Source organism: Streptomyces sp. NPDC005799 (genome assembly GCF_040630525.1).
Taxonomy (GTDB): domain Bacteria; phylum Actinomycetota; class Actinomycetes; order Streptomycetales; family Streptomycetaceae; genus Streptomyces; species Streptomyces griseorubiginosus_B.
The window spans coordinates 123,107-171,401 of the sequence record NZ_JBEXXQ010000010.1; the positions used below are offsets into that span (position 1 = coordinate 123,107).

Annotated in this window: 48 protein-coding genes and 1 pseudogene; 21 read left to right on the plus strand and 28 right to left on the minus strand. The window is 71.8% G+C overall.

Going from position 1 to position 48,295, the window contains the following annotated elements:
• Positions 1-110 precede the first annotated feature (110 nt).
• Positions 111-485: a hypothetical protein gene (locus ABZ453_RS12465; RefSeq protein WP_133043789.1), complete on the minus strand. Its 375-nt coding sequence runs from the start codon at positions 483-485 to the stop codon at positions 111-113.
• Positions 486-772: 287 nt separating this feature from the next.
• Between ABZ453_RS12465 and ABZ453_RS12470 the strand changes: the two genes are divergently transcribed.
• Both ABZ453_RS12470 and ABZ453_RS12475 read left to right on the plus strand, forming a co-directional pair.
• On the plus strand, positions 773-1,186 hold the full coding sequence (locus tag ABZ453_RS12470; protein WP_359014279.1) for an SRPBCC family protein: 414 nt from the start codon (positions 773-775) through the stop codon (positions 1,184-1,186).
• Between the two features lie 43 nt (positions 1,187-1,229).
• A complete protein-coding gene (locus tag ABZ453_RS12475; protein ID WP_359014281.1) occupies positions 1,230-1,496 on the plus strand; it encodes a hypothetical protein in 267 nt (88 codons plus the stop codon).
• A 4-nt stretch (positions 1,497-1,500) separates the two neighbouring features.
• On the opposite strand, the gene ABZ453_RS12480 is transcribed toward ABZ453_RS12475, so the two are convergent.
• From ABZ453_RS12480 to ABZ453_RS12500, 5 genes are all read right to left on the minus strand, one after another.
• A complete protein-coding gene (locus ABZ453_RS12480; protein WP_359014283.1) occupies positions 1,501-2,967 on the minus strand; it encodes an HAD-IA family hydrolase in 1,467 nt (488 codons plus the stop codon).
• 82 nt (positions 2,968-3,049) lie between these two features.
• Positions 3,050-4,126, minus strand: coding sequence for an ABC transporter ATP-binding protein (locus ABZ453_RS12485; protein WP_359014285.1), 1,077 nt, complete (start codon positions 4,124-4,126; stop codon positions 3,050-3,052).
• A 3-nt stretch (positions 4,127-4,129) separates the two neighbouring features.
• Positions 4,130-4,948: an ABC transporter permease subunit gene (locus tag ABZ453_RS12490; RefSeq protein WP_359014287.1), complete on the minus strand. Its 819-nt coding sequence runs from the start codon at positions 4,946-4,948 to the stop codon at positions 4,130-4,132.
• Complete coding sequence (locus tag ABZ453_RS12495; RefSeq protein ID WP_359014289.1) at positions 4,933-5,835, minus strand: ABC transporter permease subunit; 903 nt, start codon at positions 5,833-5,835, stop codon at positions 4,933-4,935. The genes ABZ453_RS12490 and ABZ453_RS12495 overlap by 16 nt, the downstream gene beginning before the upstream one ends.
• On the minus strand, positions 5,832-6,983 hold the full coding sequence (locus ABZ453_RS12500; protein WP_359014291.1) for an extracellular solute-binding protein: 1,152 nt from the start codon (positions 6,981-6,983) through the stop codon (positions 5,832-5,834). The genes ABZ453_RS12495 and ABZ453_RS12500 overlap by 4 nt, the downstream gene beginning before the upstream one ends.
• A gap of 211 nt (positions 6,984-7,194) precedes the next feature.
• Between ABZ453_RS12500 and ABZ453_RS12505 the strand changes: the two genes are divergently transcribed.
• Complete coding sequence (locus tag ABZ453_RS12505; RefSeq protein WP_359014293.1) at positions 7,195-7,935, plus strand: GntR family transcriptional regulator; 741 nt, start codon at positions 7,195-7,197, stop codon at positions 7,933-7,935.
• A gap of 21 nt (positions 7,936-7,956) precedes the next feature.
• Here the strand turns inward: ABZ453_RS12505 and ABZ453_RS12510 are convergent, their stop codons facing one another.
• Positions 7,957-9,729: an MOSC and FAD-binding oxidoreductase domain-containing protein gene (locus ABZ453_RS12510; RefSeq protein ID WP_359014295.1), complete on the minus strand. Its 1,773-nt coding sequence runs from the start codon at positions 9,727-9,729 to the stop codon at positions 7,957-7,959.
• An 85-nt stretch (positions 9,730-9,814) separates the two neighbouring features.
• Here ABZ453_RS12510 and ABZ453_RS12515 point away from each other — a divergent pair, with 85 nt between their 5' ends.
• The gene (locus ABZ453_RS12515) at positions 9,815-10,333 is read left to right on the plus strand and encodes an adenylate kinase (RefSeq protein WP_359014297.1); all 519 of its coding nucleotides are present in this window, start codon (positions 9,815-9,817) and stop codon (positions 10,331-10,333) included.
• Positions 10,334-10,337: 4 nt separating this feature from the next.
• Here the strand turns inward: ABZ453_RS12515 and ABZ453_RS12520 are convergent, their stop codons facing one another.
• A complete protein-coding gene (locus tag ABZ453_RS12520; RefSeq protein ID WP_359014299.1) occupies positions 10,338-11,060 on the minus strand; it encodes an FAD binding domain-containing protein in 723 nt (240 codons plus the stop codon).
• Between the two features lie 139 nt (positions 11,061-11,199).
• On the opposite strand from ABZ453_RS12520, the gene ABZ453_RS12525 reads away from it, so the two are divergent.
• The gene (locus ABZ453_RS12525; RefSeq protein WP_359014301.1) at positions 11,200-11,898 is read left to right on the plus strand and encodes an alpha/beta fold hydrolase; all 699 of its coding nucleotides are present in this window, start codon (positions 11,200-11,202) and stop codon (positions 11,896-11,898) included.
• Positions 11,899-11,920: 22 nt separating this feature from the next.
• On the opposite strand, the gene ABZ453_RS12530 is transcribed toward ABZ453_RS12525, so the two are convergent.
• From ABZ453_RS12530 to ABZ453_RS12545, 4 genes are all read right to left on the minus strand, one after another.
• Positions 11,921-13,246, minus strand: coding sequence for an alpha/beta fold hydrolase (locus ABZ453_RS12530; RefSeq protein WP_359014303.1), 1,326 nt, complete (start codon positions 13,244-13,246; stop codon positions 11,921-11,923).
• Between the two features lie 211 nt (positions 13,247-13,457).
• Positions 13,458-14,009, minus strand: coding sequence for a hypothetical protein (locus ABZ453_RS12535; protein WP_359014305.1), 552 nt, complete (start codon positions 14,007-14,009; stop codon positions 13,458-13,460).
• A gap of 230 nt (positions 14,010-14,239) precedes the next feature.
• Positions 14,240-15,850: a cation acetate symporter gene (locus ABZ453_RS12540; protein WP_359014307.1), complete on the minus strand. Its 1,611-nt coding sequence runs from the start codon at positions 15,848-15,850 to the stop codon at positions 14,240-14,242.
• A complete protein-coding gene (locus ABZ453_RS12545) occupies positions 15,847-16,281 on the minus strand; it encodes a DUF485 domain-containing protein (protein WP_359014309.1) in 435 nt (144 codons plus the stop codon). Before ABZ453_RS12545 ends, ABZ453_RS12540 begins: the two co-directional genes overlap by 4 nt.
• A 407-nt stretch (positions 16,282-16,688) precedes the next feature.
• Here ABZ453_RS12545 and ABZ453_RS12550 point away from each other — a divergent pair, with 407 nt between their 5' ends.
• The 3 genes from ABZ453_RS12550 (at position 16,689) to ABZ453_RS12560 (ending at position 18,776) form a co-directional block, all read left to right on the plus strand.
• Positions 16,689-17,606 carry an SGNH/GDSL hydrolase family protein gene (locus tag ABZ453_RS12550; protein WP_359014311.1) on the plus strand — a complete coding sequence of 306 codons (918 nt, stop codon included), beginning with the start codon at positions 16,689-16,691 and terminating at the stop codon, positions 17,604-17,606.
• An 89-nt stretch (positions 17,607-17,695) separates the two neighbouring features.
• Positions 17,696-17,866, plus strand: a complete 171-nt coding sequence (locus ABZ453_RS12555; protein ID WP_165954835.1) for a hypothetical protein — start codon at positions 17,696-17,698, stop codon at positions 17,864-17,866.
• 61 nt (positions 17,867-17,927) lie between these two features.
• The gene (locus ABZ453_RS12560) at positions 17,928-18,776 is read left to right on the plus strand and encodes a lysozyme (protein ID WP_359014313.1); all 849 of its coding nucleotides are present in this window, start codon (positions 17,928-17,930) and stop codon (positions 18,774-18,776) included.
• 4 nt (positions 18,777-18,780) lie between these two features.
• On the opposite strand, the gene ABZ453_RS12565 is transcribed toward ABZ453_RS12560, so the two are convergent.
• Both ABZ453_RS12565 and ABZ453_RS12570 read right to left on the minus strand, forming a co-directional pair.
• Positions 18,781-20,436 (minus strand): MFS transporter, encoded by a 1,656-nt coding sequence (locus ABZ453_RS12565; RefSeq protein ID WP_359014454.1) that lies wholly within the window; start codon positions 20,434-20,436, stop codon positions 18,781-18,783.
• 86 nt (positions 20,437-20,522) lie between these two features.
• Positions 20,523-20,990 (minus strand): MarR family transcriptional regulator, encoded by a 468-nt coding sequence (locus ABZ453_RS12570; RefSeq protein WP_359014315.1) that lies wholly within the window; start codon positions 20,988-20,990, stop codon positions 20,523-20,525.
• 76 nt (positions 20,991-21,066) lie between these two features.
• Here ABZ453_RS12570 and ABZ453_RS12575 point away from each other — a divergent pair, with 76 nt between their 5' ends.
• Both ABZ453_RS12575 and ABZ453_RS12580 read left to right on the plus strand, forming a co-directional pair.
• The gene (locus ABZ453_RS12575) at positions 21,067-21,963 is read left to right on the plus strand and encodes a PfkB family carbohydrate kinase (RefSeq protein ID WP_359014317.1); all 897 of its coding nucleotides are present in this window, start codon (positions 21,067-21,069) and stop codon (positions 21,961-21,963) included.
• Between the two features lie 54 nt (positions 21,964-22,017).
• Positions 22,018-22,446 carry a hypothetical protein gene (locus ABZ453_RS12580; RefSeq protein ID WP_359014319.1) on the plus strand — a complete coding sequence of 143 codons (429 nt, stop codon included), beginning with the start codon at positions 22,018-22,020 and terminating at the stop codon, positions 22,444-22,446.
• 70 nt (positions 22,447-22,516) lie between these two features.
• Here ABZ453_RS12580 and ABZ453_RS12585 read toward each other — a convergent pair whose 3' ends face one another.
• Complete coding sequence (locus tag ABZ453_RS12585; RefSeq protein ID WP_359014321.1) at positions 22,517-23,719, minus strand: carbohydrate-binding protein; 1,203 nt, start codon at positions 23,717-23,719, stop codon at positions 22,517-22,519.
• A 385-nt stretch (positions 23,720-24,104) separates the two neighbouring features.
• Here ABZ453_RS12585 and ABZ453_RS12590 point away from each other — a divergent pair, with 385 nt between their 5' ends.
• From ABZ453_RS12590 to ABZ453_RS12610, 5 genes and pseudogenes are all read left to right on the plus strand, one after another.
• The gene (locus tag ABZ453_RS12590; RefSeq protein ID WP_359014323.1) at positions 24,105-24,848 is read left to right on the plus strand and encodes a DUF4097 family beta strand repeat-containing protein; all 744 of its coding nucleotides are present in this window, start codon (positions 24,105-24,107) and stop codon (positions 24,846-24,848) included.
• A gap of 117 nt (positions 24,849-24,965) precedes the next feature.
• Positions 24,966-26,440 (plus strand): annotated as a pseudogene (locus ABZ453_RS12595) (DHA2 family efflux MFS transporter permease subunit).
• A 163-nt stretch (positions 26,441-26,603) separates the two neighbouring features.
• Entirely contained in the window at positions 26,604-28,151 is a 1,548-nt protein-coding gene (locus ABZ453_RS12600; protein WP_359014325.1) for an APC family permease, read from the plus strand.
• A 151-nt stretch (positions 28,152-28,302) separates the two neighbouring features.
• The gene (locus ABZ453_RS12605; protein WP_359014327.1) at positions 28,303-29,661 is read left to right on the plus strand and encodes a diacylglycerol kinase family protein; all 1,359 of its coding nucleotides are present in this window, start codon (positions 28,303-28,305) and stop codon (positions 29,659-29,661) included.
• Positions 29,654-30,226, plus strand: coding sequence for a phosphatase PAP2 family protein (locus ABZ453_RS12610; RefSeq protein ID WP_359014329.1), 573 nt, complete (start codon positions 29,654-29,656; stop codon positions 30,224-30,226). The genes ABZ453_RS12605 and ABZ453_RS12610 overlap by 8 nt, the downstream gene beginning before the upstream one ends.
• On the opposite strand, the gene ABZ453_RS12615 is transcribed toward ABZ453_RS12610, so the two are convergent.
• The gene (locus ABZ453_RS12615) at positions 30,227-31,765 is read right to left on the minus strand and encodes a PQQ-binding-like beta-propeller repeat protein (RefSeq protein WP_359014331.1); all 1,539 of its coding nucleotides are present in this window, start codon (positions 31,763-31,765) and stop codon (positions 30,227-30,229) included. It abuts the gene before it with no gap.
• A 48-nt stretch (positions 31,766-31,813) separates the two neighbouring features.
• A complete protein-coding gene (locus tag ABZ453_RS12620; protein ID WP_359014333.1) occupies positions 31,814-32,371 on the minus strand; it encodes a serine/threonine-protein kinase in 558 nt (185 codons plus the stop codon).
• A gap of 204 nt (positions 32,372-32,575) precedes the next feature.
• Here ABZ453_RS12620 and ABZ453_RS12625 point away from each other — a divergent pair, with 204 nt between their 5' ends.
• Positions 32,576-33,394 (plus strand): SAM-dependent methyltransferase, encoded by an 819-nt coding sequence (locus ABZ453_RS12625; protein ID WP_359014335.1) that lies wholly within the window; start codon positions 32,576-32,578, stop codon positions 33,392-33,394.
• Positions 33,395-33,406: 12 nt separating this feature from the next.
• Here the strand turns inward: ABZ453_RS12625 and ABZ453_RS12630 are convergent, their stop codons facing one another.
• Both ABZ453_RS12630 and ABZ453_RS12635 read right to left on the minus strand, forming a co-directional pair.
• Complete coding sequence (locus ABZ453_RS12630; RefSeq protein WP_359014337.1) at positions 33,407-34,327, minus strand: helix-turn-helix transcriptional regulator; 921 nt, start codon at positions 34,325-34,327, stop codon at positions 33,407-33,409.
• Between the two features lie 99 nt (positions 34,328-34,426).
• Entirely contained in the window at positions 34,427-34,657 is a 231-nt protein-coding gene (locus ABZ453_RS12635; protein WP_359014339.1) for a DUF397 domain-containing protein, read from the minus strand.
• A 197-nt stretch (positions 34,658-34,854) separates the two neighbouring features.
• Between ABZ453_RS12635 and ABZ453_RS12640 the strand changes: the two genes are divergently transcribed.
• Positions 34,855-35,385, plus strand: coding sequence for an ATP-binding protein (locus tag ABZ453_RS12640; RefSeq protein WP_359014341.1), 531 nt, complete (start codon positions 34,855-34,857; stop codon positions 35,383-35,385).
• Positions 35,382-35,927: a hypothetical protein gene (locus ABZ453_RS12645; RefSeq protein WP_359014343.1), complete on the plus strand. Its 546-nt coding sequence runs from the start codon at positions 35,382-35,384 to the stop codon at positions 35,925-35,927. The genes ABZ453_RS12640 and ABZ453_RS12645 overlap by 4 nt, the downstream gene beginning before the upstream one ends.
• On the opposite strand, the gene ABZ453_RS12650 is transcribed toward ABZ453_RS12645, so the two are convergent.
• From ABZ453_RS12650 to ABZ453_RS12670, 5 genes are read right to left on the minus strand one after another with little or no spacing between them, the layout of a single operon-like run.
• Positions 35,919-36,779, minus strand: a complete 861-nt coding sequence (locus ABZ453_RS12650; protein WP_359014345.1) for an STM4011 family radical SAM protein — start codon at positions 36,777-36,779, stop codon at positions 35,919-35,921. The two genes, ABZ453_RS12645 and ABZ453_RS12650, sit on opposite strands and share 9 nt — an antisense overlap.
• Positions 36,780-36,789: 10 nt before the next feature.
• Positions 36,790-38,127: an STM4012 family radical SAM protein gene (locus ABZ453_RS12655; protein ID WP_359014347.1), complete on the minus strand. Its 1,338-nt coding sequence runs from the start codon at positions 38,125-38,127 to the stop codon at positions 36,790-36,792.
• Complete coding sequence (locus ABZ453_RS12660; protein ID WP_359014456.1) at positions 38,124-38,939, minus strand: STM4013/SEN3800 family hydrolase; 816 nt, start codon at positions 38,937-38,939, stop codon at positions 38,124-38,126. The genes ABZ453_RS12655 and ABZ453_RS12660 overlap by 4 nt, the downstream gene beginning before the upstream one ends.
• Positions 38,936-40,087, minus strand: a complete 1,152-nt coding sequence (locus ABZ453_RS12665; protein ID WP_359014349.1) for an STM4014 family protein — start codon at positions 40,085-40,087, stop codon at positions 38,936-38,938. Before ABZ453_RS12665 ends, ABZ453_RS12660 begins: the two co-directional genes overlap by 4 nt.
• Before the next feature lie 11 nt (positions 40,088-40,098).
• Positions 40,099-41,058 carry an STM4015 family protein gene (locus tag ABZ453_RS12670; RefSeq protein ID WP_359014351.1) on the minus strand — a complete coding sequence of 320 codons (960 nt, stop codon included), beginning with the start codon at positions 41,056-41,058 and terminating at the stop codon, positions 40,099-40,101.
• Between the two features lie 171 nt (positions 41,059-41,229).
• Between ABZ453_RS12670 and ABZ453_RS12675 the strand changes: the two genes are divergently transcribed.
• Positions 41,230-41,556 (plus strand): hypothetical protein, encoded by a 327-nt coding sequence (locus tag ABZ453_RS12675; protein ID WP_359014353.1) that lies wholly within the window; start codon positions 41,230-41,232, stop codon positions 41,554-41,556.
• A gap of 22 nt (positions 41,557-41,578) precedes the next feature.
• Positions 41,579-42,631 carry a DUF6745 domain-containing protein gene (locus ABZ453_RS12680; RefSeq protein ID WP_359014355.1) on the plus strand — a complete coding sequence of 351 codons (1,053 nt, stop codon included), beginning with the start codon at positions 41,579-41,581 and terminating at the stop codon, positions 42,629-42,631.
• 9 nt (positions 42,632-42,640) lie between these two features.
• Here the strand turns inward: ABZ453_RS12680 and ABZ453_RS12685 are convergent, their stop codons facing one another.
• The 3 genes from ABZ453_RS12685 to ABZ453_RS12695 form a co-directional block, all read right to left on the minus strand.
• Complete coding sequence (locus ABZ453_RS12685; RefSeq protein WP_359014357.1) at positions 42,641-43,042, minus strand: OsmC family protein; 402 nt, start codon at positions 43,040-43,042, stop codon at positions 42,641-42,643.
• Between the two features lie 88 nt (positions 43,043-43,130).
• Positions 43,131-44,783, minus strand: a complete 1,653-nt coding sequence (locus ABZ453_RS12690) for a serine/threonine-protein kinase (protein WP_359014359.1) — start codon at positions 44,781-44,783, stop codon at positions 43,131-43,133.
• 185 nt (positions 44,784-44,968) lie between these two features.
• Positions 44,969-45,190, minus strand: a complete 222-nt coding sequence (locus tag ABZ453_RS12695) for a hypothetical protein (protein ID WP_359014361.1) — start codon at positions 45,188-45,190, stop codon at positions 44,969-44,971.
• A gap of 538 nt (positions 45,191-45,728) precedes the next feature.
• Between ABZ453_RS12695 and htpG the strand changes: the two genes are divergently transcribed.
• The gene (gene htpG / locus ABZ453_RS12700; RefSeq protein ID WP_359014363.1) at positions 45,729-47,636 is read left to right on the plus strand and encodes a molecular chaperone HtpG; all 1,908 of its coding nucleotides are present in this window, start codon (positions 45,729-45,731) and stop codon (positions 47,634-47,636) included.
• 174 nt (positions 47,637-47,810) lie between these two features.
• Here htpG and ABZ453_RS12705 read toward each other — a convergent pair whose 3' ends face one another.
• Positions 47,811-48,221 carry a hypothetical protein gene (locus tag ABZ453_RS12705; RefSeq protein WP_359014365.1) on the minus strand — a complete coding sequence of 137 codons (411 nt, stop codon included), beginning with the start codon at positions 48,219-48,221 and terminating at the stop codon, positions 47,811-47,813.
• Between the last annotated feature and the right edge of the window lie 74 nt (positions 48,222-48,295).

Below are 48,295 nucleotides of genomic sequence, written 5' to 3' on the forward strand. Positions count from 1 at the left end.
TCCTCGTCCCCCCGGGCAGCGTGCAGACACGAATTGGGACCATGCTGATGTGGTGACTTGAAGAAGTCTTCACATCATGGGCGCACGACGGCCCGGGACTTCGGTTCGGTCTAGATCTCCAGCTGTTCCTCGACCCGCTTGAGCTGGTGCCGGGCCATCGCCAGGTTGGAGCGCTCCTTGTCGAGCACGAGGTACAGGAACAGCCCGTTCCCCGTGCGTCCGGTGATCAGCCGGATCAGGTGGTACTGCTTCTCCAGCGTGATCAGGATGTCCTCGATGCGGCTCTTGAGGCCCAGCTGCTCCATCGTGCGCACCTTGGCCCGGATCACGTCCGTGTTGCCGGCCGCGGCGATGGTCAGGTCCAGGTCCTTGCCCCCGCCCAGGGTGCCCAGGGCCATGCCGCTGGTGTAGTCGACGACCGCGGCTCCCACCGACCCCTCGACCGCGGTCATCATCTCCTTCAGCGACACTTCCACACTCGCCATAGCGCCTCCCCTTGTCCGTCGGCTGCGGCGGACCGGCGTTCGCCGTTCCGTCCGATGCACGGACCGTAGGCGCGGCGCGGTGCCCGCGGGCCGGTGTCTCCGGGACTGACGGATGATGGCCGAACAGGTGCGCCCACGGTCCGTTTCCGCGGCGGGAACTGCCCCGACCGGCCGAGAAGTTGGCGCTCCGCCCCGCGGGCCGGGCGGTCACCCCCCTGATCGTCGGTTCAATCACCGCAAAAAGGGCACGCGTCGCCTGTGCGCCACCCAACCGGAGGTGATGACCGATGACCGAGTACGAGCGTTCCCGCGCCATGCCGGCCCTGCCCGAGCACGTCTTCGACCAGGCGGCCAACGTCGGGCAGTTGGATGGCTGGCTGCCGAACACGCTCCATGTGCGGCCCGAGCGGCCGCCGGCCGTCACCGTCCACGAGGAACACGCCGACCAGGACACGCCCGCCGTCCTGCGGCCGCACCCCCACGACATGCGGCTCGAATGGGGCACGAGCGACGACAGCGGCTACGCCGGCTGGCTGAGGGTCGAGGACGCCGACAGCGGGACCAGCCGGGTGACCGTGCACCTGTCCTTCGCCGACGACACCCACGACCCCGGCGAGGCGGCGGTCCGGCAGGCCCTCGACACCAGCCTTGAGCGCCTCGAGGAACAGGTGCGGATGCGCGTCGACAACGCCGCCGGCTGACGCCCGGCCCCGCGTTGTCAGTGCCGGATGCGACGCTGAGGCCATGGACGAGACAGAGTTCATGCGGGGCCGGGTCTACGGCGCCGACCACGAGGACGCCGCACCCCGCCCCGGCCGCACCTACGCCGAGCTCGTCGGCGGCCCGCTGGACGGCCTGCTGCTGGACATCACCGGCCGCAGCGAGGGCGATCTGCGCGAGGGAATACCCCTGCGCACGGAGATAGGCCGGTACGGCACCGGCGGCCGGGCCCTGTACGTACCGCGCCCCGACGACGCCCGCCGCTTCGACTGGCACGGCGACAGCCCCTGACCCGTCACTCCACCCGGTGCACCGTGAACGTCGTCAGCACCGCAGCGTGGTCCGACGGCCAGTCGTTGCCGGCGACGTCGGGCCAGGCGCGCGGCACGCCCGTGACGACCGTGCGGGAGTCGGTGACCGACAGGCCGCGCCCGTTGTGCAGGACGTAGTCGATCCGGTCCTGCGGCTCCTCGCGCGCGGGATCGTTCTCGTGCCGGGCGTGGACCGGCGACCAGGTGTGTCCGGGGGCGCGCGCCGGGTCGGGGTGGGCCTCGCGGTAGGAGTCGCGCAGACCCGCCTCCTCGGCGGCCCGGGTGACCGGCCAGGCGACCTGCGGCCGATCCAGGTGGGAGGGGCAGTTGAAGTCGCCGGTCAGGACGACGGGCGTGGTCGACCCGGCGGTCTCGGCGATCTGCCGCAGCGCGTCCTTCATCTGGGCGAGCCGCACGTCCTCGTGGGCGATCAGTTCGGCCGCCGGGAGCCCGTCGAAGGCGGCTTCGTAGGGGCCGTACGGCGTGTAGTGGAGGTGGGCCGTCCACACGTCGACCTCGTGCGTGCCGTCGACCCGGATACGGGCGCCGGTGGCCCCGTAGAAGCCGACCTCGAGATCGCCGAGGCCTGCCGTGATCGGGTGGCGGCTGATGATGCCGAGGTTCTCGCCCGCCTGATGGTGGTGCCAGCCCAGCGCCTCGGCGAGTTCCCGGGCCGCCGTACCGGCCGTCTCCTGCAGGCCCACGACATCGGCCTCGGTGTCCAGGACGACCTTCAGCTGCTTGGCCCGGTGGTCGTCGACCTTCGCACCGCCGTGCCAGAGGTTCCAGCTCATCACCCGCAGCCGCGTTCCCAGCAGACCGCGCAACCGGCTCACGCTCGTCTCCTCCAGACTGGCCACGACCGTCCGCCCGGGCGCGGACTCGATGGGCGCGAGCGACGGTACCGCCAGCACGGCGCATCCGGCGGCCTCGGCGGAGCGGACACCGGTAGGCGTGTCCTCGACCGCCACACAGCCGGCCGGGTCGACGCCGAGGGCGCGGCAGGCGGCCAGATAGGGCTCCGGGTCGGGCTTGGTGCGCGCGGTGTCGTCGGCGGTGACGGACACCCGGAAGCGGTCGGCGCCGAGCACCGCCAGCACGCTGTCGGTGACCGTCCGCGGCGAGGCGGTGACCAACGCGGTCGGTACGCCCTCGCGGGCGAGGGCGTCGAGGAGGTCCAGTGCGCCGGGGCGGGGCACGATGCCGGTGCGCACCCGCTCGGTGAACTCGCGGTGCAGCCGGTCGGCGAGCCCCGGCGCGCCGGTGAGCTCGGCGAGCCAGGCGGCGGTGTGCTCGACCGGTCTGCCGAGCACCTCCGGCTGGTCGGCCTCGGTCAGCGGGCGGCCGAGGCCCGTGGCGATGTCCTGCACCGCCTCCCACCACAGCCGCTCGGTGTCGACGAGCGTGCCGTCCATGTCGAACAGGACAGCCTGGAGCGGGGGTTGGGTCACGGTCTCATCTTTCGGTGGGGGACAGGTACCGGCGTCCGAAGTCCAAGGACGCCGGGACGCCGGGATCGATGGCGGGTCGGGCTCAGGCCGCTCGTTCGGCCACCAGCACCGGACGTTGCGGCAGCGAGACCCGTACGGCGGCTCCCGCGCCGAGGGCGGTCGCCTCGTGCGTGGGCAGGTCGGCCTTCACCTCGGTGCCGTCGGCCAGGCGCACGGTGAGCCGGGTGGTCGCGCCGAGGAACGCGGTGGCGATCACCTGGGCGTCGCCGCCCTCGTCGGCCGTCACGTGCACGGCCTCGGGCCGTACCAGGACGTCGACCTCCGCCGTGGTGGGCAGCGTTCCCTCGGCGGGCAGCCGCAGTCCGAGCACCTCCACGCTCTCTCCGGACAGCCGCCCGGGGATCCGGCTCATCGTGCCGACGAACTCGGCGACGAACGCGGTGGCCGGCCGCCCGTACAACTCGCCGGGCTCGGCGCACTGTTCGAGCCGCCCGGCCCGCATCACGGCGACCCGGTCGGCGATCGACAGCGCCTCCTCCTGGTCGTGGGTCACGAACAGGGTGGTGATACCGAGTTCCTGCTGCAGCCGACGGATCTCCTCGCGCAGCGTGAGCCGCACCTTGGCGTCCAGCGCCGAGAGCGGCTCGTCGAGCAGCAGGACACGCGGACGCAGGGCGAGGGCCCGGGCGAGCGCGATGCGCTGCTGCTGACCGCCGGAGAGCTGGTGCGGGAACCGGTCGCCCTTGTCGGCGAGACCGACCAGCTCCAGCAACTCGGCGGCGCGTGAGCGCCGTTCGGCCGTGCGCACCTTGCGCATCCGCAGCCCGAAGGCGACGTTGTCGAGCGCGTTGAGATGCGGGAAGAGGCTGTACGACTGGAAGACCATCCCGGCGTCCCGGCGGTGGGCCGGGACCCGGGTGACGTCCTCGCCGTCGACCAGCACCGCGCCGGAGTCGGGGTGTTCGAACCCGGCGAGCATCCGCAGCGCGGTCGTCTTGCCGCAGCCGGAGGGGCCGAGCAGCGCCAGGAACTCCCCGGGCCGCACGGTCAGATCGAGCCCGTCCAGGGCGACGGTCGCCCCGAACTCCCGGCGCAGTCCCTGGAATTCGACGGTGGCGGCCTTGCCGACCGTGGTCTGCTCAAGCGTGGTGGCGGTCATGGTTCACCCTCGGGACGAAGCGGTACGGGTGCGCCCACCGACACCGGCGAGCGCGAGGAGCAGGGCCCAGGTCACGAGGAGACTGAGCACGGACACGGCGACGGACAGCTGGGCCTGCGATCCGCCGACGCTGTAGATCCACACGGCGAACGGCTGGAACCCCAGCAACTGGGCGACCGTGAACTCGCCCAGCACCAGGGCGAGCGTGAGGAAGGCAGCGTTCAGCAGTGCCCCGCGCAGATTGGGCAGCACCGCCCGCACCAGCGCCTGCGGCCAGCCCGCCCCGCAGCTGCGGGCGGCCTCGACCAGCGTGCGCACGTCGACGGCCCGCAGCCCGGAATCCAGCGCCCGGTACACGAACGGCAGCGCCATCACCACGTACGCCAGGACCAGCACGAACGGGAAGGTCGGGTTCTGGATGGCCACGAACGTCTCGAACAGCGGGGTACGGGACAGATGATCGGGGCCCCACTTCAGCACCGTGGCGATCCCGGCGACGAACGCGATCGGCGGCACGACCAGCGGCAGCGAGCACACCACCTCCACCACCGGCCGCAGTCGCGGCGCGCTCAGTCGCAGCGCGACCATGGCGGGCACCATCAGCAGCAGGACGATCGCGATGGTGGCCAGCGCGAGTTCCAGCGACAGCAGCAGGCTGGAGCCGAAGCCGGCGGTGGAGACGATCTGCGAGTAGGCGTCGAAGGTGACGCCCTGCCCCGGCACGTCGACCGTGAAGACCACGGACGCGGCGAGCGGGATCAGGAAGTACAGCGCGGCCAGGCCGAGGACGACCCACCGCCACACGTTCAGGCGTCGAGCCATCGCGCACTCCGTCGTTGCAGGGGCAGATACACGGCCATGACCAGACCGGCGACCAGGACCATGTCGAGGCTGAGGGCGAGCGCCACGTTCTCCTGGCCGACCAGCACGTTGCCGGAGATGGCGTCGGCGATCTGCAGGGTCACCAGCGGCACCGAACTGCCCACCATGGCCGCGGCGGTGGCGTACGCGGCGAAGGCGCTGCCGAACAGCAGCACCAGCCCGCCCAGCAGCGACGGCAGCAGCACCGGGAGGGCGACATGACGCCAGTACTGCACGGCCGTGGCGCCGTTGTTCTGCGCCGCCTCCCGCCACTGCGAGCGCAGACCCTCCAGCGCGGGCGTGATGGTCAGCACCATCAGCGGGATCAGGAAGTACAGGTAGACGATGACCAGACCCCAGAAGCTGTACAGGTCCCAGCCCTTCTCGGTCAGCCCCAGGTGCCGGGTCAGCACACCGGCGTTGCCCAGGGTTGCCACGAAGGCGAACGCCAGCGGGACACCGCCGAAGTTCGCCAGCACCCCGGACGCGGTCAGCACCGCCTCGCGCAGCGCGCGGAAGCGGGAGGTGACCACGACCTGCGCGAGGGGCAGTCCGAGCAGGGTGCCGAGGCCGGCCGAGACGGCGGACAGTTTGACGCTGCCGAGCAGCGCGGTCAGGTAGGCGCCGTGCAGCGAGGTCGTCAGGTTCCCGGTGCCGTACGAAGTGGCGCCCGTGGCCTGGTCCTTGAGGCTGAACGCGCCGTTCAGCATGGCAGCCGCCGGCAGCCCGAAGGCGATCGCGGTGAACACCAGGAGCGGGACGACGGCCAGCCAGCCGGGGACCCGGCGCCGCCGCTTCACCGAGGTGACCGGCGGCGCCACGTCCACGCCCGTGAGGGTGGCCGTCATCCGGAGACGGCCTTCGCCCAGCCCTGCGCGATGACCGTCTTGGCCTTGCTCTGCTGGGCCTCGGGCGGGAAGGACGGCGTACCGGTGACCTTCGGCAGCTTGGCGGCGGCCTCCTTGTCGAGGGTGCCGGCCTTCTCCATCGCCGTCATCAGGGCGGGCCGGGCGTAGCCCTTGAGCCACAGGTTCTGGCCCTCGGCGCTGTAGAGGTACTCCTGCCACAGCCGGGCGGCCGCCGGGTGCGGGGCGCCCTTGTTGATGGCCTGGGAGTAGTACTGCGCGTACTGGCCGTCGGAGGGGATGGCCACCTTCCAGTCGACGCCCTTGGACTTGAACTCGTCGGCGTAACCGGCGTTGAGGTAGTCCCAGTCGATGCTGATCGGCGTCTCGCCCTTCTCGACGGTCGCCGGAGTGGACTCCACGGGCGTGTAGTTGCCGTTCTTCTTCAGCTTGGCGAAGAAGTCCAGGCCGGGCTGGATGTCGTCGAAGGAGCCGCCGCTCGCGAGCGCGGCCGCGTACACACCGCCGAAGGCCGAACCCGACTTGGTGGGGTTGCCGTTGAGGGCGACCTGGCCCTTGTACTGGGGCTTGAGCAGATCGGCGAACGTGGTGGGGCAGACCTTGACGCGCTTGGCGTCGCAGCCGATCGAGATGTAGCCGCCGTAGTCGTTGTACCAGCGGGCCTGCGGGTCCTTCTGGCCGGCCGGGATGTCGGCGTAGGAGGTCACCTTGTAGGGCGCGAGCAGGCCCTGCTGGGCGGCGCTGAGGGCGAAGGAGGAGCCCAGGTCGAGAACGTCGGGTGCCCGGTCCTGGCCCTTGCGGGAGGTGACGGCGTTGATCTCGTCCTGGCTGGAGCCGTCGGGGTTCTCGACCTGGATCTTGATGCCGTACTTCTTGGTGAAGCCGTCGATCAGGGCGCCGTAGTTGGCCCAGTCGCGGGGCAGCGCGATGGCGTGCAGCGTGCCCTCCTTCTTGGCCGCCTTCACCAGCGCGTCCAGACCGCCGAAGTCGGCGGCGGAGGTGGCGGTGGCGGCGTTCTTGCCGTCGGCGGTCGTCGACGCGTTGTCGGGAGCGGCGCCGCAGGCGCTCAGGGCGAGCGCGGCGACGACGGCGAGGGAGCCGGTCAGGACGGCTGTTCTCGACTGGGACACGGGGACTCCAGAAGGGGGAGCAGGGACGCGCAAGAGGGGAGAACTTGTCTGAACAAGTTGGCCCCAGTAATGCTGCCTGCGGTGACGTGTCGGTAAACAGTGGCGAAATTGTGACCTCCCAATCCCTGCACAGTTCGGGGCAAGCGCAGTCACGCGCCGGTCTCGATTAGGGTGGTCACGCTGTGCACAGCCACCGACTCGGAGGGAAGCGATGCCGGCGCGACACGAGGAGATCGCCGACGAGCTGCGTCGGGCGATCGACCGCGAGGAGTACACGGTGGGCGCCAGGCTGCCCTCCGAGACCGAACTCGCCGCCCGGTTCGACGTCTCGCGCGGTACCGTCCGCCAGGCCGTCGCGGCCCTGACCACGGAGGGTCTGATCGGCTCCCGCCAGGGCGCCCGCCGGGTCGTGCTGGCCAGCCGCCGCAGCCAGAGCTTCGCCGAACTGCGCAGCTTCGCCCAGTGGGCCCACGCCATGGGCCGCGAGGCCACCGGCCATGTCGTCGCCCAGGAGTACCTCCCCGCCACCGCGCAGGACTCCGCCCGCCTCCAACTACGCGAGGGGACACCGGTGTTGCACGTGCTGCGGGTGCGCGGTCTGGACGGTGAGCCGGTGCTGCTGGAGCGCACGGTGTACGCCGACTGGATAGCGCCCGCCGTCGAGACCATCGACCCCGACGCGCCCTCGGTCACCCAACGCCTGTACGCGAGCACCGGTCTGGTCTTCGCCTACGGCGAGCACGTCATCGACGCGGTCGCGGCCGGTGCCCAGGACGCCGAACTGCTCGGCATCCGCCGTACCAGCCCCCTCCTGCGGGTCCGCCGGGTGACCACCACCCGCGAGGGGCGCCCGGTGGAGTGGTCGGACGACCGCTACCGCTCGGACGCCGTCAGCTTCAGCGTGCACAACTCGATCGACAACAACGCGCTGGCCCGCAAGACCGCGGACTGAGCCGTCGTCGACATCGGGACGTCACAGGTCCAGGACCAGGTCTCCCGACGGCCGCGAGCAGCAGATGAGGGCGTTTCCCTCGGCGGGTTCGTCGAGGGGGTCCGGCGTGTAGGCGACCCGGCCCTGGAGAAGGGCGGTCTCGCAGGTGTGGCAGACGCCGGTGCGGCAGGACCAGCGGGTGGGGACGTCGCAGGCCTCGGCCAGGTCCAGCAGCGTTCCGTAGCCGGAGTCCCAGGGCACGGTGATGCCGCTGCGGGCGAAGGAGACCGTCGGCCCGGTTCCGTCGCCCAGCGGACGAGACGGGGCGTGCGGGGTCCGGGCGGAGGTGGGAAGGAGACCGGGTCGGATGGCGGCCAGGGCTCCGAAGGGCTCGGTGTGGACACGGGCCGGGGCGATGCCCGCCCCGGTCAGGGCGTCCGAGACGTCCCGCATGAACCCGGCCGGTCCGCAGACGTACGCGTCGGCGTCCGCGGGCAGGTCGAGGCCGCGGACCAGGTCGGCGGAGAGACGGCCCGCCGCCGTGTAGTCCACGCCGAGTCGGTCGTCCTCGCCCGGGCGGCTGTAGGCGACGCAGGCGCGCGCGGACGGCAGGCTGTCGAGCAGGTCGCGCACCTCGCGGGCGAAGGCGTGGTCGTGTCCGTTCCGGGCGCCGTGCAGCCACCACACCGGGCGGGACGGACCGGCCTCGGCCAGCGCGTGCAGCATGGACAGCACCGGGGTGGCTCCCACGCCGGCGGACACCAGGACGACGGGGGTCCTGCCGTCGGCGAGGACGAAGGTGCCGCGCGGCGCCGCGACATCGAGTGCGTCTCCCACCCGCGCGTGGCCGTGCAGATGCGTGCTGGCGAGCCCGTGCGGCTCGTGCTTCACGCTGATGCGGTACGTGGGCGCGCCCGGGCGTCCGGACAGGGAGTAGCTGCGGATCACCGGCGGCCCCTCGGGGTCCGGGCGCAGGCGCAGGGTGAGGAACTGTCCTGGCCGCGCCGGAGGAAGGGGGCGGCCGTCGTCCGAGGCGAGGGTGAGGGAGAAGACGCTGCGGCTCTCGCTGTCGATGCGGGTGACCTCGAGCGGCCGGAATCCCGGCCAGGCCGGTGGCGGACTCGTCGCGGCCGCAGTCAGCCCCCGGTTGCCTCCTGCGGAACCCTCGCCGTCGGTGCCGTCGAGCAGCGCCCGCAGGGAACCCTGCCAGCCCGGACTCAGCGCGGGGATGCGCAGGCCGCGCAGCAGTTGCTCGCGGGGATGGCCGGGGAGGTAGAGCAGGGCGTCCATCTCCGCGACCGTCATGGCCTCGGGGCCGGTGGAGATCTTGACGATGTCGTCGCCGGCCTCCACCTCGCCCTCGGTGATCACCCGCAGGTAGAAGCCGGGACGGCCGTGGGCGACCAGCAGTGCCGCCATCCGCGGCTCGTCCATCCGCAGCCCCACCCGGTAGCAGGTCACCCGGGGCTGGGTGACCTCGAGGACCGCGCCGCCGATCCGGTAGCGGTCGCCGATGCACACCTCCTGGTCGGACAGGCCCTCGACGGTGAAGTTCTCCCCGAACTGCCCGTGGACGAAGTCCTTGCGGCCCAGATACTCCTGCCAGTACCGGTAGGACTCCAACTGGTAGACCAGCACGGCCCGTTGCTCACCGCCGTGTCCGCCGAGATCGCCCTGTCCGTCGCCGTCCACGTTGAGCCGGCGCACCATCCGGGGGCCGGTGACGGCCTGCTTCCACACCCCGGTCCGGACGGTCGTCCCGTGCCAGCGGACGTCCCGGGGCATGCCGACGTTCACGGCGACCAGAGTGGCCACGGGTCTGCTCCCTCCTGCCCGCGCAGTGCCCCCATCGTTCCACCGCACGCCGGTGTCCGCAGGACATGTCCCGTACGGTGTGCTGGTGGAACGGATCTTGGTGGTGGGTGTCACGGGCGCGGGCAAGTCCACGCTGGCTCATGCCCTGAGCCGGCGCCTGGATCTGCCGTACCACGAAATGGACGCGTTGTACTTCACCGGCCCCGGGTGGGCCGTCAACGGCGAGCTGGTCGAGACGGTGTCCCGGATGGCGGCGGAACCCCGGTGGATCGTGGACTCCCTGGGATATCCCGAGGTCCGCGACCTGCTGTGGGACCGGGCGGACACGGTGGTGTGGCTGGACTATCCGCGCCGGGTCGTGATGCCCCGCATCCTGCGCCGCTCGCTGCGACGTTCACTCACCCGCCAGGTTCTCTTCGGCGGCAACCGCGAGACCTGGTCGGGCTGGCTGAGCAGGGAGCACCCGGCCTGGTGGGCGTGGACGCAGCACGCCTCACGCCATCAGGAGATCGCCCGCCGCTCCGCGGACGGGCGCTTCGCGCCCCTCGACACGGTGCGACTGCGCCACCCCCGCGACGCGGCCGCCTGGCTGGCGGCCCTGTAGGCGGTCAGCGCACGGCAGGACGCGCCAGCAGGTCCGTGGCGTGCCGTCGTACGACCTCCCAGTGGTCGTCGTTCAGCGTGCCGGCGGCCGTGTCGCGCAGCGCGGTGAGGGCCTCCTCGGGCCCGGCGTCGCAGACGGCCGCACCGGCGAGGACCTCGTAGCCGTCGCGCACGGCGAGACGCAGGCGGTGGCGCCCGTCAGGGCCGCGGTGCACGGCGCCGGCCACGACGAACGGCGGCGGGCCGCCCGCCTCGCCGGCCAGTTTGCGGTAGGCACTGGTGACGGGGTCGGACCAGTGCAGGCTCAGCAACAGGTGCTGCTTGGCGAGGACTTCGGCGAGGTCCGTCTCCCGTGCCCCCTCCGGCTCCAGGACCGTCGCCCGGGCGTCGAGCACCAAGGCGGCGGGCAGCAGACAGCGCAGGGTGCTGCCGACCAGGTTGCCGCCGACGGTCGCGGTGCGGCGTACCGCGCCGGTGCCGACGGAGGCCGCCGCCGCGCGGAGGACCTCGGGAACACGCTCGTCGATCCGGTTGAGCACCACGGCGCCGCCCAGGGTGCCGGGCGCGATCACGGTGGCCTCAGGAACGTTGCGCAAGGACATCGCCTGCTCGGGGAACCCGTCCCGTTGCCAGCCGGCCCACACCAGCGTGGCCCCGCCGACGGGCACCGCTCCCTGAGCCATGCACTCCTGCGCTTCGGACACGGACTCGGGAAGACGCAACAGCACGGGAGCCGACCTGCTTTCACGACGGGTTGAGCACCGACACTGCGCATCGTCCCCGCCGGGGTGGAGGCGCGTACAGGGCTCATTGCTGCACCCCGTGCGCCCCCCACCGTGGCGGTCGGCGAACGGGGGTGTCGTCGGCATGAGGCAGGATGGGGGCGTGGAGCGCAACACGTCCGCACTGATCGTGCGCCATGCCCCGCTGCGGAGCGCGACCGCGGCGGTCCTCACCCTGCACGGCGGCCAGGAGGAGAGCCGTCGCACGGCGCGCCCCTGGCAGGTCGCCGCGCTGCGGATGCACCCGGTGCTGCGGGCCGCCGCGGCGACGGCAGCGCAGGACGTCCTGCTGGGGCAGGTCCGCTACCGCTACCGGGGCTGGAACGACGGCGATCCCGCCGAGGACGCCCTGCGCGCCCTCGACGACCTCCAGGAGCTGACGGCCGGTGCGCCCGTCGTCCTGGTGGGCCACTCGATGGGCGCCCGGGCCGCCCTGCGCGCCGCGGCCCACCCGACGGTGCGGGGCGTGGTGGCGCTCGCCCCGTGGTGTCCGCCCGAGGACCCCGTCGACCAGCTCGACCACGTCCGGACCGTGCTTCTGCACGGCGACCGCGACCGGGTGACGGCCTACGCCGACTCGGTCGACTACGTCCACCGGGCCCGCGCTGCCGGAATGGCGGCGGGCCTGGTGGCCGTACGGGGCGGGGACCACGGGATGATCCGGCGCAGCGGCGACTGGCACCGGGCCACCGCCGAGGTGGTGACCCAGATGCTGCGGCCGGATCCGGTGGCCGACGGTCTGGCCGCCGAGGCCTGCGCGGCGGAGGGCGCCGTACAGCTGTAGCGGTGTCGGAGCTGTGGCGATATCAGGAAAGGCCGGACAGATCACCGCAGTTGGAGGTGGCGGCCTTGCCGTCGAGCCGGTCGGTCAGCCACGCGATCGCGTCGCCCTGGTCGGTCAGCAGCGGCGTGAAGTGGTTGATCAGCGCGCTGCCCAGGTTCGGCAGCGCGATGGGCTTGTACGTCACCTCGGCGCCCTTGGCGCACCAGTCCACGGCGAGTTGCCGGGCCTGCGCGTGCGGTACCAGGTTGTCGCTGGTGCCGGTGGACACGCGGACCGGCGAGGACGGTTCGATCCTGCCGATGCGCTGCTGGTCGAGGAAGGCCGTGAGCGCCGGCTCCGACCGGATGATGTCGCTGATGGAGCGGCCGTCGGTGGTCCAACCGGTGCTGTGCTTGCCATTGTAGGCGAACAGGGCGTCGCCCACGCACATGGTGGAGAGGTCCGCGAGGGCCGCCTTGCCCGCCGCGTTGAGGTGGGCCTCTGCGATCGGCTTCAGGGCGGGGTCGGACTGCAGGAAGCCGTTGACGGACCAGCCCAGCGCGCCGGCCAGTTCACTGCCGTCGATGGCCTTGGTGACCTCGACCAGGTCGGCCGGCGGGGCGCCCGCGGAGGTGCCGGCGAGGGTGATGTCGGGGGCGTAGGCCGGCTGGAGTTCGGCGGCGGCCGCGGTCGCCCCGCCGCCCTGGCTGTAGCCGAAGAGGGCCACCTTCGAGCTGGGGGTGAGGGACGTTCCGGGCAGTGAGCGTGCGGCGCGGACGGCGTCGAGGACGGCGTGGGCCTCGTCGACGCGGTTGACGTAGGTGTGCAGCCGGTCCGTGGTGCCGAGGCCGGCGTAGTCGGTGACGACGACGGCGACGCCCTCGGCGAGCAGGCGGTAGATCGCCAGGTCCTCGTAACCGATGGACACCGTCTGCCCGTTGGCCGTGAGCGGGTGCTCGAGGCCGAGGGAGGCGGCGCACTGGTCGCCCTGTCCCATGGTGCCGGGTGCGACGGCGACCAGCGGCCGGTCGCCGGTGCCCTTCCAGGCGGCGGCCGGTTCGATGTAGGCGCCGGTGACGGCCATCGCCTCGCCGCGGGAGTCGGTCGACTTGTACATCAGGCGGGTGGCGGTGCCGGGCAGGGGGCCGTTGACGCCGGGCAGGCTCAGCGCGAGGGGCAGCGGTTCGCTGCGCACCAGGGCGCCGTCCGCCGAGGGGAGGGTGGCGGGCGGGTTGTAGAACTCCGGGATCGTGACACCGCGGGAGACCACGGCGTCGGTGGCCGACGCGGCGGCTACGGGTACGACGGTGGCGCCGAGACATGTGGCGGTCGTGACGGCCACGGCGAGCAGACGTGCGGAAACGGGCATGACGGACCTCCGAAGTGGGGGGAGGCCGAGCCTCGATCTGCGGCTCGGGCGTCTTGCGGCCCGGTGGGGCAGGGGCCGACGGCACGAGGCGCGGTCGTCCCACCGCACCTCGCGCACTCTTAGACGAAGTGTCAGGACCGTACCCGCGGGGATGTTACCGGCGGTACCCCCGAGTAGGTTACGTTTCAGTAATATAGGCGTCGACGAGATGTCACAAGCCTGTGGGAAGCAGTTCGTTCAGCCGCGTGCCCTGTCCCCAACGCCTGAGCAGGGAGCCGTCCAGCAGACAGGTCCGGCCCTGCCGCCGCGCCCACCGAACGTCGCGCGCGCCGAACGAGCCCCGGTGCACGACCAGGTGGAGCGGCGACTGACCGTTCTCCCGGTGGGCATGCGGATGGGGCAGGTCCTCGTCGGGCAGGGGCTCGGCGACCGGCCGGAAGGCGACGTCCAGCCGGCGTCCACTGCTGTCCAGGGCGCACAGCCGCGGCCGGTCGGCGGCCGGCAGCAGCCGTACCCGCCACCCGTCCCGGCGCAGCATCCGCGCCACCGCCAACGCGAGCCCCTGGGTGTCGAGTTCGAGGAGTTCCTCGGGCGTGTAGTACCCGAGGCGTCGGCGCATGACCGGGCCCTGGTGCCGAACCGTGACCGTGACGGCCATGGCCAGGACGACCACACCGGCCAGCGGAACTCCGATCCCCGCGGCCCGATACCCCAGGGCCAGCACGGCGACCATCGCGCACACCACCACGACCAGTCCCGCCAACGCCGGCAGGACGTCACGGAAGCGGGGGCCGTCGGGTGCGTCGGCCCGCGGGGCGCGAACCGGCTGCAGCCGCTGTGGGCGACGCGATGAGAAGGGCCCGGAAGTCCACCATCGGCGTGCCACAGTGTCAGCCCCCCAACGCCGCCTGCCTCGACCTCTGCAGCAATACCCAGCGCGCGGTGGCTCGCCGGGCCGGGGGAGGGAATCCGGCCACGTGCCATCACCTGCCGTCATCCGCTCTTGGGGCGCGCGGGACCGGCGAGCAGCAGGTGCTCCATGGCCTCGTAGCGCTCCCGCTCCCGCGCGGTCGCCCTTCTGCCGGACAGGAGGGTGCCGAACAGGCCGCACAGGAAGCCCACGGGTACGGAGACCAGGGCCGTCGTGGTGAAGGGGAACCAGTTGAAATCGACGTCGGGAAAGGCTGATTGAGGTGTCCCGGAGACCAGGTTGGTGCCGGTGATCAGGACCAGCACGCTCACGCTGCCGCCGATCAGGGTGCACAGCAGCCCGGCGCGGGTGTAGCGCCGCCAGAAGAGGCTGTAGACGAGTGCGGGCGCGATGGCCGAGGCACCCAGGCAGAAGGAGAGTGTGGCCAGCGGCTGGAGGCTGCGGTGCTGGGCGAGCACGGCCAGCGCGATCACCGGCAGACCCACGGCCAGGGCGGCCAGCCGGGCCAGGGCGGTCTCGCGCTGCGGTGGGGTGGGCCGGCGGGTGGCGACGACGTCGTGGGCCAGGGAGTTGGCGCAGGCCAGGGTCATGCTGGCCACGGACGCCAGCAGCGTCAGGAAGATCGCCGTGGTGACCGCGGTGAACAACAGGCTCTCCGCGTGCGACAGGCGCATCCCGAACGCGGCCCGTGCGCCCAGCAGATAGGCGGTGTTGCCGCGCGGATCGGCGGCGGCGACGCCCGTGCGTCCGATGAGGGCCGTGGCTCCGACGGCGACCACGGTGATGACGGCGATGAACAGGGTGACCGTCGACACCGCCCAGGACATCGCGCGCCGCACCTGCCGCGCGCTGCCGGCGGTGTACATGCGCATGGTGACATGCGGCAGACAGGCCCCGCCCAGGACGATGGCGCACTGGGTGCTGACCATGTCCAGGCCGCGGTGCGGCCCGCTCGCGAACTGCAGGCCGTAGCGCAGGAAGCCGTCGCCTGCCCCGCTGCCCCGTGCCGCCGCCTGGAACAGGGTGCGCGGACTCCAGCCGAAGGTGTGCAGCACGAGTGCGGCGACGACCAGCCCGGACCCGAGCAGCACCACCGTCTTGAGGATCTGGATCAGCGCGGTGCCCCGCATCCCGCCGATCGCCGCGTACGTGATCATCAGCGCCCCGGCCCCGACGACACAGCCGGTGCGCATCGCGCTGTCGTGGAAGCCGAGGATGAACGCCAGCAGCTGTCCCACGCCCGCCAGTTGGACGACCATCATCGGCACGAGCGCGGCCAGCGTCACCGCGCACGCCGTGATGCGCACCGCGCGCCCGGGCAGGCGCCGGCCCAGCGCGTCGCCCATGGTGAACCGGCCCGTGTGATGCAGGGGTTCGGCGAGCAGGACCATCAGGAGCAGCAGCGACAGCAGGGTGCTCAGGGCCAGGACGACACCGTCGTAGCCGCACAGCGCGATGACCCCGCCGATGGTGAGGACGGTGGCGGCGGAGATGTAGTCGCCGGCGATGGCCAGGCCGTTGCGCAGCGGCGACAGGGAGCGGTAGCCGGTGTAGAACTCGTCGAGGTCGTCGCGGTCGGGGCCGGTGAGCACGCACAGCAGCAGCGTGAGAGTCACGACCGTGGAGAACGCCACCAGCGACCAGGACTGCGCGGTGCCGTTGAAGTCGGTCACGGCCGCGGCTCCCCGTCGGCGGTGCCGTAGGCGTGCCGGCGCACCTGCCGGGTCAGCGGGTCGACGTACCGGCGCGCGGTGAACTCGTACACGAGCACCGCCAGCCAGGTGACCGGGAGTTGGACCAGGGCGAGGAGGAGTCCGGTGGGCAGGCCCCCGGGGGCGGGGCGGGTCATGACGGACGGGCGGGCGACGGTCAGAGCGAGGAAGGCGGCGAAGTAGCCGAGGGCGGCGAACGTGGCCACGCGGCGCAGTCGGCGCGCCGCCCGGCGCAGGAGCCGAAGGTCCCGGTGCGGGCCGGTCCACGAGCGGGTGCGTACCGGCAGCCGCCGGACCTCGCGCGGAGCGGGGGAGTGGGCAGCGGGAGAGACGAAGGCGTGCCGGCCGGGCCGGTGTTGCGCCGGGTGTAACTCGGAGCTGTCGGAGGACATCCCAAGATCTCCTGGTGGTCAGGGCCCAAGAGGTGCGGACCGCGGGGACGTGGGGGAGCGGTTCGGGATACCGCACGCTATGCGGGCGACGGACCGCGCGCAGCGACTTCCGCCGAACTCCCTGGTGAAGGCACATCCGGGCGCTGACCTCGGATGTTGCGGCTGTGACAGGTGTGGCGGCTGCCCATCGGAGTGCTCGGCCGGACAGGGGCGCGTCGAACTGGTTTGCGTGGCGGGCACACGGCCCGCGGCAGGCGGACTCGCCTGTTCCGCACCCCAATCGCCTGAATTCGTCGCTGTACGCCCCTGGCCGACAGGCTCTACTCACCGGTATACAAGCCCAGTTGAACGTGCGACGACCGCGCGCGGCCGCGTTCCGCCCTGACGGCTCGGACCAGGAGGTCTCCATGAAGCGTGACACGCAGCCGGCCGTATCGGCGTCAAGACGCCGCCGAACCACGGCAGTTGCGGCAGCCGTCGGCAGCTGCGCCCTCGTCCTGGCCGCCGGGACCCCGGCCACCGCGCACGGCTCGCCCGGCGGACACAAGAAGGCGGAGTACGTGGCGCTCGGCGACTCCTACACCTCGGGCCCCGCGATCCCCACCCAGGTCGACGCCAACTGCGCCCGCTCCGACCACAACTACCCCTCGCTGGTCACCGCCCAGCGACAGGGCACGGTCCTCGACGACGTCAGCTGTGCCGGCGCGACGACCGAGGAGATGTGGAAGCCGCAGGGCACCAACGGACCCCAACTCGACGCGGTGGGGCGCGGAACCGACCTGGTGACCGTCCAGATCGGCGGCAACGATGTCGGCTTCGGCTCCATCATCGCCACCTGCGCCCAGCTCTCCGCCCAGGACCTCGCGGGCAACCCCTGCCAACGCCACTACACCGCCTCCGGCGTCGACCAACTGACCCTCGCGGTGCTGCAGACCGCGCCGAAGGTCGCCCGGGTGCTCAGGGACGTGCACCACAGGGCGCCGTACGCGCGTGTCGTGGTCGTCGGCTATCCCGACCTGCTGCCCGACGACGGCAGCGGCTGTTACCCCTCGGTGCCCTTCGCCGCCCAGGACTTCCCGTATCTGCGCGACACCGAGAAGCGGCTCAACCTGATGCTCCGTCTCACGGCCGCGTTCAACCACGCGGAGTACGTCGACACCTACGCGCCCACCCGGGGCCACGACATGTGCAAGGCGCCCGCCGACCGCTGGATCGAGCCCCTGCGGCCGGCCTCCCCGGCCGCTCCCGCCCACCCCAACGCCAAGGGCGAGGCGGCGATGGCGGGGGCGGTGCTCGAACGGCTGGACAGGGGGCACGGCCGCTGACGCGGCGGGCCGTCGGCGTGAGCCGGTGAGTCGGGGGCATTCGGACCCCACACGGTACGAGACCCCCGACCACCGACTGGACGGACATCATGCTGGCGATCCTCTCCGCGGTCCTGTTCTTCATCGCGTTCCTCATCAACGCCGCCGACATCTCCACCAACGACACCTTCACCTCGACCAACCTGATGCTCCTCGGGCTGACGGCGCTGGCCCTGCACGTGGCGGGCATCGGCAGCGGGTGGAACTGGCGCAGACGCTGACGGCGGGTCGTTGCTTCGTTGGGCGGAGCATGACGTGCGAGACGGCGCGACTGCGGGTCAGATGGCTCATGTGCAACCAAACACCCGCAGGCGCGCCCGTTCGCGCATACGCCCGACCGCCGCCACGGCCGGTCTCCTCCTGGCCCTGTCCGCCCTGCCGATCGCGTCCGCGTCGGCCGAATCCATACCCATACCCGTGCGCGGCAGCGCCTACATGGGCATGGGCGTCCTCGCCCACGACGGCGCCGACACCCGGACGGACGCCGCCCCGCTGACCCGCTCCGCCCAGACCGAGGGCGTCGACGTCTCCAGCTACCAGGGCAACGCCTCCTGGTCCACCCTGTGGAGCGGCGGCGTCGGATGGGCCTACGTCAAGGCCACCGAGGGCACCTCCTACCGCAACCCGTACTTCGCCCAGCAGTACGGCGGCTCCTACGACGTCGGCATGGTGCGCGGCGCCTACCACTTCGCCACCCCCGACACCAGCAGCGGCACCGCCCAGGCCGACTACTTCGTCGACCACGGCGGCGGCTGGACCGGCGACGGAAAGACGCTGCCCGGCGCCCTCGACATCGAGTGGAACCCCTACGGCGACTCCTGCTACGGCAAGTCCAAGAGCGGCATGGTGTCCTGGATCCGGGACTTCGTGAACCGCTACAAGGCCCGCACCGGGCGCGCCGCCGTCATCTACACGGCCACCAGCTGGTGGAGCACCTGCACGGGCGACTCGGCCGCCTTCGGATCCACCAACCCCCTGTGGGTGGCCCGCTACGCCTCCTCGGTGGGCGCGCTCCCGGCCGGCTGGTCCTCGTACACGATGTGGCAGTACACCTCCTCCGGCCTCACGGTCGGCGACCACGACCGGTTCAACGGTCCCAAGGACGAGCTGCGCGACTTCGCGGCCGACTGACCGTTCACGACGGCGTGTTGCGGCGGGGCTGTGCCGCCTCCTGGCCGCCGGCGGCCGCGGTGGGACGCTCGTACTCCGCGTGATGGGCCCCGCGCAGCGCGGAGGCCAGCGCCGAGACCAGGGCCATGCCCGCCGCGACGCCGAACACGATGGTCAGACCGTGGTGGAACGGCCCCGACACCAGCCGTGGGAAGAACGTGCGGCCCGTCAGGGCGGCGCGCCCGCTCGCGGTGACCTGGTCGAGGACGCCGCCCGATCCGAGCAGATGCTCGATGGGGTTGTCGCCGAGGAACGTCGCGAACAGCGTGCTCACCGGCGGCAGCGAGGCGGCGTGCTCGGCCGCGCCGGCCGGCACGCCGTGCGCCTGAAGACCGCTGGTGAGCGTGGCGGGCAGCGAGGAGCCGAGCCCGGACACCATCAGGGAGAAGAACACCCCGATGGACAGGGCCGTCCCGGAGTTCTGGAACGTGGACCGCATGCCCGAGGCCACCCCGCGGTGCTCGGGCGGCACACTGCCCATGATCGAGGACGTGTTGGGCGAGGAGAACATGCCCTGGCCCAGCCCGTTGACCAGCAACAGCGCAGCGAACGGGCCGTATTGGAAGTCGACCGGCAGTGCGAGCAGACCGAGGAACGAGCACGCGACCAGACACAGACCGGCGGTGGAGAACAGCCGCGCGCCGAACCGGTCGGACAGATAGCCGGACACGGGTCCCGCGAGCAGGAAGCCCAGGGTGAGCGGGAGCATGAAGATGCCGGCCCACAGCGGGGTGTCCTCGAAGTCGTAGCCGTGCAGCGGCAGCCAGATGCCCTGCAGCCAGATGATCAGCATGAACTGCAGCCCGCCGCGTGCGATCGCCGTCAGCAGCGCGGCCACGTTCCCCGCCGCGAAGGCGCGCACCTTGAACAGGGCCAGGTGGAACATGGGTTCGGCGACCCGCGTCTCGATGATGCAGAACGCCAGCAGCAGGGTCACGCCGCCGATCAGGCCGGCCAGGACCCAGGGATTCGCCCAGCCCGTGGCGCTGTCGCCGTAGGGCTGGATGCCGTAGGTGATGCCGGCCAGCAGGATCCCGGCGCCGGCCGCGAAGGTGAGATTGCCCAGCCAGTCGATGCGGCCGCGCCGGCCCGACGCGGTCTCACGCAGGCTCAGATACGACCAGACGGTCCCGGTGACGCTGACCGGGACGCTCACCCAGAACACCGCCCGCCAGTCGACGGCGGCGAGCAGACCGCCCGCGAGCAGGCCGAGGAACTGGCCGGCGAGCGCGGTGATCTGGTTGATGCCCAGCGCCATGCCGCGCTGCCGGGCCGGGAAGGCGTCGGTGAGGATGGCGGCCGAGTTGGCGGTCAGCATGGAGCCGCCGAAGGCCTGCACGATTCGCCACAGGATCAGCCACAGCGCCCCCGCCCCGGCCCGGAACGGGTCCAGCGAGAGCGCCACCGAGGCGCACGCGAAGATGAGGAAGCCGAGGTTGTAGATCCTGACCCGGCCGAACATGTCACCCAGCCGGCCGAGCACGACGACCAGCACGGCCGAGACCAGCAGATAGCCCAGGATCATCCACAGCAGATAGCCGATGTTGCCCGGCGCCAGCGGATCGAGGCCGATCCCGCGGAAGATCGCGGGCAACGAGATGATCACGATGGAGGCGTCCATCGTGGCGATCAGCACGCCGAGCGTGGTGTTCGACAGCGCGACCCATTTGTAGCCGGGCCCGGCCGGGGCGTCCTTGCGCCGCGCGATCACAGCCGCTCCGCCAGTCGGTCGAGCAGGGGCAGCGCCGCGGCGAGCGTGGCGCGCTCCTCGGTGCTGAAGCCCTCCAGGACGGCGCCCAGCCGGTCCACCGACTCCGACCGCCGCTCGGCCAGCATGGCCCGCACCTCGGAGGTGACGGCCACGATGCTGCGCCTGCCGTCCGTGGCGTCGGGGGTACGGCGCACCAGGCCGCGTTGTTCCAGCAGCGCGAGCGTGCCGGCCATCGCCTGGGGCCGGACGCGCTCCATCTCGGCGAGCGAGGTCGGCGAGTCGGGGCCGTCGGCGGCGAGCCGGGCCAGCACCGACACGCCGGACAGCGACACGTCACCCACGGCGTGGGCCTGCCGCAGCCGCCGGGTCACCCGTCCCACCGCCAGCCGCAGGTCGGAGGCGAGCCGGACGCTGTCCCGCGCCTCGCGCCCGCCTTCGGGGGATACCTCTGTCCGCGTCGTCACAGATGGTAATCCTAGACTTATCAGTCTGGACTGCTCAATCAATTGTCAGTAAATGCCGACGGGGCATGCTGGACGCGTGGAACCGACGACACACAGACACCCCGCCGGGCTCTTCGTCGGCCTGTGCACCCTCGACGTCATCCAGTTGGTGGATCACGTCCCGGGCTCCGACGAGAAGCTCACCTCGCGCGACCAGACCATCGCAGCGGGCGGCCCGGCGGCGAACGCGGCCGTGGCCTTCACCCACCTGGGCGGCCGCGCGCGTCTGCTCACCGCGATCGGCTCCCACCCCCTGGGCCGTGCCGTCACGGCGGATCTGCGACAGCTGAGCGTGACGGTGACCGACCTGGCGGCGGAGTCGACCGAACCGCCCGCCGTCTCCTCCGTCCTGGTCACCGCCTCCACCGGTGAGCGGGCGGTCGCCTCGACCAACGCCACCCGTCACCGCCTGGCCCCGCCCGCCGACCTCGACGCCCTGGTGGCGGCCTGCGACATCGTCGAACTCGACGGCCACCACGGGGACCTGGCCCTGGCCGCGGCACGCGCGGCACGCTCCGCCGGCCGTACGACCCTTCTCGACGGGGGCAGTTGGAAGGTCGGGACCGGTGACCTGCTGCCGCTGATCGACGTTGCCGTCTGCTCGGCCGACTTCCACCCGCCCGGCACCCGCACGCCGGCCGACACGCTGGGGTACCTGCGGGACCACGGCGTCACCTGGTCGGCCGTCAGCGGGGGAGCGGGGCCCATCGAGTGGGCGGGACCCGACGGCTCCGGAACGGTGGAGGTGGCCGCGGTGCCGGTCGCGGACACACTGGGCGCGGGTGACGTCCTGCACGGCGCCCTCGCCCATCACCTGGCCGGACCGGGCGACCTGACGTCACGGACCTTCGCCGACGCTCTGCGTCAGGCGGCCGCGGTGGCCTCGCGGGCGTGCGCCTCCTTCGGCACCCGCGCCTGGATGCGCGGAGCGTGACACTGTGTCGGCCGGAACGTGTTTGCCGTCGCGTCGAGCGGCAACGCGGATTCCATGAGCCCATCGAACAACGACACGAATCGAGATTCCGGATCCGCGCGCAGCACGGCCGCCAAGGCCCGCCGGACCACCGCGAAGGCGACCGCTCCGGCCTCCAAGGCCGCGGACAGGGCCGCCGAGAAGACCGCTGACGTGGCGTCGTCCGCCGCGGACACGACCGAGCGTGCGGCGGGGACGACCGCCGCGATCGCCCACGCCGCGACCGAGCGCGTCGAAGCGGGCCGCCAGGCCGTCATCGCCGCCTCCGGTCAGGCAGCCGCCGTCGCCAGGACGGCGTGGGTGGCGATCGCCCACCGCAAGGCCCTCGCGGCGGGCGTGGGAGCGGGCCTGACGGCGCTCGGCGCCACGACGTACGCGGCGGGCCGCCGCGCCGGCCGTCGCTCCCTCGGCCCGATCACTCGTCTGACCGGCGGCCGTATCTGACGCACGACGAGCGACCGGGCACGGAGCGGTCGGTTCGCGACCGGATCCGTGCCCGGCCCTTCCCGGTCCGTCAGCAGGCCCCCTCGTCCTGCCAGACGCCCCAGTCGGAGGCGGTGGGCACCTCGTTCTGCGTCCACCACTTGGCCTTCCAGTTGTGCTGGTTGTACGACACCTCGTCCCCGGCGGTGTACACCGCGCTCGAACTCCAGGCGGTCTTGCACCCGGTGGGCGGCGGAGGGGGCGTGGGCGTCGTGGACGGCGGTGTGGCACCCGCGAACTTCACCGAGTACTTCGCGAAGTCCCAGGAGTTCTGCGCCACGCTGGAGCAGGTGCCGGACGTACGGCCGCCGTTGTCGACCGGGCTGCACTGGCGGTCCCGGTTGAGCGACCAGAAGGTGAAGCGGTCCATGTTGTGGGCCGTGGCGTAGTCCAGCACGGTCTGGAAGTCGGCCTGGGTGAAGATCTCCCCGGAGTCGCTGCGCCCGTTCATGCCGGAGAAGCCCTCGTGGGCGTACGCCGTCGCCTGGTCCCAGCCGAAGGTGGACTGCAGGAGGGCGTTGAAGTTGGTGAGCGCGCTCGTCTGCGAGGCCGCCCCGTTGAAGCCGCCGTCGAAGGGCATGATGGAGAAGTTGTTCGGAGTGAACCCCTGCGACTTCGCCTCCAGCAGCATCTGCTTGCCGAACCAGCCCGTGCCGTCGGCGGTGCCGGCGGTGGTCACGGAGACGTACAGGCCCGGATTGTTCTGCTGGAGTATCTTCGCCGCCCCGATCTCGTTCCTGATCGCCGCGGTGTTCTCGTACTCCGGTTCCTCCAGGTCGAAGTCGATGGCGTGCAGCCCGTACTTGGTGATGACCTGCTGGTAGGCGGCTGCCGTCGCGGCGGCGTCCGAGCAGGTCTGGCCGAGCTTCGTGCCGCCGTAGCCGCCGACGGAGATCGAGACGTCGCCGCCCTTGGCGCGGACGGTGTTGATGACGGACTGCACGGCGGTGTCCGAGGAGACCGGTGCCGTGCCGCCCCAAGTGGGGGAGCAGCCGCCGCCGTTGGGGGCGAGGACGAAGGCGAGCTGGAAGGCCTTGAGGCCGGTGGCGTCCATGATGGCGGCCGGGTCGGGCGGGTCGTTGTCGAGCGGCATGAGGTACGGAGCCGCCGCGTACCAGCGGTTGTCGAGCGCGGTGGTCGCGCCCGAGGCGTGGCCCGCGACCAGGGCCGTGGTTGCGGCGGCGGTCAGCATGACGCCGGTGGCCGCGCCGAGACATGCGCGAAGGCGTTTCACGGTGTGCCTCCTGTGAAGTGGGGGTGCCCCAGCTTCGGGTCGTGCCACGGACCGCGTCCATAGCTCGGTCTAGACCAAAGCGCGTTTTGGTCTAGACCATACCTGCGCTTTACTGTTGGGGATGCGTCGCGGGCGTCAACGGGTGTGGGGAGCGGGGCGGTTGAGGTGCGATAGGATGAACGCAGAGCGAGCGGCCGGGGAACTCCCGCCTCTCGATCGTGCGTTGGTGGTCCAAGGAAAGACGCCCCGCTTCCTGCGGGGAAATGCAGGTGCAAGGCCTGCCCGGCGCTCTTGTGGGCCCCGCTCCGGTAATCCCGGGGCGGGGCCCTTTCGTTGCCCCCGACACCCCGTCATGCGGACGCCGACACGGGGCACTCGTACGCCCATGAAGGCGATGCCCTCAACACCCGCGCTGTTGCTCGCGGCGGTCCTGCCCCTGCTCGCGGCCACTACGGCGTGCGGCGACGACGCACACCAGGGGTCCCGGACCTCGGCCGACGCGACCTCCCGGCGCCCGGCATCCGGCGACCACCTCGTCATCACCACCGACAACGGCGTGCGCCTGCGTCCGGCCGACGGACACCGCGTCACCGTCGACGACCACGTCCACACCGCCTGGTCCCACCACGACGACACCTGGACCCTCGACCTGTCGTGCTCGGGCCCGTGCCCCCGCATGCCCTACGTCAAGGTCCCCGACGGCATGAGCGTCACGGTCGGCGCCCGCAACGCCGGCATCGACGCGGCGGGGATCGTGGCCGCGCTGGACCTGACCACCGTCAATGGCGACGTGAGCGTCACCCGCGCCGGAGACGACACCGCCACGCTGCGCCTGACCACCCGCAACGGCTCGGTGCGCGCCGACGGACTCGCCGCGGACCGGCTGCGCGCAAGCACCGTCAACGGCGACGTGACGCTCGCCTGCACCACGGCCCCCTCGGGCATCTCCGCGACGACCACCAACGGCTCCGTCGACGTCACCGTCCCGCACGACCCTCCCGCCTACGCCGTGACGGCCGGGACGCAGAACGGCCGCACCTCGGTCGACGTGCCCACGCGCAACGCCCGCACCGGCCCTACCATGACGCTGACCACCGTCAACGGCGACATCGACGCCCACCAGGAGTGAACCCGCGTCCGCCGCCCACTCACCGCACCAGGTCACGGGACACTCCCGCGTCCCCGGGTACCCGGCGCGGACGCGACCGCGCCCCGCACCGGTCACCCGGTCCGCGAAGGAGGAGCAGTGCCGACGCAGGCGAACGGCACACCCGACCCACGACGCTGGAAAGCGCTGTGGGTCACTCTGGTGGCCGGGTTCATGAGCCTGCTCGACGTCACGATCGTCGCCGTGGCGCTTCCCTCCATGCAACGCGACCTGCACGCCTCCGCCCCCGCGATCCAGTGGGTCGTCTCCGGCTACGCACTCGCCTTCGCCCTGGTCCTGGTCACCGCCGGCCGCGTCGGCGACGCGATCGGCAGGCGCCGCATCTACCTCCTGGCGCTGACCGCGTTCGTCGTGTGCAGCGCCGCCGCCGGCGCCGCCCCCTCGATCACCCTGCTCGTCGCCGCCCGCCTCGCCCAGGGCGTCGCCGCGGGCTGCCTCGCCCCCCAGAACTCCGCGTTCATCCAGCAGATGTTCCGCGGAGCCGAACGCGGCCGCGCCTTCGGCCTGTTCGGGGCCACCGTCGGTATCTCCAGCGCCGTCGGCCCCGTCGTCGGCGGTCTCATCCTCACCCTGGCCGACGGCCCCCAGGGCTGGCGCTGGATCTTCTACGTCAACGTGCCCATCGGCATGGCCGCTCTGCTGCTGGGCATGCGCCTGCTCCCCAGCACGGCCCCGGGCCACCGGGAACGCCTCGACCTGGGCGGCGTCGCCCTCCTCGGCACCGGCGTCCTCGCCCTGATGCTGCCCCTCGTCCTGGCCGAGTCCGGCGGCGTACGACGGCTGTGGTGGCTCTTCCCCCTTGGCCTGGCCCTGCTCGCCGTCTTCGCGCACTGGGAGCGGCGCGTCCTGGCCCGCGAGGGCCAGCCACTGCTGGACCCGCGCCTCGTCACCACCGTCCGCGGATACGCCATCGGCGCGGGCATCGCCACCCTGTACTTCATCGGCTTCAGCGGCGTATGGCTGGTGTTCGCCCTGTTCTTCCAGAACGGCCTGCACTACTCGCCGCTGCGCTCGGGGCTCGCGGTGACCCCCTTCGCCCTCGGTTCCGCCCTCGCCGCCGCGATCGCGGGGCGCCTGGTCGACCGGCTGGGCAGGCTGCTCACCGTCTGCGGCCTCGTCGGCGTCACTGTCGGCCTCGGCGGCACCGCCCTGGTCCTGCGCCTGGCCCCGGCCGATGTCGCGACCTGGCTCACCATCCCCGTCCTCTTCGTCGGCGGCCTGGGCAGCGGCTGCGTGATCTCTCCCAACGTGACCATGACCCTGCGGGACGTACCCGTCCGCATGGCCGGGGCCGCCGGCGGCGCCTGCAGACCGGACAGCGCCTGGGCGGCGCCATCGGCACGGCGGCCCTGCCCGGCGTCTTCTACCTGGTCCTCAGCGCCGCCCACCACGACTACCGGACCGCCGTCGCCACCGCCGTGGGCCTCGGCGTCCTGCCCGTCCTCGCCGGCCTGACCCTCGCCGTCCACGACTGGCGCCGCCACCGCCGCCCGAAGCGAGAGCCCTGTCCCCCCGAGGTCTCCCACAGCCACCTGCACGCCGGCCACGGCTGAATCAGCGGCGCACGTGCCACGCTCCCCTGTTTCGCCGCGGTTACCGGTGCGTCCACCCGGAGAAACGATGGTCAAGAGTTGTCCATGACCGCTTGTGGGCCGTCCGATACCGCCAGATCATTGGCCAAATCTCGCCTGTCGGTACGAGCACACAGGAGCCCCGGTGACTGCTGGCCCCACCACCTTCGAGCCGGCCCCGCCGCCGGCGGCCCAGACCGAACGGCAGAAGCTGCGCAAGCACTTCGGCCGTTTCGACATCCTCTTCTTCCTGCTGTGCACCATCGTCGGCGTCGACACCATCGGCAGCGTCGCCTCCAACGGCGCCGAGGCGTTCACCTGGCTCCTCGTGCTGGCCGCCGTCTTCTTCATCCCCTCCGCGCTGCTCACCGCCGAACTCGGTGCCGCCTTCCCCGAGGAGGGCGGCCCCTACATATGGACCAGCCGTGCCTTCGGACGCCTCGCCGGAGCCGTCAACAACTTCCTGTACTGGATCACCAACCCGGTGTGGCTCGGCGGCACCCTGTCCGTGTCCGCCGTCACGGCCTACACCACCTTCTTCAACGACGGAAAGGACCTGAGCACCCCGGCCTTCTACGTCTTCACCCTCCTGTTCGTCTGGGTGGGCGTGCTCGCCGCGATCCTCTCCTTCGACATCGGCAAGTGGATCCCCACCCTCGGCGCCTGGAGCCGCTTCGTGCTCCTCGGCCTGTTCACCCTCACCGTCGTGGTCTACGGCATCAAGCACGGCCTGCACGGCTTCGGGGGTGGCGACTTCTCCCCGACGTACGCCGGATTCGTCGCCCTGGTGCCCGTCCTGATGTTCAACTACGTCGGATTCGAACTGCCCAACACCGCCGGCGAGGAGATGACCGACGCCCAGAAGGACGTCCCCTTCGCCATCTTCCGCAGCGCCGTCCTCTCCGTCCTGCTCTACGCCCTGCCGATCCTCGGCATCCTGCTCGTGCTGCCGGTCAAGGCCGTCACGGGCCTCGGCGGCTTCATCGACGCGATGCGGCAGGTCTTCACCGTCTACGGCGGCCACGTCTCCGCCGACGGCAGCGTCACGCTCAGCGGCGCCGGCACCGTGCTCGGCGACCTGGCCGCGATCATGTTCATCCTCACGGTGCTCTCCTCCGGCGTCACCTGGGTCATGGGCTCCGACCGCGCCCTGGCCGTCTCCGGCTACGACGGCGCGGCTCCCCGCTTCCTCGGCGTGATCTCCAGCCGCTTCGGTACCCCGGTACGCGTCAACGTCCTCAGCGGCCTGGTCTCCACCCTCGTACTGGTCCTGGCCCACGAGCTCACCCAGGGCAGCGCCGCGAAGCTCTTCGGTGCCGTCCTCGGCCTCGCCGTCTCCACCACGCTCGTCAGCTACCTGGGCATCTTCCCGGCCCTGCCGGTCCTGCGCCGCAAGGCCCCCGACGTCCCCCGCCCCTACAAGGCGCCCTTCCCCCTCGCCATCAGCATCGTGCTGACCGTGCTGATCCTGTTCGCGACCCTGCAGCTGATCGCTCCCGGCGCCGGCGACCACTGGTTCGGCTCCGCCTACGCCCCGGACGGCTGGAGCCACGGCGAGCGCGTCAAGTACCTCCTCACGGAGGCCATTCCGCTGGCCGCCTTCATCCTCCTCGGTGTCCTGTTCTGGGCCCTGGGCGCGCCGACCCGCGCCGCGGCGAAGTCCGACGACTTGAACGCGGGCGTCACGGGGTAGACGCTCACGGTCCGCACCGCGGATCGCCGGGATGCCGGAGCCGCGGGCCGCGGCCACCATGGGGAGGAGGGCTGGGCAGCACCCGGAGCACCGAGGAGACCGATGGCGTCGAGCACGCGGACCATGGACCCCGGGGACTGCCCGACGCATCATGCACGCGACTCGAAGGACAGGTGAGGCGGAGCCGGGCTCGGCACGACTGCTGGCCCGGCTCTCCCTGGTGTGCGTCGCCGGTGCCGTGGCCGCCGTGGTCGCGGGCGCCGGGAAGTCGCTGATCCTGCTGCTGGGCCTGGTGGGACTCGCCCTGGCCGGGGCCGGTATCTGGTGGGCGCTGGCGCACCGCGGCATCGCCCGTTTCGTCGGCGCGCTGCTGGCAGTCGTGGCGCCGATGGCCGTTCTGGTGCTCTTCGCGGTGTCGGGCCTGTGGCTGGTGGCGGTGGGGGCCGTGGCCGCCTGGACCGCCGCGCTCGCCTGTGCGCGCAGCGCGCTGCGCAGGCAGCGCAAGCCGCACGGAATGCATTCCCGCAGCACGCGCAGACCCCGCCGCCCCGTACTGATCATGAACCCGCGCTCCGGGGGCGGGAAAGTCGGCAAGTACGGGCTGGTGGAGCGGGCCGAAGCCCTCGGCGCCCGGGTGATCCTGCTCGACCTGGACACCTCTCCGGACCCGGTGGCGCTGGCCCGGCAGGCGGTCGCCGAGGGCGCCGACCTGCTGGGGGTGGCCGGCGGTGACGGCACCCAGGCCCTGGTGGCCGGTGTGGCCGCCGAACACGGCCTGCCGTTCATGGTGGTGACCGCCGGCACCCGCAACCACTTCGCCCTGGACCTCGGTCTCGACCGCGACGACCCCACGCGCAGCCTGGACGCGCTCACCGACGGGGTGGAACTCCGCGTCGACCTCGGGGACGTGGCGGGCCGGCCGTTCGTCAACACGGCCTCGTTCGGCACCTACGCGCACATCGTGCAGAGCCCCGACTACCGCGAGGCCAAGGCGGCCACCGCCCTCGACCAGCTGCCGGACCTGCTGACCGGCGAGGCGAGCACCGAGCTGACCGCCCATGCCGACGAGGAGCGACTTCAGGCTCCGCAGGCGGTACTGGTCAGCAACAACCCCTACGCCCGGGCCGACCCCCTGGGAGGGGCGCGCAGGGAACGGCTCGACTCGGGCAGGCTCGGCGTGATCGCGGTCCGGGTGGAGGGCGCGGCCCAGGCCGCCGAGGTGGCGCTGCTGGGGGAGCGGGCCAGCGGCATCACGACCCTGACGCCCCGCCGTGTGGTCGTCGAGTCCGAGGCGGAGCTCATCCCGGTGGCCGTGGACGGTGAGGCACTGACCCTGCCCACACCCGTCGTGTGCACGATACGTCCCGGCGCACTGCGGGTACGTGTGCCCAGGCACAGACCGGGCGCCCCGTACGTCGCACCCTCCGTCGACTGGCGGCGTATCGTGCGCCTCGCGTTCCACCGGGCACCCGACCCACGAGAGAAGAACCAGGAGCACAGCGATGGCTGACCGCACCCCGCGGGAACAAGGTGTACCGCGAGGCCTGCTGCATGATCTCGCCGCCCTCGACCAGGCGCTGTACGAGGCCGTGACGGTCACCAGCACACCCGCGCTGGATTCCGCGCTGCGCCGGCTGTCCGCGGCGGCCGACCACTCCAAGATCTCCTTCGCCGTCGCCGGGGCACTCGCGCTGAGCCCCGGCCGGACACGGCGCGCCGCCGCACTCGGGGTCGCGGCGATCGGCGTCGCCTCGGCCACGGCCAACCTGCTCGGCAAGCGGCTCGTCCGACGGCCACGCCCCCACCGCGCCGTGGACTCGCCGTTCCCGGGGCGGCACGTGCCGATGCCCGCGTCCGCGTCGTTCCCCTCCGGGCACACCGCCTCGGCCGTCGCCTTCGCCGCAGCGGTCGGCCCCGCGCTGCCCGTCGCGACGGTGCCCCTGGGCCTGCTGGCCGTCGCCGTGGGCTACTCGCGCGTCCACACCGGGGTGCACTACCCGGGCGACGTCATCGCCGGCGCGGTCCTGGGCACCGGAGCCGCGGCCACGGTCCTGGCCGCCGCCCGCCACCTCTAGCTACGGCTCGGCAGGGCGGGTGACGTCGCCCACCGAGAAGACACCCGGTCCGCTGACGCCGTACAGCACGCTGCCGACCAGCAGTGGCGGTACGCCGCTCGGCGACAGTTCCTCGAAGGACTGTCCCGTCGTGTCGAAGGAGCGTCCGGTGCGTCCGATCTCCTGGCCGGTGCGCGGGTCGAGGGCGAGGACGCTGGTGTCCGGCATGGTGACGTACAACCGGCCGTCGTGCAGGGACGGTTCACTGAAGACGCGCAGGTCGCGGTCGCTGGTCCACAGCGGCTTGCCGTGCCTGAGGTCCAGGGCGAGCAGCGTCTCGTGGTCGTAGTCGAAGATGTACATGGCGTCGCCGCGCACCAGCGGCGGGGCCTCCGGGTCGACGCTCCAGGGGAAGTCGATGCGGCGGGTCCTCCCGCTGCGCAGGTCCTGGATGAAGAAGGCGGCGGAGACACCGCTGTCGTTCTCCCAGCGGGCGTAGTAGGCCGTGCCGTCGTGCACCGTGGCCAGCCACAGGTCCCCCTTGGGCGCGTCGACGACGCCCACATTCCTGCCGGTGCGGGCGTCGACACGGGCGATCCCGCCGCTGCCGCCGCGCAGATCGGCGTAGAGCAGACCTTGGGAGCCCTCGTAAAAGGGCTGGGCGGAGTTGCCGGTCAGCGTCCGCCGCCACAACTCAGCGCCCGTGCGGGGCTCGTGGGCCGCGTAGCGGGCGGTTCGGGAGGTTCCGAGGGGGTCGAGGCGGACCAGCAGCACACCGCCCAGTGCGGAGAAGCCGCCCAGCGGGCCGTCCAGGTGCCACAGCCGCTTCCCGGTCCGGCCGTCGTAGGCGTCCAGGCCCTCGGACCGGTCGGCGCTGTTGACGTAGACCACGCCGTCGTGCACGACGGGCTCGCTCAGCGAGAAGCTGCTGACCTTCTTCTCGCTCATGGGCCTCGTCCAGTCCACCCGGCCGGTGGCGGGACTCAGCCGCATCAGCGCGACCTGCGGGGAGGAGCAGAAGACACCGAGCGCGTCCGGTGTGCACGCGGGCTTCATGTCCATCGTCTTGTCGTCCGACTCGAGCGCGTTGTGCCACGGTTTCCAGCCGGCCGGTGTCGAAGCCGACGGATGGGCGGCCCGTACGACGGCTCGGTCGGACGTGTCGCTCGAGGCGAGCACGGAGGCGGTGACGGCCGTGGCCGCGACGGCGAGGACCGCCGCTCCCGCGACCACGGTCCGCATCCGCCTGCCGCGCCGCTTCGCCCGCGCCGGCACCATCGCCGTGTCGGTGAGCGCGGTCACCGGGCCCGGTGACGGCTGGTCGGCGGGCTCCTCGTCGGGCAGTTCCTCGGGCAGGGCCGCGAGGGCCTTCAGTACCTCGCCGGAGGTGGGTCTGCCGGCCGGGTCCTTCGTCAGACAGGCCGTCACCAGCGGGCGCAGCGGCCGCGGCAGCCGGCCCAGGTCGGGCTCGCCGTGGACGGTGGTGTACGCGGCGAGATAGGCGTTCTCCGCCTCGAAGGGGCTGCGTCCGGTGGCCGCGTACACGAGCACCGCGCCCATGGAGAACACGTCGACCGCCGGCCCCACGTCGCGCGGCCGGCTGAACTGCTAGGGGGCCATGAACGGCGGCGAGCCCATCACCACACCGGTCTGGGTACGCACGTCGCTGCCGGCGGCACGCGAGATGCCGAAGTCGATGACGCGCACCGCCCCGTCCTCGCCGTCCGCGTCCAGCAGCAGCACGTTGCTGGGCTTGAGATCCCGGTGCACCACCCCGGCCCGGTGGATCTCCCGCAGCGCCTCGGCGAGTTCGGTGCCCAGTCGGCGCAGCGAGGGCCAGTCCAGCGGACCCGACTCGGCGACGCGGTAGGTGAGGGTCCGTCCGGGGACGAAGGCGGTGGCCATCCACGGCCGGGCCGCCTCCGGATCGGCGTCCACGACCGGCGCGGTGAACGCCCCGCTGACCTGCCGGGCCGCCGCGACCTCCTGCCGGAACCGGGCCCGGAACTCGGCGTCGTCCGCGTACCGGGCGTGGATCACCTTGATGGCGACGGCCCGTCCCGACACCGACCGCCCGAGGTAGACGACACCCATGCCGCCGGTCCCGATGCGCGCCTCGATCCGGTATCCCCCCACCGACCGGGGATCGTCCTCGCGCAGGGTCACCTGAGCTCCTTCACCGGGTGTGGCCTCCATGAACGAGTACGGGTCGTGTGGCATGGACCGTTCACTCTAACGGTGCGTCCGACGGCCGGGCACAGCACTGTTACGGGTACTTCGATCAAGTGCTTGGTGGCTCAAGTGCGGTGTCCCTAGGATGTATTGCCTGGCGTTCGGGTGCGCCGGGTCCGTGCGGGAGTGGGGGAGACGATGGAGTCCGGGAAGCAGTTGTCCACGAAGATCGATGCGACGGTGCCCACGGCCGCGCGCATGTACGACCACTATCTGGGCGGCAAGGACAACTACGCCGTGGACCGGGCCGCCTGCGAGGAACTCGACAAGGTCGTCCCGAGCACGCGCGCGCTGGCGCAGAACAACCGGCGCTTTCTGCAGCGGGTGGTGCGGACGCTGGCGCAGGAGTACGGCGTGCGCCAGTTCCTCGACCACGGCTCCGGTCTGCCCACGCAGAACAACGTGCACCAGGTCGCGCAGCGGGTCGATCCCGAGACGCGGGTGGTCTACGTCGACAATGACCCGATGGTCCTGGTGCACGGCCGTGCCCTGCTGGACCAGAACGACCGCACCGCCGTCATACAGGCGGACCTGCGCGACACCGACACGATCTTCTCCCATCCCGACACCGAGCGGCTGATCGACTTCTCGCAGCCGGTGGCCGTGCTGTTCAACTCGGTCTTCCACTGCATCCCCGACAGCGACACCGACGGTCCGCTGGCGGTGGTGGGCCGGGTGGCCGAACGGCTCGTCCCCGGCAGCTACCTGGTGATGTGCCAGCTGGTGAGCGAGGACGCCGAAGTGCGGGAGTTCGTCACGAACTTCATGGACCAGGCGACCCAGGGCCACTGGGGGCGGGTGCGCCAGGAGAAGGACGTCGCCGAGTGGTTCGAGGGGATGGACGTCCTGGAGCCGGGCCTGGTGGAGGTCTCCACCTGGCGGCCGGACAACGAGGTGGCGCCGCGTCAGCTCACCCAGGAGTGGATCGAGTTCGGCGGGGTGGGCCGCCTCCGGTAGCGGCGGCCCGGGTCACCGGGCCCCGTACCGCACTTCGGCCGTCTCCCGCAGGAGGGTCAGGGACTCGCGGGGGTTGAGGGCCTCGTCCGCCAGTCGGTCGAGGGTCACCCGGTACTCCTCCGTCTCGTCGCGGTCCTCCAGGAACGTCGCGCTCCTGATGTGCTCGAGGTAGACCACGTCCGGCAGTTCGAAGCCGCCGAAGCGCAGATAGGTGACGGGGATGGCCGGTGCGGAGGCGTTCGTCACGTCCAGGGGGACGATCTGCACGGTCACGTGGGGGAGTTGCGCCATCTTGACCAGGTACTCGAGCTGTTCCCGCATCACCTCGCGGCTGCCCAGCACACGCCACAGCACCGACTCGTCGACGACCGCCCACAGCTGGGGCGGGTCCGAGCGCTGCAGCAACTCGCGTCGCCGCGTGCGCAGTTCCACCCGCCGCTCCACCTCGCGGGCCGGCGCCGAGGGCAGGCCGCGTTCCACCACGGCACGGGTGTAGGCCGGGGTCTGCAGCAGTCCGGGAACGTACTGGATCTCGAAGGTACGGATCGCCTCGGCCGCCTCCTGCAGTCCGACGAGCCGGTCGAACCACTCGGGCATCAGACGCTTGTCGAAGCGCTGCCACCACCCCGGTTCCCCGGCGCGCCGCAGCAGCTGCAGCAGGACGGACGTCTCGTGGTCGTCCGTCTTGTACAGCTCCAGCAGCGCCCGGACATCATCCTCGGTGGGTGGCCGACGTCCCTTGCCCGCCTCGATGCGCGACAACTTCGCCGGGCTGAACCCCACGGCTCGAGCGGCCTGTTCCTGGGAGAGGCCGACATCCTCGCGGAAACCCGCCAACTGCACGCCGACCAGCATCTTCAGCAGGGTAGGGGCCGGTTCGGTGCGGTCGAGATACGGTTCGAGGCGGGAGACGCGCGGTGACTCGGACGACATCCTGACTCCCGGTACGCAGACGACAACAGGGCGCATTATCGCACTGTTCCACCTCTCGGCGCCCGTGTCGCCGGAAGTGGCGTCCGGGAGACCGCGGGATCATACGAGGTGGTCGAACTCCCCGTCCTTCGCGCCGGCGATGAAGGCGGCCACCTCGGCCGGTGTGTAGACCAGCGCGGGCCCGTGCGGGTCGCGGGAGTTGCGCACGGCGACGCCCCCTTCGGGCAAGGCGGCGACCTCCACGCAGTTGCCCTCGGCGTTGCTGTGACGGCTCTTGATCCAGTCCACGCCCAGCGCACTGGCCCGCACCCCGTTAGGAACTGACGGCACGGCACTCTCCTTGCTCGTGTTGCGCCACATCAGCGCCCTGCCACCTCACCGGTGGAGGGCCGCCCGTGGCGGCGGCTGCATCGTTCAACGCATGCAATTTTCCGTGAAATTGCACGAACCTGCTCTCAGCGTGGATAATAACCAGGGCGTCAACCGCCCCCGCTGGCGCCCGTCCTGTCGTCCTCTCAGGAGGTGCTGTGTCGTCGCCCGCGCACCCAGCAGCCCTGTTCGGCCCGCCCGCGCGCTCGGAGGACCTCCCCCCGCTCCTGGCCGCACCCGCGCGCCGCGCTCCCCGCACCGCCGCCCTGTGCCTGTCCGGCACCGGCAGGGGAAGCGCCCAGGCCCGCGCCTTCACCGAACACACGCTCGGCCACTGGCGGTTGGACCACTGCCGTGACGACGCGCTGAGCATCGTCTCCGAACTCGTCGCCAACGCCCTCACCCACGCCCGGCCCGACCCCGCCGCCGAGCACGAGGTGTGGCTCAGGCTGACCCTGCGCACCAGTCACCTCGTCTGCGCCGTCAGCGATCCCGACAGCGCCGTACCGACGTGTCGGCCGGCCTCCGACGACCTGGACGAGAACGGCCGCGGCCTGCGCATCGTCGACGCCCTGTCCGAACACTGGGGCTGGACCCGCCGAGCCCTCATGGGCAAGACCGTCTGGGCCATGCTGCCCACACGGCGCCGCATCCTGGACGGGGGAGACGGCGACAGCCCGAAGCGATGAACGCCACCATTCGGAACGACCAGCCGCCCGCCACCCTCGGCGACGTCACACGGGTGCCATGGCGCGAGATCAAGGACACCACCGGGTCCGCCGCAGCCATCCCCTACCTGCTCGCCGCCCTGGCCTCGGGCGACGCCGGCGCCGCCCACACCGCGCTGGCGGGCCTGCGCAACCGCATCTGCCGCCACGGCTTCCTCGTCGACCAGGCCACCGCCGTCACCGTCCCGTTCCTGTGGGACCTCGCCCAGCGCCCCCAGGTCACCTGCCGCGCCCAGATCCTGCACCTGCTCCGCAACATCGCCGGCGCCCGCCAGTGGGAGACCACGGCCGCCGCCTACCCCAAACTGCGCCACCGCCACGGCGACCACATCGCCTGGGAGCACGCCGCCCGCCGGGCCGTCCGCGCCCACAGCGACGCCATCCCGCGACTGCTGAGCGAACCGGACGCCGAACTGGTCGACGCCACCGAGGAACTGGCCACCGCACTGGCCGCCCCGGAGGGCGGGAGCCCCGCCGGGTGGTCGTGCACACGCTCACCCTGACCCGTGCGGCACCGCGGCCGGGATCCGCTCCAGAACCCCGCCGGCGAACACGTCGTACAGGGGCAGCGTCTCCAGATGCACATAGCCGATGTGGCAGTCGCACACGGCCAGCGGACACGGCCGGGGACTCAGGGCGGCGCGGTAGGCGCCGTCGTAGAGATTGCCCAGTTCGGCACGGACGAAATGGCAGCGCCGCACGGTGCCCTCGCCGTCGACCGAGATCACGGACTCACCGGTACGGCAGGGCAGGCCGGCGCTGGCGTGCGGGTGGCGGCTGTAGGGGAACAGGGGATCGAGCGCGGTCCACCGGTCGGCCTCGGCGTCCTGATAGGTGTGCCCCTCGGCCGCGTTGACCCACAGATAGACATGGCCGGGCAGGTCGGCCCGCAGACGGCGGGCGGCCTCCAGATGCTCGGGCACCCCCACCACACCGACGCTGAAACGGACGCCCCGGTCGGCGAGTTCACCGCACTTTCCGAGAAAGCGGTCGTACGGCGTCTGCCCGGGGTGGTAGGTGCACCACAGGGCCAGGGTGTCCAGATCGGCGTCCGCGAGCCAGTCGGTGCGGCAGCTGAGGTTGGTCTGGATGGCGACCCGGCGGAGGTGCGGCAGACGGGACAGCCGCACGAGGGTCTGCCGGTACCAGGAGCGCACCAGACCCTCACCCCACGGAGTGAACAGCAGCGACAGACGATCACCGCTCCGGGCGGCGGCCCAGTCCGCGAAACGCTCCAGCGCGGCCCGGTCGGCACGCAGTTGCGCGGTCGAATCGCGCCGCTTGGCGAACGGGCAGTAGGGGCAGTCGTAGTCACAGGAGGCGAGCGGCCCCCGATAAAGGATCGTCAGGTCCATGGACGGACGGTCACTTCCTCTCGTACGCGGCCATCGCGGCCCGCACGGCAGGCGAGAACAACCGCGGGCCGATCGCGTCGGAGTGGGCGAGCCCCTCCGGACTCAGACGCAGGCGCGCGGACCCGCAGTCGGCCAGCCAGCCACGCTCGGCCAGCCCCTCGATCTCGGCGGTGAAGTCGTCGCCGGGAGAACTCCCGAACCGCGCACGGTAGTCGGCGACCTCCAGGCCCTCCGCCTGCAACAGGGACTGCAGGAGATGCCGTCGACGGGCCTCGTGGGCGTCCATCCGGTAGCCGACCTCGGCGTGGGCGAAGTCGGCGGCGCGGACGTAGTCGTCGATGATGCCGCGGATCTCGTGCATGCCCACCGCGTAGTCGAAGGAGTAGTGCAGCCCCCGGGTGTACGAACGCGCCCCGCACCCGAGGCCGATCATGCCGTCGGTCTGGCAGGCGTAGTCGTCGGCACCCTGCGGCGGAGCGTCCGCGCGGCGGAACATCCGCATGGACTGCTGGACGTACCCCTGCGCCAGGAGATGGTCGCGGCCCGCGCGGTACAGGCGCAGCCGCTGCTCGTCCCAGGCCGGGTCGGTGCCCGACCCGCCGCGGTGGCGGTCGAGACCGGTCAGGGGGCGGACGTAGAGCGGATAGAGGTACAGCTCCTCCGGACGCCAGGCCAGGGCCGCGTCCAGTGAGTGCCGCCAACTCGGCTCGCTCTGGCCGTCGATGCCGTAGATGAGGTCGATGTTGAGGACCGGGATGCCGGCGTTCCGGACGCGGCCCAGCGCGGCCTCGACGTCGGCGCGGCGCTGCGGGCGTACGGCGGCCCGGGCCTCGGCGTCGACGAAGCTCTGCACGCCCAGGCTCAGTCGGGTCGTGCCGCGCTCCGCCAGCACGGCGAGACGGTCGGCGGTGGCCGTGGCGGGCGAGGCCTCGACGGACAGCGGGATCGCCCGCAGATCGGCGCCCATGCGCCGCTCGGCGATGTCGCACAATCGCGCGAGTTCGGCCGCGGTCAGGAAGGTGGGCGTGCCGCCGCCGAAGGCCGCGGTGGCGAAGCGCGCCTCGCTCGTGTCGCCGAGTGCCTCGCGCACCGCGTGGGCCTGCCGCTCCAGGGCGTCCAGGTAGGCGCCGGTCAACCCGTCGGGCGCGCCGATGCGCGTGAACAGGTTGCAGAAGCCGCAGCGCACCTCGCAGAACGGTATGTGCAGATAGAGGGAGAGAGCGCTCTTGTCCTCGCCCGCCCACAGCGACCGCAGCGCGGGCCGGTCGGGCAGAGGGCGGTAGGCGGTCTTGTGCGGATAGGCGTACACGTAGTGCTGGTAGGGACTGGTGAGCTGCGCTGTGGTCATCGGGCGGCCTCGGCGGGGTCGAGGAAGAACTGGGCGTAGGGCACGGTCCACACGGACTCGTGGCCGAGGCGGTGGCCGGTGTAGCCGTCGTCGCCGTAGGCGGTGCCGTGGTCGGAGCAGACGATCGCGAAACAGCGGCGCCGGGAGCTCGCGGCGGCGAAGAGGCGGCCGATGTGCCGGTCGACGTACTCCAGCGCGGCGGCGTGCGTGGCGCGACTGTCCCCGGCCTCGCGGGTCGCGCCGGGCAGGTGGAACCAGTTCGGCTGGTGCAGGGCGGAGACGTTCACGAAGAGGAACAGCCGCTGCTCTGCGGGGAGTTGGGAAACGATCCGCTCGGCTCCGGCGATCTGGTTCTCGAAGGACCGGGGCGAGGTGACGCCGAAGCCGGTCTCCCAGTGTGACTCGTCGAAGAGGCCGGGCAGGACCGAGCCGAGCGGGCCCTGCTTGTTGAAGAAACCGACGCCCCCGACGCACACGGTGTGATAGCCCGCCTTGGCCAGCCCGGACACCAGGTCGGGGGTGTCGTAGACGAAGGTGCCGTCGGCGGTGGTCTCGCTGCCGGCGAAGCTCGCCGCGAACAGCCGCGGATGCGGCCCCGGTGAGGCCGGGGTCGGCAGGAAACCCGCGAAGATCGCCTGATGGGAGGCGTAGGTGAAGCTGCCGGGCGCGTGGCGCTTCTCCCAGGCGCCGCCCGGAAGATGACGGACCAGGTTGGGGATACGGCCCTCGGCCGCCAGCTCGACGGCCACGTCGTGGCGGAGTGTGTCGAGGGTGACGAGGAGGAGGTCGTCGCGGCCGACGATCTCGTTCATGTCGGGCTCGGACATGCGCTGTTCCTGTTCTGTACGGGCGGTGCGGGCCGCGTGTGGATGAGCAGGGCGGCCGCCACCTGCGCGGCGTAGGTGTCCAGTCCTTCGGCGCCACTGCCGGGCAGACCGGTCAGCCGGGGCAGCAGATCGCCGAAGGCGTTGACCTCGCCGACGAAGGCTCTGCGCCACCCGACGGCCGGCAGCAGATCGACGCCGACGCACAGCGTGCGCGGAAAACAGGCCGCCGCCCGCTCGCACACCTCCAGCACGTCCCCCCAACGGCCCCCCGACGCCTCCACGGCCTCGCGGGCGGCCTCCAGGTCGCCCCGGCTGCCCCCGAGATGGAGGTTGGTCAGCGGTGTGCGACTGGTGCGGACCACCGCGTGGGTGGCCCGGCCGGCGACCACGACCACCCTCAGATCCGCCGCGCGTCCCTGCAGGGAGGCCTTGGGCACCCAGCGCTCGAGATGCAGCCCCTCGGGCGCCAGCGTGTTGACGACGACGGCGATGTCCCGCTCGCGCTCGTACCGCCGCACCCTGAGGGAGTTGTACAGACGGCCGTCCGCGGCGAGCTCCACCGAGGTCGTCGCCCGGATCCGCCCGCCCCCGCCCGCCTCCACGGCCAGAACCCCGGAAGCGGACGACCCGTGAGCGGGCTTGACGAACAGCCGCGGCATACGGTGCTCCCGCATCAGCGTCCGCACATCGTCCCAGTCCCGCACCGCCGCGCCCTCCAGCCCTGACGTCGGCGAGAACGGCACCAAGACCCCCGCCGCATCCAGTACGGCGTGACAACGGCGCTTGTCGAACAGCACCGCGAGCTCGTCGGGATCGTCCAGCCGGACACCACCGCGCAGCGACCGCAACGCGGCGATCAGCCCCGCGTACCAACGCGCCGACCCCTCCACCCGAGTGGGATCGGACACTCCCCGCAACAGACGGTCGACCTCTGGATCCTCGCCGGGAGAGTCGACGCGCACGATGTCGTCCGCGTCGAAGTCCGCACCCCCCTCGCGCAGGACGTCCGCCCACGGCACACGACGCGGCTCGGACAGGCCGGCCGCACGCACCGCGTCGGCGAAGAGGGAAACCCGCCGGTTGCCCGGGTTCCCGACCACGGCGAAACGCGGCAGAGTCGCTGCCCGGCTCACCAAGCGGGCACTCACTCGCCCACGGCGACATAGCGCCAGACCGTGCCGTCGTCCTCGGTGTCCTCGTCCGCGTCACCGCGGTCGAGATCGACCTCCACGCCCGCCGACACCAGCGTCCGGCGGACCCGCTCCACGAAGGGCTCGCTCAGGTAGTGATGGTGGAGGTCGAGCTTCTTGAGGTGGGTGAGCGGCTGTCCGCCGAGCAGGGCACCGGCGCCCTCGTCGGTCAGCACGCCCATGGACAAATCCAGCACCTCCAGGCGGGCGACGACGGGAGCGGCGGCGACGGCCGCGGCCACCGCGTCCTGCATCTCGCTGTTGCGCAGGGCCAGATGACGCAGACGCGGCAACCGCGCGCCGGACAGGATGCCCTCCAGGTCGCCGACCTCGCTGTCACCGCCGTAGTCGGGAGTGCCCAGCCACAGGTCCAGGTGCTCCAGCGCGGGCAGATCACTGGCGCCGACCCCGCGCACCACCGCGGCGGGCAACCCGCCCGTCTCCACGACCAGCCGGCGCAGCGAACCATGGCTCAGGGCGGTGAACCCCAGCCCCGATCCACCCCGCACACCGAACTCCTCCAGCGCCGGAAAACCCGTCAACAGCCCACTGACGTCCGTCTGGTTGATCCAGGAGATCTCGCACTCCTCCATCACCATGTCCCCGAGGAACAGCGCGCGCAGCGCGGGGAAGCGGTCCCGCGCCCCGAGCAGGGCGGCGATCACGGGGGAGGGGTCGGTGTCGTACGCCTCCTGCCAGGCGCCCACGATCAGGGCCCGCACCCGGGTGGTGTCCACGGCGGCACAGAAACGGGCGAAGGCGTCCTCCCAGTCCTCGTCGGCGTCGTACACGTCCGACGTGATCCGCCAGGCCACGGAGTCCGCGTCGGGCAGTACGTCCGTCGGCGCGGCGGGACCGGGAAAGGTGTGCGCGGGCAGCCGGTACAACGCGTCGAGATGGTCGTGGATGGTCATTCGGCCGCTCCTGAGGAGAACGAGTGCGCGGGATGTGATGTCGGCAGTTCTACCAACAGCCACTGACAACCCCCCTCGGTGGGGCGGGATTCGGGGGCGTTGTCAGTGGCGGCCCCTACGGTCTTGGTCAGGAGGCCGGTGCGTGGTGCACCCGGCGGTGAGGGGAATGCCGTGTTCAGGCAGGGAGACGTGCTGATCGTGCCGGTGACGCAGGAGGCGGTTCCGGCGCATGTGGCCCACGCGCCCAGGGAGCGACGGGACGGGCGGGGCCGCCTCGTGCTGGCGCTGGGCGAGGTCACCGGCCACGCCCACGCGGTCGTGGGGCCGGGCGAACTGGTTCGGGAGCCGGGGCCGTTCGGCCCGCTGCTGCTGCATCTACCCCAGGGCGGCCGGGTGGTGCACGAGGAACACGCCGCGATCGCGCTGCCCAAGGGCTGGTACCGGGTGATCAGACAGCGGGAATACGTGCCCGGGTCCGTCCGCGTCGTCGCCGACTGAACAGCGCAGAGGAGCACAGCACATGAACAGCACGGACACCGAAGAGCCCCTGACCCGGGCGAGCACCGGCCACGACCTGTCGACGTGGCGCGCGTACGCCTCCGCGACCGCTCCCGCCGACCGCGTGACCGCCGAGCACGGCATCCGGCGGGCCTACCGGGAGGCGGGACTGCCCGAGCCGGAGCAGGTGATGTGGGCCGACTCCCCGCGCGCGGCCGTGACGCTGATACGACAGCTCACCGGCCGGGGCCCCAGCGTGCGCGAAGCGCTGCGCACCGCTCCCTGGGCGCTGGAGAGACGTCGGCTGCACGCCGAACTCGGCGCCGAGGGCTGGGCCGCGCACTGGGCGGCGACCGGCGCACGCCTGTGGGCCTCCACCCAGCCTCTCGTCGACCGGATCGGCACCGGCGTCCTGGAGGACCTGGTGGGCCGCGACACCGGCAAGGAAGCGGCCGAGGTCCGCCTGCTCCTGCTGGACGCCGTGCTCGGCCAGCACGACGCCCCCTGGCTCGCCGCGTTCCCGACACACGACGGCCCGCTCGGCGCCCTGGCCGAGGTGTGCCGCAGCGCGGGCTGGTGGTGGCCCTTCGCTCGCATCGTCGTGGCGTCGGAACGGCCCGAGGCCCTCCACCGCGACGAGGCGGGCCGCCTCGACAACGGCGACGGCCCGGCCCTCGCCTACCCCGACGGCTTCGCCCTGCACGCCTGGCGCGGCATGCCCGTACCGCCCACGTTCATAGCCGAACTGCCCACCCTGACACCGGAACGCATCCGTGCCGAGGAGAACGCCGAGCTGCGCCGGGTGATGCTGGAGTACTACGGCTACGACCGCTACCTCGCCGATTCCGGGGCCCGCCCGGTGCACCGGGACGAGACCGGGACGCTCTGGCGCATCGAACTGCCCGACGACGAGCCGGTGGTGATGGTCGAGGTGCTCAATTCCACCCCGGAACCCGACGGCACCCGGCGGACCTACTGGCTGCGCGTTCCGCCGTCGACGCGGACGGCCAGGGCGGGCGTCGCCTGGACGTTCGGCCTGGAGGCCGACGTCTACGCGCCGGTGCGGGAGACGTGAGGGAGCCGGTCACCGGTCGGCGCTGCGGGTGACGCGAGCGCCTGCACGGATCGCCTTGGGGATCTCGGCGACGGTGTCCACGTGCTCGATCAGCCGGTCCTGGTCGGCGCGGGGCGCGGCCGAGTCGAGCGTGACCGCATAGCTGATCCCCGTGGACGCCCAACTACCGCTGTCGAAACCGCCGGTCGCGCTGACGCGCACACCGTCCAGCGCGATCCCCATGCCCTCCGCCTCGCGGTACAGGTCGTTCAGGACGCACCCGGCGGCCGCCAGATGCAGCAGATGCGCCCCCGTGAAGTCGGCCTCGACGCTGACCCCTTCCGGCGTCCAGCGATGCGGAAAACGGATCGAGTCCCCGCTCTCGGAACGCAGGGTGCCGGCACCGACCACGACGCCGAATCCGTCAGCCATGGGAGGTCCTTCGGACAGTTGGAGGCGGTCTGGAGGCTCTGACCGCGATGCCGTGGAATTCAACCAGAAACCTGGGCCGCCTTTGAACTCAGCTGCGGCTGCGGTGCAGTTCGGAGGGGGCGCCCGCGGACTGGGCACCTTCGTCGCCGAGGGCGATGGTGTCGGCGTCGGTGAGACGGACGACGTAGACATGCCCCTTCTCGCACAGCAGGGTGTCGGCCGACCGGTCGGTGGGGTGGCTGGTGACCGCCTCGAAAGTGGCCGTCGTGCCCTGGACACCGCGCAGTTCGAGGGCTTCGGCGCAGCCGACCTCGCGTCCGGTGCCGGCCTCGGTGACGTTGCTGACCTGTTTGCCGGCGAGGTCTCCACGGGCCGCCGTGTGAAGGGTCAGGGTGACCTTGAACGAGGTGGTACGGGGCTGGAGTCGCCCGTCGGCGTCCGGGGTGCCGGGTCCGGAACCGGTCCACACGCCCGCCCATGTCGCCGACAGACGTTCGGAGGCGGTGGAAACGGTGGGCGACACCGCCGAGCCACCGTTCCCGCCCGTGCCACCGGACCCGTCGTTCGTATCGCCGAACGCATTCAGCAGCACGGCCGTCAGCGCCGCGGCGACTGCGACGGCCACGACGCCGATGATCCACGGTCCGCGCCTGCGGGACGTGGTGGCCCGTCCGTCGGGCGCCGGGACGTACGGAGGGAACCCGACGAGGGCGGGCGGCGGCCCGAAGGCTCCGGGGCTGCTCGGGGCGGGGGCCAGGGACGGCTGTGACGCGGGAAGTACGGGGCCTTGACCGCCGGAAACCGAAACGGCCCCGTGAGGGGGAGCGGCCGCTGCCGCGGCGATCAGCTCACCGGCCTGAACCGCACGGGCCGCGATGTCCTCGGCGAGTCCGGAGGGCAGACTCGACTGCCACCCGGCGTCCGCCGCCAACCGGGGCAGCAGGGCGGCGAGTTCGGCGCCGACGGGCCGCTGGTCCGGGTCCTTGGCCAGGCATCGGCGTACGACGGGGAGCAGTTCACCGGGGACCCCGTCGAGGCGAGGCGCCTCATGGACGATCCGGTACATCAGGGATGCGGCGGACATTTCCTTGCCCGGTTGCTCGAAGGGTCCATGGCCAGTGGCCGCGAACACGAGCACGGCACCGAGGGAGAAGACGTCCCCGGGCGCGCCGGCGGCTCCGCGCAACGCCTGTTCGGGTGCGAGGTAACCGGGGGAGCCGATCACCCCGCCGGTGCGGGTGTGCCGGGAGTCGTCGGTGGCGCGGGCGATCCCGAAGTCGATGAGCATCGGCCGCTCGCGCGCGAGCAGTACGTTGGACGGCTTGACGTCCCGATGGGTCAGATCGCAGGCGTGTACGGCCGCCAGGGCCGCGGCCAGTTCCCCGGCGAGCGCCAGCAGGGTGGGGGCGGGAAGCGGGCCGTGTGTGGTGACCCGGTCGGCGAGGGACGGCGCGGCGACGTACTCGGTCGCCAGCCAGGGCGGGCGGTGCCCCGGAGGGCTGAAGTCCACCACGGACACGGTCCATGGCGAGCGGACCCGGTCACTGTTGCGGATCTCGCGGGCGAAGCGCTGCTCGAAGTCCGCCGTGGCGGCGACGTCCGGGAGGATGGTCTTGACGGCGAGTGGACGTCCGGCCGGGGTACGGGCCAGATACACCCGCCCCATTCCTCCCGCACCGAGCCGCGCCAGCAACGGAAAACCGCCGACCATGCCCGGATCCGTGGCATCGAGTGGCTGCACGCACGTCCTCCCCCGTCACGCATCGCCCCCTGGACCGCTGCCGCCGCGACGACGCGCGGATTCGGACGGCCGGGAGCAGGATACGGTGGCTGGGCAGGTCAACCCGCTCCACCCCGCCTGTACACGTCGACGACGATGGTGCCAGGCGGGCCGCGACCGGGGTGCAGAACGGTGCTAGAGCAGTGCTAGAGCTTGGTCATCTTCGCGTACGGGCTCAGGATCCGCATTTGCGCCGAGCCGAAGTCCACGAGCGCCGCGATGCCGTCCTCGATGCCGATGACCCGGCCGAGGCCGTACATGTCGTGCGTGACCTGGTCACCCACGGCGAAGTGCTTCGGAGCTGGTGCGACCGGGGCTTTGAAGGGGCTGGTGGGCAGATGACGCTTCGGTGACGCGGATTTGGTCATGGTTCAGTATGCGCCACCGCGGATCCCCCTCGCTGTGGCCATCGGCACAATCATGGACGACACGAACGGCAGCAGCCCACTGACCTGGGGTTTCGAGATCGAGTGCGACGAAACTGGCCCGCGGATCCGGGATTCGGCCACTCACGCGCTCTCTCCTGGTCACCTCGATCTTGCGCACGGTCCGCGTCCCCGATAGAACCGTCCGATGACAAGCGAGTCCGCGCCGAAGGCGCGGTGGAAGCTCCCCTGACCGTTTCCATTCCCAGGACCAGAGATTGCCGGATCCGCCGGTAGTGGCGCGGCGGCGCGGGGCAGGACCGTGGCAGCTGCCCGACGTAAGATCCTTCCCGAAGGACGCCGAATCGTCGCCGTCGGATGGGTGGAGTCGCCGAGCGCGTGGACGGCCCGACAGGACGGTCAGGAAGACATCGGAAGGGCCGGACGACCCGGTCCGGGATTCCTGGACTCCGGGCCGGGGCGCGTCACAGTGACTCTCGCCCGCATCGGTGACCAGGGACCTGCGAGGGATACGCGAACCATGCCGACCGAAACGTTTGAGTTCCAGGTTGAGGCCCGTCAGCTGCTGCAGCTGATGATTCACTCGGTCTACTCGAACAAGGACGTCTTCCTGAGGGAATTGGTCTCCAACGCCTCCGACGCGCTGGACAAGCTGCGTCTGGCCGCGCTGCGGGACGACAGCCTCGGGGCGGACACCAGCGACCCGCACATCGAGATCGAGGTCGACCCGGACGCGCGCACGCTCACCGTCCGGGACAATGGCATCGGAATGTCGTACGACGAGGTCGGCCGGCTCATCGGCACCATCGCCAACTCGGGTACGGCCGCTTTCCTGAAGGAGCTCAAGGAGGCCCAGGACGCGGCGGGCGCCGAGGGGCTCATCGGGCAGTTCGGCGTCGGCTTCTACTCCGGCTTCATGGTGGCCGACGAGATGACCCTGGTGACCCGGCACGCGGGGGAGAGCACCGGTACGCGCTGGTCGTCGCGCGGTGAGGGGACGTACACCCTGGAGACCGTGGAGGACGTGCCGCAGGGGACCGCCGTCACCCTCCACCTCAAGCCGGCCGATCCCGAGAACCAGCTGCACGACTACACCTCGGTGTGGAAGATCAAGGAGATCGTCAAGCGGTACTCGGACTTCATCACCTGGCCGATCCGGCTTGTGCCGAGGCCGGCGGATGACGACGGTGAGGACAGGTCCGAGCCCGAGACGCTGAACTCGATGAAGGCGCTGTGGGCCCGTTCGAAGGACGAGGTCTCCGAGGACGAGTACCACGAGCTGTACAAGCACGTCAGTCATGACTGGCGCGACCCCCTGGAGACGATTCGCCTCCAGGCCGAGGGCACCTTCGAGTATCAGGCCCTGCTGTTCCTGCCGGAGCACGCTCCGCACGACCTGTTCACCCGGGACTTCCGGCGCGGTCTGCAGTTGTACGTCAAGCGGGTGCTGATCATGGACGACTGCGAGGCGCTGCTGCCGCCGTACCTCCGTTTCGTCAAGGGGGTCGTCGACGCGCAGGACCTCTCGCTCAACGTCTCCCGCGAGATCCTCCAGCAGGACCGGCACATCCGGATGATCCAGCGCCGGCTGACGAAGAAGGTGCTGTCCTCGGTCAAGGAGATGAAGGCCAACGCTCCCGAGAAGTACGCCACGTTCTGGCGGGAGTTCGGCGCCGTGCTGAAGGAGGGACTGTTCGGCGATCCCGACAACCGCGACGCCCTGCTCGCCGTGGCATCGTTCGCCAGCACGCACGCCGAGGACGGGGCGACCACGCTCCAGGAGTACGTGGAGCGGATGAAGGACGGTCAGGACGACATCTACTACCTGACCGGCGAGTCGCGGCAGAGGCTGGAGAGTTCCCCGCACATGGAGGCGTTCCGCGCCCGCGGTGTCGAGGTGCTGCTGCTGACCGACCCCGTCGACGAGGTGTGGGTCGACGCCGTCGGTGAGTTCGAGGGCAAGCGGCTGCGGTCCGTCGCCAAGGGGGAGATCGACCTCGACGGACAGGGCGAGGAGCAGGCCGAGAAGGAGCGGGAGAAGCAGGCCGAGGAGTACGCGGGGCTGCTGGGCTGGATGAAGGGGCAACTGGAGGACGACGTGAAGGACGTCCGGCTGTCGGCGCGGCTGACGGTGTCCCCGGCCTGTGTCGTCTCCGACGCCCACGATCTGACCCCCGCGCTGGAGGAGATGTACCGGGCGATGGGCCAGGAGGTGCCGCCGACGAAGCGGATCCTCGAACTCAATCCGACTCATCCGCTCGTGCAGGGGATGAACCAGGCGTTCCAGGCAAGCGAGGACCGGAGCGAACTCGCCGAATCCGCCGACCTGTTGCACGGCCTGGCCGTCCTCGCGGAGGGCGGGCGGCCGAAGGAGCCGGCGCGTTTCGTGAAGCTGGTGGCGGAGCGGCTGGAGCGTTCCCTGCGGTGACGCGGCTGCGTGCCGGGGGCCTGGGACGCGTTCCCGGGCCTCCGGGTCGGCACGACGGATGAGCGCCCTTTGACGCCCGGGATGTGAGCGCCCGCGCGTGTAGTGGGCACCGGGTGGGGCAGCCGGGGGGACCAAGGCGAGTGGCCAGGAGGCTTCCTCCTCGGGACAGGCCGGTCAGTCACCGGCGCAGGCCGGGCAGGCGACCAACAAGAAGACCACGCAGGCGAAGACGGCCCGCATCAAGTTGTCCACGACCGTCGAGGCGGGTGCCGGCAGCTCGAGCAGCGGATCGTCGACCGGGTCCTCTATGAGTGCCTCCCCAGGGCAACAGCTGGATGGAGATCGATCTCCGGCGACTCGACGCGACGGGCACGGGGGACGTGAACGGTGTCGCCACCCGAACGACGCGCAGAGCGGCGGGGCGAGTGTCTCACCGCAGCAGGCCCGGGCGAAGGTCGTCATGGACTGCGGCGACTTCGGCATACAGGTCCGGGTGGCCGCGCCCTGGCGGTGCAGACGGTCGACGTGACCGCCGAGGTGGCCGAGCAGGGCGGGACGGGCGCGCAGGTGGCGTGAGACGTTCATGACCGCGGTCGTCGGAGGGGGGGGGCGGGCCCGCCCCCCGCGCCCCCCCCCCCGCCGGGGCTGGGGGTAGTAGT

Excerpts from the sequence above, each read along its gene's own strand:
- ABZ453_RS12465 (WP_133043789.1), bottom strand. The coding sequence starts at position 485 with ATGGCGAGTGTGGAAGTGTCGCTGAAGGAGATGATGACCGCGGTCGAG.
- ABZ453_RS12470 (WP_359014279.1), top strand. The coding sequence starts at position 773 with ATGACCGAGTACGAGCGTTCCCGCGCCATGCCGGCCCTGCCCGAGCAC.
- ABZ453_RS12475 (WP_359014281.1), top strand. The coding sequence starts at position 1,230 with ATGGACGAGACAGAGTTCATGCGGGGCCGGGTCTACGGCGCCGACCAC.
- ABZ453_RS12485 (WP_359014285.1), bottom strand. The coding sequence starts at position 4,126 with ATGACCGCCACCACGCTTGAGCAGACCACGGTCGGCAAGGCCGCCACC.
- ABZ453_RS12490 (WP_359014287.1), bottom strand. The coding sequence starts at position 4,948 with ATGGCTCGACGCCTGAACGTGTGGCGGTGGGTCGTCCTCGGCCTGGCC.
- ABZ453_RS12495 (WP_359014289.1), bottom strand. The coding sequence starts at position 5,835 with ATGACGGCCACCCTCACGGGCGTGGACGTGGCGCCGCCGGTCACCTCG.
- ABZ453_RS12505 (WP_359014293.1), top strand. The coding sequence starts at position 7,195 with ATGCCGGCGCGACACGAGGAGATCGCCGACGAGCTGCGTCGGGCGATC.
- ABZ453_RS12525 (WP_359014301.1), top strand. The coding sequence starts at position 11,200 with ATGAGGCAGGATGGGGGCGTGGAGCGCAACACGTCCGCACTGATCGTG.
- ABZ453_RS12530 (WP_359014303.1), bottom strand. The coding sequence starts at position 13,246 with ATGCCCGTTTCCGCACGTCTGCTCGCCGTGGCCGTCACGACCGCCACA.
- ABZ453_RS12545 (WP_359014309.1), bottom strand. The coding sequence starts at position 16,281 with ATGTCCTCCGACAGCTCCGAGTTACACCCGGCGCAACACCGGCCCGGC.
- ABZ453_RS12550 (WP_359014311.1), top strand. The coding sequence starts at position 16,689 with ATGAAGCGTGACACGCAGCCGGCCGTATCGGCGTCAAGACGCCGCCGA.
- ABZ453_RS12555 (WP_165954835.1), top strand. The coding sequence starts at position 17,696 with ATGCTGGCGATCCTCTCCGCGGTCCTGTTCTTCATCGCGTTCCTCATC.
- ABZ453_RS12560 (WP_359014313.1), top strand. The coding sequence starts at position 17,928 with ATGGCTCATGTGCAACCAAACACCCGCAGGCGCGCCCGTTCGCGCATA.
- ABZ453_RS12565 (WP_359014454.1), bottom strand. The coding sequence starts at position 20,436 with ATGGACGCCTCCATCGTGATCATCTCGTTGCCCGCGATCTTCCGCGGG.
- ABZ453_RS12580 (WP_359014319.1), top strand. The coding sequence starts at position 22,018 with ATGAGCCCATCGAACAACGACACGAATCGAGATTCCGGATCCGCGCGC.
- ABZ453_RS12590 (WP_359014323.1), top strand. The coding sequence starts at position 24,105 with ATGAAGGCGATGCCCTCAACACCCGCGCTGTTGCTCGCGGCGGTCCTG.
- ABZ453_RS12605 (WP_359014327.1), top strand. The coding sequence starts at position 28,303 with ATGCACGCGACTCGAAGGACAGGTGAGGCGGAGCCGGGCTCGGCACGA.
- ABZ453_RS12610 (WP_359014329.1), top strand. The coding sequence starts at position 29,654 with ATGGCTGACCGCACCCCGCGGGAACAAGGTGTACCGCGAGGCCTGCTG.
- ABZ453_RS12615 (WP_359014331.1), bottom strand. The coding sequence starts at position 31,765 with ATGGGCGCGGTGCTCGTGTACGCGGCCACCGGACGCAGCCCCTTCGAG.
- ABZ453_RS12625 (WP_359014335.1), top strand. The coding sequence starts at position 32,576 with ATGGAGTCCGGGAAGCAGTTGTCCACGAAGATCGATGCGACGGTGCCC.
- ABZ453_RS12630 (WP_359014337.1), bottom strand. The coding sequence starts at position 34,327 with ATGTCGTCCGAGTCACCGCGCGTCTCCCGCCTCGAACCGTATCTCGAC.
- ABZ453_RS12645 (WP_359014343.1), top strand. The coding sequence starts at position 35,382 with ATGAACGCCACCATTCGGAACGACCAGCCGCCCGCCACCCTCGGCGAC.
- ABZ453_RS12650 (WP_359014345.1), bottom strand. The coding sequence starts at position 36,779 with ATGGACCTGACGATCCTTTATCGGGGGCCGCTCGCCTCCTGTGACTAC.
- ABZ453_RS12655 (WP_359014347.1), bottom strand. The coding sequence starts at position 38,127 with ATGACCACAGCGCAGCTCACCAGTCCCTACCAGCACTACGTGTACGCC.
- ABZ453_RS12660 (WP_359014456.1), bottom strand. The coding sequence starts at position 38,939 with ATGAACGAGATCGTCGGCCGCGACGACCTCCTCCTCGTCACCCTCGAC.
- ABZ453_RS12670 (WP_359014351.1), bottom strand. The coding sequence starts at position 41,058 with ATGACCATCCACGACCATCTCGACGCGTTGTACCGGCTGCCCGCGCAC.
- ABZ453_RS12680 (WP_359014355.1), top strand. The coding sequence starts at position 41,579 with ATGAACAGCACGGACACCGAAGAGCCCCTGACCCGGGCGAGCACCGGC.
- ABZ453_RS12685 (WP_359014357.1), bottom strand. The coding sequence starts at position 43,042 with ATGGCTGACGGATTCGGCGTCGTGGTCGGTGCCGGCACCCTGCGTTCC.
- ABZ453_RS12695 (WP_359014361.1), bottom strand. The coding sequence starts at position 45,190 with ATGACCAAATCCGCGTCACCGAAGCGTCATCTGCCCACCAGCCCCTTC.
- htpG (WP_359014363.1), top strand. The coding sequence starts at position 45,729 with ATGCCGACCGAAACGTTTGAGTTCCAGGTTGAGGCCCGTCAGCTGCTG.
- ABZ453_RS12705 (WP_359014365.1), bottom strand. The coding sequence starts at position 48,221 with ATGAACGTCTCACGCCACCTGCGCGCCCGTCCCGCCCTGCTCGGCCAC.